General features: G+C 45.5%; 37 protein-coding genes. 25 read left to right on the forward strand and 12 right to left on the reverse strand.

The window, feature by feature from the left end:
• Window positions 1–101: 101 nt before the first annotated feature.
• From uhpA to manA, 4 genes are all read left to right on the forward strand, one after another.
• On the forward strand, window positions 102–710 hold the full coding sequence (gene uhpA, locus AB6E78_RS14090) for a transcriptional regulator UhpA (RefSeq protein ID WP_372133827.1): 609 nt from the start codon (window positions 102–104) through the stop codon (window positions 708–710).
• Window positions 710–2,206 (forward strand): signal transduction histidine-protein kinase/phosphatase UhpB, encoded by a 1,497-nt coding sequence (gene uhpB, locus AB6E78_RS14095; RefSeq protein WP_372133828.1) that lies wholly within the window; start codon window positions 710–712, stop codon window positions 2,204–2,206. Before uhpA ends, uhpB begins: the two co-directional genes overlap by 1 nt.
• Window positions 2,207–2,214: 8 nt before the next feature.
• Window positions 2,215–3,555: an MFS transporter gene (locus AB6E78_RS14100; protein WP_372133829.1), complete on the forward strand. Its 1,341-nt coding sequence runs from the start codon at window positions 2,215–2,217 to the stop codon at window positions 3,553–3,555.
• Window positions 3,556–3,846: 291 nt separating this feature from the next.
• The gene (manA, locus tag AB6E78_RS14105) at window positions 3,847–5,052 is read left to right on the forward strand and encodes a mannose-6-phosphate isomerase, class I (RefSeq protein ID WP_102428140.1); all 1,206 of its coding nucleotides are present in this window, start codon (window positions 3,847–3,849) and stop codon (window positions 5,050–5,052) included.
• Here the strand turns inward: manA and AB6E78_RS14110 are convergent.
• The 4 genes from AB6E78_RS14110 to AB6E78_RS14125 form a co-directional block, all read right to left on the reverse strand.
• Window positions 5,049–5,573: an N-acetyltransferase gene (locus tag AB6E78_RS14110; protein WP_065583568.1), complete on the reverse strand. Its 525-nt coding sequence runs from the start codon at window positions 5,571–5,573 to the stop codon at window positions 5,049–5,051. The two genes, manA and AB6E78_RS14110, sit on opposite strands and share 4 nt — an antisense overlap.
• A 98-nt stretch (window positions 5,574–5,671) precedes the next feature.
• Entirely contained in the window at window positions 5,672–5,929 is a 258-nt protein-coding gene (locus AB6E78_RS14115) for a YdcH family protein (protein ID WP_010432560.1), read from the reverse strand.
• Between the two features lie 201 nt (window positions 5,930–6,130).
• Complete coding sequence (locus AB6E78_RS14120) at window positions 6,131–7,120, reverse strand: rhodanese-related sulfurtransferase (RefSeq protein ID WP_372106731.1); 990 nt, start codon at window positions 7,118–7,120, stop codon at window positions 6,131–6,133.
• Window positions 7,121–7,434: 314 nt separating this feature from the next.
• Window positions 7,435–8,583 carry a PLP-dependent aminotransferase family protein gene (locus AB6E78_RS14125; RefSeq protein ID WP_136977841.1) on the reverse strand — a complete coding sequence of 383 codons (1,149 nt, stop codon included), beginning with the start codon at window positions 8,581–8,583 and terminating at the stop codon, window positions 7,435–7,437.
• A gap of 115 nt (window positions 8,584–8,698) precedes the next feature.
• Between AB6E78_RS14125 and AB6E78_RS14130 the strand changes: the two genes are divergently transcribed.
• From AB6E78_RS14130 to AB6E78_RS14160, 7 genes are all read left to right on the forward strand, one after another.
• Complete coding sequence (locus AB6E78_RS14130; RefSeq protein WP_102393067.1) at window positions 8,699–9,568, forward strand: GyrI-like domain-containing protein; 870 nt, start codon at window positions 8,699–8,701, stop codon at window positions 9,566–9,568.
• 209 nt (window positions 9,569–9,777) lie between these two features.
• Window positions 9,778–11,115 (forward strand): MATE family efflux transporter, encoded by a 1,338-nt coding sequence (locus AB6E78_RS14135; RefSeq protein WP_372133830.1) that lies wholly within the window; start codon window positions 9,778–9,780, stop codon window positions 11,113–11,115.
• A gap of 230 nt (window positions 11,116–11,345) precedes the next feature.
• Complete coding sequence (locus AB6E78_RS14140) at window positions 11,346–12,104, forward strand: ATP-binding cassette domain-containing protein (RefSeq protein WP_017061554.1); 759 nt, start codon at window positions 11,346–11,348, stop codon at window positions 12,102–12,104.
• A complete protein-coding gene (locus AB6E78_RS14145; RefSeq protein WP_372133831.1) occupies window positions 12,101–12,952 on the forward strand; it encodes an ABC transporter ATP-binding protein in 852 nt (283 codons plus the stop codon). Before AB6E78_RS14140 ends, AB6E78_RS14145 begins: the two co-directional genes overlap by 4 nt.
• 48 nt (window positions 12,953–13,000) lie before the next feature.
• On the forward strand, window positions 13,001–14,512 hold the full coding sequence (locus tag AB6E78_RS14150; protein WP_372133832.1) for an ABC transporter substrate-binding protein: 1,512 nt from the start codon (window positions 13,001–13,003) through the stop codon (window positions 14,510–14,512).
• Between the two features lie 4 nt (window positions 14,513–14,516).
• Window positions 14,517–16,253, forward strand: a complete 1,737-nt coding sequence (locus AB6E78_RS14155; RefSeq protein WP_372133833.1) for an ABC transporter permease subunit — start codon at window positions 14,517–14,519, stop codon at window positions 16,251–16,253.
• Between the two features lie 152 nt (window positions 16,254–16,405).
• Window positions 16,406–16,648 carry a hypothetical protein gene (locus tag AB6E78_RS14160; RefSeq protein ID WP_017061558.1) on the forward strand — a complete coding sequence of 81 codons (243 nt, stop codon included), beginning with the start codon at window positions 16,406–16,408 and terminating at the stop codon, window positions 16,646–16,648.
• 121 nt (window positions 16,649–16,769) lie between these two features.
• Here AB6E78_RS14160 and AB6E78_RS14165 read toward each other — a convergent pair whose 3' ends face one another.
• The 3 genes from AB6E78_RS14165 to AB6E78_RS14175 form a co-directional block, all read right to left on the reverse strand.
• Window positions 16,770–19,625, reverse strand: a complete 2,856-nt coding sequence (locus AB6E78_RS14165; protein ID WP_372133834.1) for an FAD-binding and (Fe-S)-binding domain-containing protein — start codon at window positions 19,623–19,625, stop codon at window positions 16,770–16,772.
• Between the two features lie 159 nt (window positions 19,626–19,784).
• Complete coding sequence (gene lldD / locus AB6E78_RS14170; RefSeq protein ID WP_372133835.1) at window positions 19,785–20,924, reverse strand: FMN-dependent L-lactate dehydrogenase LldD; 1,140 nt, start codon at window positions 20,922–20,924, stop codon at window positions 19,785–19,787.
• Window positions 20,925–21,125: 201 nt separating this feature from the next.
• The gene (locus AB6E78_RS14175; protein ID WP_017061561.1) at window positions 21,126–22,820 is read right to left on the reverse strand and encodes an L-lactate permease; all 1,695 of its coding nucleotides are present in this window, start codon (window positions 22,818–22,820) and stop codon (window positions 21,126–21,128) included.
• Between the two features lie 234 nt (window positions 22,821–23,054).
• Between AB6E78_RS14175 and AB6E78_RS14180 the strand changes: the two genes are divergently transcribed.
• The 11 genes from AB6E78_RS14180 to AB6E78_RS14230 all read left to right on the forward strand — a co-directional run bounded on the left by AB6E78_RS14180 (window position 23,055) and on the right by AB6E78_RS14230 (window position 39,615).
• Window positions 23,055–23,972 carry a LysR family transcriptional regulator gene (locus AB6E78_RS14180; protein ID WP_372133836.1) on the forward strand — a complete coding sequence of 306 codons (918 nt, stop codon included), beginning with the start codon at window positions 23,055–23,057 and terminating at the stop codon, window positions 23,970–23,972.
• 11 nt (window positions 23,973–23,983) lie between these two features.
• Window positions 23,984–26,044: a prolyl oligopeptidase family protein gene (locus AB6E78_RS14185; protein WP_372133837.1), complete on the forward strand. Its 2,061-nt coding sequence runs from the start codon at window positions 23,984–23,986 to the stop codon at window positions 26,042–26,044.
• 373 nt (window positions 26,045–26,417) lie between these two features.
• Entirely contained in the window at window positions 26,418–27,758 is a 1,341-nt protein-coding gene (locus AB6E78_RS14190) for a carbohydrate porin (RefSeq protein ID WP_372133838.1), read from the forward strand.
• Between the two features lie 199 nt (window positions 27,759–27,957).
• On the forward strand, window positions 27,958–29,976 hold the full coding sequence (locus AB6E78_RS14195) for a methyl-accepting chemotaxis protein (protein WP_372133839.1): 2,019 nt from the start codon (window positions 27,958–27,960) through the stop codon (window positions 29,974–29,976).
• Window positions 29,977–30,411: 435 nt separating this feature from the next.
• Entirely contained in the window at window positions 30,412–31,419 is a 1,008-nt protein-coding gene (locus tag AB6E78_RS14200) for a LacI family DNA-binding transcriptional regulator (RefSeq protein WP_009846150.1), read from the forward strand.
• 18 nt (window positions 31,420–31,437) lie between these two features.
• A complete protein-coding gene (locus AB6E78_RS14205; RefSeq protein WP_372133840.1) occupies window positions 31,438–32,685 on the forward strand; it encodes an ABC transporter substrate-binding protein in 1,248 nt (415 codons plus the stop codon).
• Window positions 32,686–32,752: 67 nt separating this feature from the next.
• Window positions 32,753–33,739 (forward strand): carbohydrate ABC transporter permease, encoded by a 987-nt coding sequence (locus AB6E78_RS14210; RefSeq protein WP_017070431.1) that lies wholly within the window; start codon window positions 32,753–32,755, stop codon window positions 33,737–33,739.
• Window positions 33,740–33,785: 46 nt separating this feature from the next.
• The gene (locus AB6E78_RS14215; RefSeq protein WP_017061568.1) at window positions 33,786–34,634 is read left to right on the forward strand and encodes a carbohydrate ABC transporter permease; all 849 of its coding nucleotides are present in this window, start codon (window positions 33,786–33,788) and stop codon (window positions 34,632–34,634) included.
• Window positions 34,635–34,651: 17 nt separating this feature from the next.
• Window positions 34,652–36,001: a GH1 family beta-glucosidase gene (locus tag AB6E78_RS14220; protein WP_372133841.1), complete on the forward strand. Its 1,350-nt coding sequence runs from the start codon at window positions 34,652–34,654 to the stop codon at window positions 35,999–36,001.
• Window positions 36,001–37,092 (forward strand): ABC transporter ATP-binding protein, encoded by a 1,092-nt coding sequence (locus AB6E78_RS14225; RefSeq protein WP_372133842.1) that lies wholly within the window; start codon window positions 36,001–36,003, stop codon window positions 37,090–37,092. The genes AB6E78_RS14220 and AB6E78_RS14225 overlap by 1 nt, the downstream gene beginning before the upstream one ends.
• Before the next feature lie 108 nt (window positions 37,093–37,200).
• Window positions 37,201–39,615 carry a GH36-type glycosyl hydrolase domain-containing protein gene (locus AB6E78_RS14230; RefSeq protein ID WP_372133843.1) on the forward strand — a complete coding sequence of 805 codons (2,415 nt, stop codon included), beginning with the start codon at window positions 37,201–37,203 and terminating at the stop codon, window positions 39,613–39,615.
• Window positions 39,616–39,661: 46 nt separating this feature from the next.
• Here AB6E78_RS14230 and AB6E78_RS14235 read toward each other — a convergent pair whose 3' ends face one another.
• Window positions 39,662–40,609 carry an aldose 1-epimerase gene (locus AB6E78_RS14235; RefSeq protein ID WP_372133844.1) on the reverse strand — a complete coding sequence of 316 codons (948 nt, stop codon included), beginning with the start codon at window positions 40,607–40,609 and terminating at the stop codon, window positions 39,662–39,664.
• Between the two features lie 64 nt (window positions 40,610–40,673).
• Between AB6E78_RS14235 and AB6E78_RS14240 the strand changes: the two genes are divergently transcribed.
• Window positions 40,674–43,772: a GH116 family glycosyl hydrolase gene (locus tag AB6E78_RS14240; protein ID WP_372133845.1), complete on the forward strand. Its 3,099-nt coding sequence runs from the start codon at window positions 40,674–40,676 to the stop codon at window positions 43,770–43,772.
• Window positions 43,773–43,868: 96 nt separating this feature from the next.
• On the forward strand, window positions 43,869–44,882 hold the full coding sequence (locus AB6E78_RS14245) for a LacI family DNA-binding transcriptional regulator (RefSeq protein ID WP_004732795.1): 1,014 nt from the start codon (window positions 43,869–43,871) through the stop codon (window positions 44,880–44,882).
• Window positions 44,883–45,019: 137 nt separating this feature from the next.
• Here the strand turns inward: AB6E78_RS14245 and AB6E78_RS14250 are convergent, their stop codons facing one another.
• The 4 genes from AB6E78_RS14250 to AB6E78_RS14265 all read right to left on the reverse strand — a co-directional run bounded on the left by AB6E78_RS14250 (window position 45,020) and on the right by AB6E78_RS14265 (window position 48,309).
• Window positions 45,020–45,376 carry a hypothetical protein gene (locus AB6E78_RS14250; protein ID WP_372112105.1) on the reverse strand — a complete coding sequence of 119 codons (357 nt, stop codon included), beginning with the start codon at window positions 45,374–45,376 and terminating at the stop codon, window positions 45,020–45,022.
• Between the two features lie 237 nt (window positions 45,377–45,613).
• On the reverse strand, window positions 45,614–46,000 hold the full coding sequence (locus AB6E78_RS14255) for a hypothetical protein (protein ID WP_102257652.1): 387 nt from the start codon (window positions 45,998–46,000) through the stop codon (window positions 45,614–45,616).
• A gap of 547 nt (window positions 46,001–46,547) precedes the next feature.
• On the reverse strand, window positions 46,548–46,727 hold the full coding sequence (locus tag AB6E78_RS14260) for a hypothetical protein (protein ID WP_102257651.1): 180 nt from the start codon (window positions 46,725–46,727) through the stop codon (window positions 46,548–46,550).
• Between the two features lie 694 nt (window positions 46,728–47,421).
• Window positions 47,422–48,309, reverse strand: a complete 888-nt coding sequence (locus AB6E78_RS14265; RefSeq protein WP_372074983.1) for a LysR family transcriptional regulator — start codon at window positions 48,307–48,309, stop codon at window positions 47,422–47,424.
• Window positions 48,310–48,432: 123 nt separating this feature from the next.
• Between AB6E78_RS14265 and AB6E78_RS14270 the strand changes: the two genes are divergently transcribed.
• On the forward strand, window positions 48,433–49,422 hold the full coding sequence (locus tag AB6E78_RS14270) for an alpha/beta hydrolase (RefSeq protein ID WP_371713928.1): 990 nt from the start codon (window positions 48,433–48,435) through the stop codon (window positions 49,420–49,422).
• Window positions 49,423–49,473 lie beyond the last annotated feature (51 nt).

Consider the following 49,473-nt stretch of genomic DNA (forward strand, 5'->3'; position numbering starts at 1 on the left):
ACAGCTCTGAAGGATCCTTCAACCGATCGCTTTGGCTTTAACTGATCGGCATTACCTATTGGGGCTATTTTTCTTTCTTACTCTTAATTTTGGTTGATATCATGATTAATGTTGCGCTTGTTGATGACCACGTCATTGTTCGATCTGGTTTTGCTCAATTACTCAGTCTTGAAACTGATATTACGGTCGTGGGTGAATTCAGTTCTGCGGCAGAAGCGCGACTCGGACTACCAAGTTGTCACCCTGATGTCGTTATCTTGGATATTTCAATGCAAGATGAAAGTGGCCTGAGTTTGTTGGAAGAAATTCCATCAGGCATTGCCAGCATCATGTTGAGCGTACATGACTCTCCGGCGATGGTTGAAAAGTCGTTAGAGTTAGGAGCTAAAGGTTATCTGAGCAAGCGCTGCAGTCCTGATGAGTTAATTCAAGCCGTACACACGAGCGCAAATGGTGGCTGTTATCTCACGCCTGATATCGCCATAAAGCTTGCGACACCCATGAAGAATAAAGCCTCTTTAAATCAGCTCACCCGCAGAGAAAGCGAAGTGTGCCAGTTATTGGCAACAGGGCTCGATGTAAAATCTATCGCCGTAGAGCTAGGGGTTAGCCATAAAACGGTGCATGTACACCGTGCCAATGCGATGGACAAACTCAATGTTAAGAATAACGTCGAGTTAGCGAAACTGTTTACACAAGACCAGTACTAATGCGTTCTTACCTAGCCACCTCCCTGTGTGGGTTTTTTATGGCTGGTTGTGCATGGTTCTGTTTATGGGTTATTGCCTTCTATTTCATTAATGACCCTGAGTTAGCGATTCTGCTTTTCCCGTTTTCACTTCGACTGGGAATGACGCTGCACACTCGCACCCACTATTGGCCTGCCATCTATATTGCAGAGTGGGGGCTCGCGATTGCTTTAGCTCTACTGCTTGATGAACCTCAATGGCTGACGATACTCATCGCCAGTGGATTGAGTATTCCTGCTACGCTAATTGCCAAGCGTTATTATTCTGGTGACCAGAATCGTCACTTGTTAGTGATGGCGAGCTTAATCATGGTCACCGCATTAATTAACGTTGCCGTGGTCGGTTCTCATGTTCCAGCTGTTTACATGGTGTGGTTAGCGAGTATCACGGGTGGATTGATGCTGGTGCCGATGTGTTATCTGGTCTGGAACTATCTATTCCAAAATAAGTGGGCGCCACTGAGCTCTTACTTAATCCATAATGTTGTAGAGTTCAAAATTCGTCACATCGCTTTATATAGCGTCTTGTTGGTCGCCAGTATTTTGATACAAACCAGTTTGCCTGATGAGCTAAGGCGCTTTGCCCCATTCTGTATGGCGATCCCTATTATCTTGCTGGCCGTTCGTTACGGATGGCAAGGCGCTCTGCTTGCAACAATGCTAAATAGTGTCGCGCTGATTGCTGCTCATAGTGGAACGTCCAAACTCGAAATTACCGATTTGCTCTTGTCTCTGTCTGCTCAAACCATCACTGGTATATTGCTTGGTTTAGCGGTTCAAAAGCAGAAAGATCTCAACTCGAAATTACGCAGTGAGCTTTCCAGAAATCAAAACCTTTCACGTCAGTTAGTTACCGCTGAAGAGTCGGTTCGTCGTGATATTGCGCGTGAACTGCATGATGAAATCGGCCAAAACATCACGGCAATTCGTACTCAGGCAAGCATTATTAAACGTGTCGACGCGGCTGAGATGAGCGTTCGCTGTGCGGGTACCATTGAATCATTATCTTTGAATGTTTATGACACCACCAAACGTCTACTTACAAAATTAAGACCTAAGATGCTGGACGATCTGGACTTAAAAGATTCCGTGGAACAGCTTATTCGAGAGATGGAGTTCTCGGATCACGGCGTTGATATCCAGTTAAATTGGCAAGGAGATTACTCGTGTTTGAGTGACACGCTTAAGGTCACTATCTTCAGGCTGTGCCAAGAGTCTCTAAATAATGCCTCTAAATACGCCAACGCGAGCGAGATCAGAATTGAACTGATTTTAGGTGACCAGGCTTACCTTCAGATATCAGATAATGGCGTTGGTTTTACAGCGCAAGATCTTCTCAAAGGAATGGGGGTTCGCGGTATGCAAGAGCGTGTTCAGGCGCTCGGCGGCAAGATGACCATTAACGCTAATGGCTCATCTTCGGGTACCAATATCAGCGTTACATTACCTAAAGTGTGAGAACGAATATGTTTGGATTTCTGCGCTCAGCTACGTCAAATACTCATGCTCTAACAGATGATGAAGTCAACCAGAGTTATCGCTACTGGCGTCTCCACATCATGATAGGAATGTATGTCGGCTATGCGGGTTTTTACTTCACTCGTAAAACCTTTAATTACGCCGCGCCCGCAATGATCACCGATCTTGGTTTGGACAAAGGAGATATTGGCTTAATTGGCACGCTCTTTTATCTTTCTTATGGTTTATCGAAATTTATTTCAGGCACGATATCGGATCGCTCAAACCCGCGCTACTTCATGGGGCTTGGCTTAATCGCGACAGGCTTGATCAATATAGCGTTTGGCTTTTCTAGTTCTTTGGCGGCTTTTATCTTGCTTTGGGTGCTCAATGCATGGTTCCAAGGTTGGGGCTGGCCATCGTGTTCTAAGTTATTGACGACTTGGTATTCTCGCTCCGAAAGAGGCTTTCGCTGGGCAATCTGGAATACAGCACACAACGTGGGTGGGGCGCTAATTCCTATTCTTGTGGGTTATCTGACGCTGCAATTCAGTTGGCGAGCGGGGTTTATTTGGCCGGGTGTGATTGGCGTTTTTATTGGTCTGATTGTTTGTTGGCGTTTGCGTGATAAGCCCACCACCATGGGACTTCCGACGGTAGGAAAGTGGCGCAATGACCATCTAGAGTTGGCACAAGAGAGCCACGGGCAAGGGTTAAGCTATCGAGAAATCCTGAAAACCTACGTGTTCAGCAACAAGTATATTTGGTTGCTCGCCTTTAGTTATGTGTTGGTTTACATCGTAAGAACGGCAGTTAACGACTGGGGCAATTTATACCTCACCGAAGAACACGATTACAGTTTGATCAACGCCAACGCTGCCTTGTCTCTGTTCGAGATAGGAGGTTTTGTTGGTTCACTTGTTGCTGGGTGGGGATCGGATAGGTTGTTTGGTGGCAACCGCGGTCCAATGAACATCTTGTTTGCGATTGGCATCTTCCTTTCGGTTTCGGCTTTATGGCTTATGCCTTTAACCAACTTTGTGTTTCAAGCGGCTGGGCTATTCTGCGTTGGCTTTTTTGTTTTTGGCCCTCAAATGCTTATTGGCATGGCGGCGGCGGAATGTTCACATAAAGACTCTGCTGGGGCGGCGACAGGTTTTGTTGGCTTGTTTGCTTATATGGGAGCAGCACTTTCTGGTTACCCATTAGCGCTCGTTCTAGAAGCTTACGGCTGGAGTGGGTTCTTCATTACCATCTCTACTTGTGCGGCCGTTATTGGCTTGCTGTTACTGCCTTTCCTACAAGCTCAATCACCTCAGAAAAGTGCAGAAGCTCGCTCTGGTTTTTAAGGAACGATAACAAGATAGTCACTAGTGTTTGTATTCAGATGCTTGTATCGCTGCTGTAATCAGTGCGATACAAGCCGCTATCTTATTCTCAGCGCTTTCTACACGTAATATTCAAATGTGACTCTTTTCACGCTTTTCATCGATCTCACCTGTTTCTAAGAATTTTTCCTATTGCGTCTAAGACCTCATCTCATGTGGGTTCTAGCTGCTCTCTGTAGTCTTTCTAATTATTTACGTTATTAGAAATCAGCTCTCTGAATTGTGTTCAAAGGGCTCACTACGGAAAACGCCATGTCACTCAGCCACTTCTCAGAACACTCATTTTTCCCAATGGAAAACACCATCCAAAATTATGCATGGGGGAGCATTTCTTCGATACGTGAACTGTTTGGCTTTCAGAATGAGTCACAAGAGCCGCAAGCGGAAGTTTGGATGGGAGCGCATCCAAAAGGTTGCTCAATGGTTAAGCTTGACCAGCACTTGGTGCCTCTCTCTGAGCTGATTAACAAGAATAAACCGGCCTATCTATCAAGCGATATTGCGCAGGAGTTCGGTGAATTGCCGTTCTTGTTTAAGATCTTGGCAGCAGAAAAGGCACTATCGGTTCAGGTTCATCCAAACAAGCGTCAAGCCGAAATTGGCTTTGCGAGAGAAGAGCAAGCAAGCATTCCTCTGACCGCAGGACATCGTAATTACAAAGACTCTAACCACAAACCTGAATTGGTTTACGCGATCACTGAATATCAAGCAATGAATGGCTTTCGAGAATTCGATGAAATATTAGGGTTGTTCAGAAAGTTGAATTCGAGCGAGCTGGCTGGTTTAGTTGAAGAGTTTGGCAACCACCTTGATTCTCTAGGTTTAGAGGCGTTTTTCCGTGATTTATTAACGTTGAATGAACAACGTAAACATCAAGCATTAGAGCAACTTCTGACTTACGCGGCTGCTCATCAAGACCAAGCGGAGTTTGCTTTGGTTATTGAGCTTAGTCATCAGTATCCAAACGATATTGGTCTATTTTGTGTTCTGCTTCTTAACTTGATCACATTGAACCCGGGTGAAGCGATGTATTTGAATGCGAATACTCCGCATGCTTACATTAAGGGAACTGGGCTCGAGATCATGGCAAATTCAGACAACGTTTTGCGAGCAGGTTTAACGCCAAAGCACATTGATGTCGCCGAGTTGGTTGCCTGTACAGAGTTCAAACCGATCCCGTTTGAACGCTTGTTGTTAGCGCCCTCAAAACTGGGTCAATGTGATAGTTATGATATTCCTGTCAGTGATTTTGATTTCAATATCTTTCATCGCCCTCAGCAAGAAGAAGTGATCACAAGCGGTGCTGAAATTTTAATGGCGATAGATGATGATTTAACGTTAATGAGTCAGAAAGGTGAACACCTAACACTCACCAAAGGGCAATCGGTATTTATCCCAGCTTATATTGGTCATTATGTACTGAGCAGTAATGGGCGAGTGGCTAGGGCGTTTAATTAGAGATGGTGTTTGTGGTATAGATTGAGCTCCATCCCCACAAAATCATCATCTCCTTCATCAACAACGTGATAGCCAAGCGATTGATAAAAGTTAATAGCACGAGCATTACTTTTAAAACTCGATAGAGTGACTTGACTAAGTTGCTCTGCCATAGCTTTTTTATGTATGAGAGTCATGACTTGCTTGCCAAGCGAACGACCTTGGTACTGGGGGAAAATGATCAGCAAATGAATATGGTATGCGTTGTCATAAGGTTTAAAGCAGGCGAGCCCCACTCTTTTATTTTCGCGATATACCCAATGAAACCAAGATGGATGGTATTCGTTTAAAAGTCGTTGACGTTGAAAGTCGTCATCCCAGCCGAAAACGCTATCTACGTGTATGAAGATACCTTGTTTAACACACGCAAACAGTTCATCGAATTCAGAATTTGAAGCGAGTTGGAGTTGTATGTTCTCTTCTTTCATTGCCACTTTTACCGCTTCCTTATCAAACGCCTTTGAATAAGCAAACAGTAACATAATTGAAGAAGCCGAATTAGCTTAGATTTGCGAAGTGATGAAACCAAAAAGCCATGCGTAATGCATGGCTTAAAATCTGGCAGTAAGAACGTTGTGATTTAAACGATCTTAAGCGCGTGATGTCGAGTAAGTTGCTTATGTAGCGAGTCTTTTAATGCCATGCGTTCTACTTTGAGGTTGTGCATGCTGTCGTCATCGATTGGGCTGCCAGAGATTTCTAGTTGGCGGATGTCGTAGTCGAGTTGGTGGTATTTCTGCATGTCTGCTTTGAATTTTTCGTCGTCGTGGTTGAGCTGAACAATGTCTAATTTAAGATCTGGGAAATCTAAGATAAAGGCATGGTTTTCATTGAGCATTGGCACTTCCTCTCTAGTCGAATTATTAACAGTATAGAAGTAATTTTTCGAAAGAAATGTGGTTCAAAACACAAAGCCGTAAAGCGATCAAAAAAGGGCGTAAACTCGTAGAATTATCCTCGAAATTGCGCCCTTTTGTATGTATATAGCTAACTATTTATAGTTATATGTTTAGAACTATAAGAGTTTAAAGCAGAAAGTTTACTTTGCTTTCTTACCAGAGCGTTGCTGCTCTTTGTGTGCAAGCTTCTCTTTTTTGCGTTGCTCGATAAGGTGAGCAGCTTCGCCGCCTACGTGGGTTTCGCCACGAGCATTCGACAGTTGAACTTGCTTTTCACGTTCACGGAAACGGGCTTTCTGCTCGTCGCTGTGCTTATCAATACACTTAGGGCAGCTTACGCCTTTCTCGAAGTGTTTAGAGGCTTTGTCTTCGTCAGTGATTGGCAGGCGACACGCGTTACACACATCGTAACCGCTCTTTTCTAGCTGGTGGTTTACTGCAACTCGACCATCAAATACGTAGCAGTCGCCTTCCCACATACTCTCTTCTTCAGGTACCTCTTCTAGGTACTTAAGAATGCCGCCTTCAAGGTGATAAACCTCATCAAAGCCTTGCTCTTTCATGTAGGCTGTTGATTTTTCGCAACGAATACCGCCAGTACAGAACATCGCAACTTTCTTGTGCTTCTTAGGATCAAGGTTGTCTTCAACGTATTGAGGGAATTCACGGAAGGTTTCTGTGTTTGGGTTTACAGCATTTTTGAAGGTGCCGATGTCCACTTCGTAGTCGTTACGAGTATCAACCAGAATCACATCAGGATCAGAGATCAATGCGTTCCATTCGTTTGGTTTCACGTAAGTGCCGACAACGTGGCGTGGGTCGATGCCCTCAACGCCCATGGTTACGATCTCTTTCTTAAGCTTAACCTTGGTGCGGTTGAATGGTTGTTCTTCGTTGAACGACTCTTTGTAAACAACATCAGCCAAGCGAGTGTCTTGCTTGAACCATTGAAGAAGTGCATCGATAGATTCGCGTTTACCTGCAACAGTACCGTTGATGCCTTCACTCGCAAGTAGCAAAGTACCGCGAATTTTGTTGGCTTCTAGCACTTCAGTTAGTGGCTGGCGAATTTCTTGGTAATCATCAAGTGCAACGAATTTATACAGAGCACATACAACATATTGAGACATGGTTTTTCCTTTCTGCGAGCTGGAACGTAAATCCAGAGCGGTTGCCTTTTATGATACATACTGAGTTTGATTTACTCAGGTTTGCCCATATTGGCTTATTAAAATCCGCCGCAGTATAACCAAGCCAAGGAAGGACAAAAACCAACCAAAAGTAGGGCTATTTAGCATTGTTATTAGTGTGGCTTTTGGACTAAGAAATGCAATGAAACCGTTTTATCTGGTTCGAATTACAACACGTATTCCCAAACCAAAAAGGCCCTGCTGTAAAAATACATCAGGGCCTTGGTATTGAATCTGTCTGACTTAATCAGCGATTACGCTTGGTTAAGTACTTCCGCTAAGCGTTTCACCGCTTCTGTTAATTCTTCTGGGTTGGCGTTAGTGAAGTTTAAGCGCAGTGCGGCTTTTGCTTCATCGGCCTTTGGATAAAATACTGGGCTTGGTACTACCGCGACGCCATTCGATAGCAAAGTCTTAGCTAATTCGAAGGTATCGCACTCTGGGATCTCAACCCAAATGAACATCCCGCCATCTACGGCTTTTAACACACAATCTGCAGGCAGTTGTTTTTCTAGTTCTGAGAACAGCACTTCATAACGAGACTTGTACAGTGTGCGAATGTTTTCCATGTGTACGTTGAAGTCTTCATGTTTTAGAAGACCAACAAGCAGTGCTTGCATAGGTACACTTGAGTGTAAATCCGCGCCTTGCTTCACTTTGATCAGTGGCTCAAGGTAGCTGCGTTTGCCTGTTACCGCGCCAATACGTAGACCTGGCGATGCAATCTTAGAGAATGAACGAAGAACGATAGAGTTATCAGGGCAGAACGAAGAAACCAACGGCAGCTCTGTGCCTGTGAAACGTAGCTCACGGTATGGCGCATCTTCAATGAATGCCACGTTGTATTTGATACACAGCTCAGCCACTTTTTGACGAGTTTCTGTTGCCCAGCACACACCGGTTGGGTTGTGAAAATCAGGCACCGCGTAGAACATTTTTGGCGCTTGCTGTGCAAAGCATGTTTCCAATTCATCTAGATTCGGCCCAAATTCGGTTTGAGACACGGTCGCAATGTTTGCTTGAACTAGGCCAAACACCTGCATCGCACCTAAGTAGCTTGGCGCTTCCATCACAACCACATCACCTGGATCGACATACGCACGCGCAATCAAATCCAAACCTTGCTGAGAGCCAGTACAAATCATTACCGTGTGTGACTCTGGCAATTGGTAGCTTTGTGTTAGGTGGTCAAGCAACGGGCCGTAACCGGCAGTAGAGCCGTATTGGAAAACTTCAGGCATGTTCGCTAGGTTTTCTAGCGTTGGCTTCATTAAATCGATTGGGAATGTTTTCTCGTCCGGTAAACCGCCGGCCAATGAGATGACATTTGGATCACTTGCGGCTGCGAGGATCTCTCGAATGTATGAAGATTGAATCTGTTGTAATGACTGTGCGATTTCCATGTGTTGTGTCTCGTCGTTTATCGTTTTTATTCTATCGCTTGATATTACACGGCAATTGTAAAAACTAGCGTGTCCGTTTATGCTCTTAAACATGTCCATTTATGCTATTTAAACGATGTCACGTCAACACATATCGCGAATCAATGATGTCCTGTTCCATATTCACCAAGACATCAGTCAGCCTTTGTCTGCCAAAGAGTTATCTGAGATAGCGGCCTATTCAGAACAGCACTTTCATCGCACCTTTAAAAGCGTGGTCGGGGAGTCGTTGCATCAATATATCCGACGCACTCGAATGGAGTATGCAGCCAACCAATTGATGTTTGATATCAGCTCGTCAGTGGTCGAGATCGCCCATAAATGTGGCTTTAGCTCGGTGTCTTCGTTTAGTCGAGCATTTAAAGCGACCTTTAATATGTCTCCGGGCGAGTGGCGTAAACACGATTTACAAGTAGCAGAAAAACCCTATTTGAAAGATCCCGAAGTGGCGGCGGGCTATTTGAATGTGGCGCAGCGAGTATTGCCCGAACCCAAGATCGTTGAAGTGCCTGAACGCATGGCGGCCTATGTTCGACATACGGGTTATAACCGCTCTATTCGCAATGCGTGGTTGATATTGAAAGCGTGGGCGAATTCCGAACAGCGTGATTTTTCGAGCCAATTTGGTTTGCATCACTCAAACCCTGCTTGGGTTGAAATGGATCAGTGTCGTTATGTCGCGTGTATCGCGATTGATGAGCCGATTAAGTATCGTAGCGTAGTTAATCAGATGGTGATTCCGGGCGGCTTACACGCTGTGTTTCGACTAAATGGCCGCTATGGAGAACTGCTACCACAGATCAGTATGGTGTTAGAAAAGTGGCTACCCACATCTGGTTTCAAACAGCGCTCGACTCCCGCGTATGTGCATTATCATCAGAATCATTTTCTCAACACCGATGAAGTGTTCGAACTCGATTTCTACCTTCCCGTGAGCTTTTACTAATCGATGGTTGTGCTGTTTTGTTGAACCAGACTTTGATCTTTTGTTGAGACAAATTAGCACAACCAATAGCAGCTAACGATTTTATGCAGTTGGCCTAAGATAAAGATGCTTTGTTGATAATCTACTCTAAGTAAATGATGACAACGTACGGATTAAACGATAGCATTTCGTTCTAATTGCAAATAGTTCTTAATATCACTCGATAGAATATGACCATTACCCACAAAGATTATCTGAAAATCGCTTTCCCTTTCATCATCTCAACGGTGACACAACCTCTGTTAGGTGCTGTGGATACCGCTGTTATTGGCCAACTTGGTATTGCTGAATTGATTGGTGGCGTAGCGATCGGCACCATCATTATGAACACCATGTATTGGTTGTTTGGTTTTTTCCGTGTCAGTACCACGGGCCAAAGTGCGATGGCACTGGGTAAGGGAAACCGCACTGATTTGGCGGGTAGCTTGATGCGTCCGTTTGTGCTGTCTGGTTTAGTGGGTTTGATCTTTATCTTGATACAACCACTCATCTGGCAAGGCGCAATGTGGGTGATAGAGCCTGAAGCCAATGTAGCCGAGCACGCGCATATCTACTTCAGTATTTTGATTTATGGCGCGCCTTTCGTGTTGCTTAACTACACCATTATTGGTTGGTTAATGGGACAGGCGAAAGCCAAAGACGTTCTTTATACACAAGTGTTTGGTAATGTGTTGAACATTGTCTTGGATGCGGTGTTTGTACTTTATTTCGATTTGGGTGTCGCAGGTGTGGCTTACGCAAGTTTGATTGCACAAGTTACCACCTTTGCGATTGGTGTGACCTTGGTGATGAAGACCAGCAATATCTCGATCTCTGAGTTCTTGCAAGGCTCGAAGATGACCAAGAAAGACCTATCGACAATCATCTCTTCGAATACTGATCTATTGCTTCGCACCATTTGTATCTTGGTGTTCTTCAACATGATGGCGCGTACTGGCTCTAAACTGGGTACCGATGTTCTAGCGGCTAACGCGATCTTGATGCAGGTGACCTTCATTGTCAGCTATATGTTTGATGGTATTGCCAACGCATCGAGTGTGTTTGCAGGTAAGGCGGTAGGACAGAAGAACCCTTCAATGTTGGATCGAGTATTAAGGCTTAACTTCCAATGGACGGCAGGTTTCATTGCTGCGCTGACGCTTTTAACCCTGATATTCAAAGACATGATTGTTTTCTTGTTTACCGATATTCCAGCGCTGGTCACGCTGTACCAAGAGATGGCTCCGTGGTTAATTGTGTTCCCGCTAGTGGCTGGCTTTGGCTTAACGGTTTATGGCATTTTTACCGGAACGGGAACCACACGTCCGGTTAGAGACTCAAGCATCGCGACTTTGTTGGTATTTTTAGCGGTACAGGCATTCACCGTCGATATTTGGGGTAATCATGGTTTGTGGTTGGCGTTTACTCTGTTCTATCTTGGGCGTATTGCGTTCCTGTATCCGTTCATCGCACAAGTTAAGCAGAAGTGTTACCCAGTCAAAGATGCAGTACAGGGTGCCATTAACTAAGCTGTCTAATTGCCATCTTTAATACATTATTAGTATTTTATGAAAGCGCTTTACTATTTTTATACGATAAATTTGGTGAGCGCTTTTTTGTATGTAATGACTCACTATAAATGGTCAATAAAATTGTAAGTAAAACGCGATACAGTTCAATGTCCGCTTTTCATCGCCTCAGCTAAATGATAATGTTGTTATGTTATAACATCTATCTGTGAGTATCTGTGAGTATCTGCGTGAACGCCCCACTTTTGTCTGTTGACCACCTAACGATCAAAACCTCTTCGAGAACCCTTTTCCAAGATATCCACTTCGATGTTTATCGCGGTGAGCTGTTGGCGATCATGGGACCGTCAGGCATTGGTAAGTCGATGCTTTCTCGCGCTATTGCCGGGTTTCTGCCAGAGACGATTGAAGTTGAAGGTCATATTTCTCTATCTGGTGAAGCTGTGTGTGGTTTGCCTATGTTGCAAAGAACTGCCACACAGCGCCCCGCAGTTATCTTCCAAGATGCGCTTCAAGCTTTGAACCCTCTGGTTTCAATAGAAGGTCAACTCTGCCTTGCCTTGACGGGAACTCGCACTAAGCTTAAATCAAAAGAAAAAATTCAAATTACCGAGTTGCTGAATCAACTTGGTTTTCCTAATCCAGAAACCATCTTGCCGTTGTACCCGAGCCAAATTTCGGGTGGGCAACGCCAACGTGTGTGTATTGCGATTGGCTTGCTGAGTAACGCCGATATTATCATCGCCGATGAACCAACCAGTGCGTTAGATCCCGTGACAGAGCAAGAGATACTTAAGCTGATTCGACACAATGTTAAACAGCGTCAAATTGGTGGTTTACTCATCACCCATGACCTGCATAGCGCGTTGGCGTGTGACAAGCTGTTAGTCATCGATGATGGTGGTGTGGTGGCTTACGGTGCACCGAAACATGCACTTGAGTCGAGCTCTCACGCTTTCTGCTGTTCATTGAGAGACTTAATCGAATGAGCTCGACCTTATCACTAAACTCAGAAGCCTCGCCATTAATGCCAGTGACTGATTCAGAAACACAAACACCGATCGAGATTAAGTTCGACAATGTCGGAGTTCATTATTACTCAGTGCCAAGTTGGCTGGGTGGTAAGGCGTTCAAAGCGCTACAGAACATCGACCTCAATGTTGAAGACAAAAGCTTAGCCATTGTTGGCCGTTCTGGTGCCGGAAAATCGACACTGATTGAGCTGTTATTTGGCCTAAAATCACCGACTGTTGGCCGAATCAGCCTATTTGGCCATTCGCTGCCGATTCGCAATAGCAAAACGCAAGCAAGGGTGTGTCGCTTGATCCAGTTGGTACCACAAGAGCCCCACACTAGCCTCAACCCTTACTATACCGTTCGACAGATCTTAGCCGAACCTCTAAGTAACTTAGATGTTTCGGGTAATCATGAAGCCATCATTGAAGAGGCGCTTTCAGACGTTGGATTGCCTGCCAGTTTGCTCTTACTGAAACCTAATCAGCTTTCTACAGGTCAAGCTCAACGTGTGGCTATTGCTCGGGCTCTTGTCGTTAGACCCGCAGTGCTGGTGGCCGATGAACCTACTGCCAGCCTTGACCCAGTGAATCGCCAAAGGTTGTTGGACTTGGTTAATTCATTAAAAAAGAAGCGCGATATGCGCCTTATTTTGGTTACTCACGATTTAGGTGCCGCAAAAGCCCTTTGTGAAGAAATACTGGTACTCGACCATGGTGAAATGGTGGAGCACGGACCGACCGATCAAGTGATGAGTAAACCTGCTCATCCTGCGACTCAGATGCTGATCGAGTCTCAGCCTCTTTCGAAATCTACTTGTTAAACACAACCTTATTTATAAAAAAAATACAGCTACAGAGAAAAAATAATTATGCGTTTTAATTCAATCAAACTGGCTTGCACGCTTGCGTTGGCTCTGCCTTTGACGGGCTGTTTTGACTCTCAACCAGGGTCTAGCGATGCCGCAGTAAAATCTGAAATTCGAGTTGCGATGATGCAGCCACCAAGAACGGGCCTATCGCCACTTTCTGATGACGCGTTCAAACTATCACGTTGGAGCACGGCTGAAACGTTAGTCAACTTGAGCCCAACCTCAGAAGCAGAACCAATGCTAGCGACTGATTGGAAACATCTTGATCCACTGACTTGGCAGTTCACGATTCGCCAAGGCGTTAAATTCCACGATGGCTCTACATTAACAGCAGAATCCGTAGTGAACTCTTTGCAGAAAGCGCTTGAGGCTGCACCTAAGCCACGCATTCTAGATGGTGTCGATCTCGAAGTGAAAGCGATGGACAACTACCGCGTAGAGATCAAGACCAGCTTTGATGACCCTCTTCTACCAAGCCGTTTATCAAGCCCTCAATTAGCGATCCTAGCAGCAAGTGCTTATCAAGAAGATGGTCGTGTTAGCCCAATGGGTGCTGGTACGGGCCCGTTTGAGTTGACTGAAATTAACGGTACAACCAGCGCGAAGCTAAAACGTTTCGATGGCTACTGGGGTGAAAAAGCGCAAGTTGAATCTGTGATTGCAGAATACGTTCCTAATGGTTTTGCTCGTGCTGCAGCACTGAGAACCGGCACGGCTGACGTCGTTGAAGCGGTACCCGTTTCACAAATCGCGACCATTGATCCGAACCTACTTTATGAAGTGGCGATGCCTCGTACCAATACGCTTTACTTAAATAACAAGTCAGGCGTATTCAGCGATATTAACTTGCGTAAGGTAGCGGCGGCTGCGGTAGACCGTGAGCAAATCGTGAATACTGTTTATGAAAACCACGCGGACATCGCACAAGGCCTATTAGGTCCTGCACTTGCTTGGGCTGAGCCGATCCGACCTGAAGGTCAAGCAATCGACAAAACGCTAAAAGCAAACGGTGAAAGTATTGTTATCGGTACCTTTACCGACCGTGCAGAGCTTCCAGAAGTGGCAGCGCTACTGAAGCAACAACTTGAAGCGGCTGGTTTCAAGGTTGAGCTGGATATTCGTGAATACGCTCAGATCGAGAACGATGCGCTATCTGGTAAGTTCGACGCGTTTATCCTTTCTCGTGCAACGGTTCTAGATTCGGGTGACCCAGTGGCTTACATGATGAGCGACTTTGGTTGTAAGGGTTCATTCAACCTTGGCCAGTTCTGTTCTCAAGAGGTAGATAAAGCACTGAATCACGCTGACCTACAACCGCTAGGTGCGCTGCGTCAGCAAGCGATCATCGAAGCTGAACAAAAAATCCTTAACGATTTCGCGGCTATCCCGCTGCTTCACGAACGTGTGATTCAAGGTGAAAGTGAGCGTGTAAGCAATGTCGTTCGTGACCCAAGTGAACGTCGCTTGGTTGATCAAACGACACAAGTTAACCCGGCAACACAGGCTAACTAAATAAATGTTATCTGCTGAGACTCTGCGTCGAACTCTATTTATCTTGACGCCTTGGCTATCAAGAATCGCCTCACTGATTGTGGTGGTGATTCTTGTTGGTTTGATGCCTGACATTGCAGGCATCGATCCAAGCCAATCTATTCTGCGGGCTAGGGCGGGGCAACAACACCTGCTTACGCCTGAAGCTTTAGCGGCGGTACGCGCTGATCTTCAGCTTGACCGTTCAGCCATTGAGCGCCTGCTCGACTGGGTAGGAAGTGCTTTTTCAGGTGATCTAGGTGAATCATGGATTGATGGTTCTTCGGTTGCACTAGGTATTCAAAAAACAGCGTCTACATCTCTGTTTTTGATGTCTAGCGCACTTGTGATGACTTTCGCACTGTGCGGTGCAGGCTTACTTGCCACCTTGCGCAGTTGGAAGAAGGGCAAGCTGGGGCAGAGTTACAGCAGTTTAAGTACGGTATTAATATCCTTGCCAGAGTACGTGGTGGCCTCGGTATTAATACTGGTGTTCTCTATCTGGTTAGGTTGGCTGCCGCCGTATGGTTGGCAAAGTTGGCAAGACATATGGCTACCGAGTTTAGCGCTCGCATTGCCCGCCAGTGGCCTATTTAGTCGCCTACTTAGAGACAGTTTACAACGCGTTTTAAATGAACCTTGGGTGATCACTTGGCTCAGTGCCAACGTTCATTCCAATCAAATTATTCGCTTTGCGCTGAAAAGAGCGCTGAGCAGTCTGATCCCGCAAATCGCGATGATCGTGATTGGCTTAACTGGTGGCGCAGTCGCGGTTGAGCTTATCTTTTCGATTCCGGGTATCGGGCGCATGATTCTTGGTGCAGCCAAGGCGCAAGACTTACCAACGCTGCAAGGCGGCTTATTGGTGTTGCTGCTATTTTCAATTGCCGTGAGCAGCATGAGTTTGTTTGTTCAGCAATTGATTCTTGGCCATAGCCTGAAAAGCGGTAAGCTGATTAGTAGCCACTCTTCGTTTCGTTTTACACAAAGCCGCACCAAGCGTGCTGTTGCTTTTTCAATACTCTCATTCCTGATTTCAATCGTGGTTTGGGCTGCATTCCGAGACCCATACACTAGCCAATTCGCACGCTTGGCATCACCGAGTTGGCAAGCACCTTTGGGAGCCGATGGCATTGGGCGAGACCTGTTAGCGAGAATCGGTTCTGGTATGGTCGCGACCTTCCAAGCGGGTATCTTGGCAACCTTCTTGAGCTTGGTGACGGGCATCATCATGGGTTTCAACACCCGCTTTAGCCAAGGCCTTATCGAGATCACTAAGGGTATCCCATACATCATTGCAGGCTTGCTTGTTGCAGGCTTAACGGGGATGAATCCGAACAGCGCATTAATCGCGATTGTATTGGTGTCGTGGGCGCCGCTAGCTGCACACTGCTCAAGCTTGATCGTAGAAGCCAAGGCTCAACCTTATACACACCTCGCGCCACTATGGGGCACCAGTAAGCTTAGAATCTTCCGTTTCTACTTGCTTCCGTATGTGTTGCCACCGTTGTTAAGACACGCGATGTTGAGGCTACCGGTTATCACTCTAAGTCTGACCTCGCTGAGCTTCATCGGATTAGGGGCAAAGCCACCAACACCTGAATGGGGTTTGATGATCGCAGAGAACCTTCCATACATTGAGCGCGCGCCATTAGCAGTCATGGGGCCAATTGTTGGGCTGATCTTGTTGGGTGCAGCCATTAACTTGATGTTTGATGACTAACGTAAAGATCCGGTCGCTGAGGTTTCTAAATTGACGATCCGATTGGGTATTCGATTTAGCATTTATGTTGTAACCTTAGCCCTGCTTTTTAGAGACGCTTTTTGATCGGCTCGAAAGTTAAACAGGCCCTAGTTAAGTGTAAAGGATTCAACATGTATCTCGTTTTGTATTGCCACAATATTGGTATGACCGACTTTTCTTTCTTTGAGACGGAAGATTTCGATAAGGAAGATGGCTATATCGTGCGAGGCAAATGGCCGAACGAGAAAGCGTTCCGTGATTACTTAACCAAAGAGTTTGGTGACATGAACGAGTTCCAAGTGATCGACTTAATCGCCAAAGGCGCAGAAGCAGAACACTACTCGCCAGAAGAGTTGGTGCGCTTAGCTCAGTAGCCGCTAGCTCAGCAATATCTAGCTCGGTAATACGTTTTAAATCGAATAAACAAATGGCAGCCTGATTGGGCTGCCATTTTTCGTTTTAAGCTAGAGCACGTTGCTCGCAGTATGAGTGGATCTACTGCGCCACTTCGTCCACCAAGTACAAGATTGATTGATACGGAATGCCACTGTGGTGTGATAAACCGATCTCACAGGTTCGGCTGTTACTAAAGCCACGAGTGCAGTTGCTCGGCACTTGTTCCTTGAGTGGGTGTACCGCCGCCTCATTCAGCTCTGGTGTAGTGAAGCCTTTGTCACCTGCCCAACCACAACATTGAATATGCTCTGGAACAATCACCTCTTCGGTACACGCTTTAGCAAGGTTTAACATCGCGCCTTCTAAGCCCATTCGACGAGAGCTACACGTGACATGCAGCATCACGGTTTCTTGTAGCGGCTCAAGCGTCAGATGTTCAAGCAAATATTGATTCACAAACCCTGTTGGCTCTAACACCTCTAATGGCTTGGTGAACTGTTCAATACTGCGTTTAGCACATGGGCTGGTATCCATCAATATTGGGTATTCACCCTGACGACTGGCTTGCCATAGCACTTCTTCCAACTGCTGAGCCTTCGACTGTGCTAAGTCGGTCATTCCTTTGCTGTCGTAAGGCATACCACAGCATTGGTCATCTAGCTTCTTCGGTAGAATTACCTCGAATCCTGCCTTGTTGAGCAAAGACATGGTCACTTCAGTAAGAGGACGTTGGTCGCCCGCATCGCTTTGTTGCCCCATGGTTCGACTTGCACAGGAAGGGAGGTAAACCACCTTCTTATGATTGCTTGAAGATTCTGCCGTCACGGGTGATGAGACTAGCGTGTGACTATTGGATTGCGGCATCTCAGGCATCCAAACCGGCGTCGCGCCTTTGGTGATAGAGCGCAAGCCGTTAGTTAGCTTGCCGACAGTATTTGCGCCTAATACTTTGCTCGCTACTTGGTTGGTTTTGAGGCCAGCCTTGGTGAGTTTTGTAGTGGTCGAGAAATGATCCGCTGTCCACTTAGCGATTGGCGTAAATTTCTCGTACTTGGCAATACGAAGCTTTTTAATCAAATCACCGGTGTTGATTCCCACTGGACAACGTTCGGCACACAGGCCGGTTGCGGCGCAGGTATCAATGCCTTGGTATTCGAAGGTTTTCTCTAGTTCACTGGCTTCTATCTCTTCACCTGCTTCTCGGCGGCGTTGCAGTTCTCGGTACAACACAATACGTTGGCGAGGTGACAAGGTCAGTGTGCGAGACGGGCAAACAGGCTCACAGAATCCACACTCAATACAGCGGTCGACTAGATCATCGGCAGCAGGCATCGGCTTCAGGTCTGTGATGTGGGAGTTTGGATTGTCGTTGATGATAACGCCGGGGTTAAGCAGCCTTTCTGGGTCAAACAGCGCTTTGATCTGTTGCATCAAGGCATAGCCATCTTTGCCCCATTCCAATTCCACATAAGGTGCCATGTTTCGGCCCGTGCCGTGTTCCGCTTTCAGTGAACCTTGATACTTCACTGCAACTAGCTCGGCAACGTTATCCATGAAACCGCCGTAACGGTCGATCTCTTCTTGGCTGTCGAAGCCTTGGGTAAACACAAAATGAAGGTTGCCTTCGAGTGCATGGCCGAAAATGATCGCTTCGCTGTAGTCGTATTTATCGAACAACTCTTGCAGCTCTCGAATACCGTTAGCCAGGTTTTCAACAGGGAAAGCCACGTCTTCGATGATAACGGTTGTGCCAACTTCACGAACGGCCCCAACCGCAGGGAACATGCCTTTTCGAATGCCCCACAGGGTTGCAACAGTCTTTGGATCGGACGTAAAAGGGACCGATTCAACAATCGTGTAATCAGCCAATGCATCCAAAATTGATTTACATTGTAAATCTAAGTCCTGCTGGGAGCTGGCGTGTGATTCCACCAAAATAGCCGCCGCTTCTAAATCTAGGTTTGGCATAAACGCAGGCATACCCGGTTTATCCGCGACAGAACGTAGCGCCCTGCCATCCATTAACTCAACAGCAGCAACCGGAGTTTTAGATAGCGTAGTCACAGCTTTACTGGCTTGTTCTATGTCAGCAAACACCAACAGAGTCGAGGCTTTGTTTGGATGTTCGATAACCGTGTTATAGGTAATCTCAGCAATGAAACCTAGTGTGCCTTCTGAGCCAATCATCAGGTGTTTTATGATCTCAATTGGGTCGTGGTAATCGACCAATGCATTGAGCGCGTAGCCGGTGGTGTTTTTAAGACGGTACTTGTGGCGGATTCTGTCTGCCAGTTCTTGATTTGAGCTAGTCTGTCTGTGTAAATCAATAATGCCTTCAAACAACGTTTTGTGTGATTGCTTGAAAGCTTCAACGCTGGCGTTATCTGCCGTATCAAGCAGGGAACCATCACTCAATACGATTTTCATGCTCTCGACGGTGCGATAGGAGTTTTGCGCAGTACCACAACACATACCGCTGGCGTTGTTCGCGGCAATACCGCCAATTTTACAGGTGTTGATAGAGGCTGGGTCTGGGCCGATTTTACGTTGGAAAGGGGCGAGGTATTTGTTGGCATCAGCACCAATCACACCGGGCTGAAGAATGATTTGATTGCCGTTGTCGACAATTTCATGGCCACGCCAGTCGTCGGTCAGTGTGATGAGTACCGAGTCTGAAACCGCTTGCCCTGACAGGCTGGTGCCCGCGGCGCGAAAGGTAAAATGAATCCCCAGTTCGCGACAGCTTTGAATGGTAAATATGACTTCGTCTAAGTTTTTTAGCCTTAGAACCATTTTCGGTACCAAGCGATAGAAACTCGCATCGGTGCCGTAAGCCAAGCGCTTTGCCTCTTGCGTGACAATGCGTTCTGTTTCTATTCTTTGAGCCAGTATCGATTCAAGCTGCTGATAAGCTTTGGCGTCGATTACTCGCTCATGGGATGTGTTTGTCTCCATCTTTGCTTCCTTGTGCTTCTTATTTGGCACTGATTTGCTTTTTTGTTTTTTTATTTTATTTTCCAGTGCTTAAACGGTGTCACAACGGCAGTGGAATTGCTGTGACACCGATTGAACTTCGGTCTAAGTAGACCAAAGCATTACAGTGAATCAACGGACTTAATCTAGCCCCACCAAAGATTCACGGGTTAAGTCTTTGATTGTCTTGGCGCCAGTTAGAGTCATCGCAACGCGCATCTCTTTGTCGTACAGGTCGAGTAGGTTCTCAACGCCTGCTTGTCCTTGAGCCGCTAACGCGTAGACGAATGAGCGGCCAAGTAAGGTGCAATCTGCGCCCATCGCCATCATGCGCACTACATCTAAGCCAGTACGAATACCAGAGTCGACCAGAATCTTGGTGTCGCCTTTAACTGCATCAGCAATCGAAGGCAGCGCTTTGGCACTTGATAGAACGCCGTCAAGCTGACGACCGCCGTGGTTTGAAACTACGATACCGTCTGCGCCAAATCTCACGGCGTCTTTTGCATCTTCTTCATCAAGAATGCCTTTGATAACCATTGGGCCATCCCAGAAGTCACGGATCCACTCTAGGTCTTTCCATGAAATAGACGGGTCGAAGTTATCACCTAACCAACCGATGTAGTCTTCCAGTTTGGTTGGAGAACCTCGGTAAGTAGATATATTGCCAAGGTCGTGCGGTTTACCAAGTAGGCCAACATCAACTGCCCAGCTAGGATGACGCATAGATTGGAATACACGACGTATTGCTGCATTTGGGCCACTCATTCCTGAGTGCATGTCACGGTAGCGAGCGCCAGGTACCGGCATGTCTACAGTAAATACCAGAGTAGTTACGCCAGCCGCTTTTGCACGCTCCAGTACGTTCTTCATGAAGCCACGGTCTTTTAACACGTAAAGTTGGAACCACATTGGGCGTTCAATCTTAGGTGCAACTTCTTCAATCGGACATACCGACACGGTCGACATGGTAAAAGGGATGCCTTTGTTGTCGGCGGCTTTTGCTGCTTGTACTTCACCGCGTCTTGCGTACATACCCGTTAAACCAACAGGCGCCAGTGCGATTGGCATCGCTAGCTTCTCGCCAAATAGTTCGGTTTCCAAATTTAGGTCCGACATGTCGTTGAGTACGCGTTGTTTTAGCGCAATCTCAGCTAGGTCAGCCGTGTTGCGACGTAGGGTATGTTCTCCGTAAGAGCCACCATCAATGTAGTGGAAAAGAAACGGTGGTAATTTCGCTTTTGCTGCGGCGCGGTAATCAGTCGATGCGGATATGATCATAATTTCAGTCCTAAATTCTTGGGATGTTGCTCTTCTTTGAGAGCTTGGTTTGGGCTGCTTTAATTCGGGAAAATGGCGTTAATACCCATGGGTGTTGATGTGCTCTAGTATCCATCCCGGAACTCATCAACTGTCTTATTAGACGGTGTCGCTGTCGGGGAATTGAGTATTAACGCCAAGTGCTTTTGAACGACTTATGGTTTACATAAGTGCGTCGGTCATTTTGAATCCGTAGATAACCACTAGGCCGATGATGCCTGTCATCACCAAGTAGTAGAACGTTGGAATGATTGTCTTACGTAGTGTTGCGCCTTCACGTCCTAGTAAACCTACGGTCGCAGATGCCGCTACCACGTTGTGAATCGCAATCATGTTACCTGCTGCTGCACCAACGGCTTGTAGAGCAACAACCACCGCACTAGAGATAGTCAGAGTCTGCGCTACTTCGAATTGGAACTGGCTGAACATCATGTTTGAAACTGTGTTCGAACCTGCAATGAAGGCACCTAACGCACCAACCGTTGCACTCAATGCTGGGAATGCGCTACCAACGAGGTCAGCTGCGAAGTTTGCCGTGGTTACGGGCATACTTGCTAAATCTGCGCCGTTCACACCAGAGTTAATGAAGATACGAACCATTGGGATGGTGAACACCAACACAAAGCCTGCGCCAATCAGAGTCTTGCTCGATTCACCGAAGGCTTTAGCCAGTGGCGTTGCGCTGCGAGATTGCATGAGAACAGCAACCAGCGCGACGAAGACCAAGATACCGCCCGGTAGATACAGAGGCTGAATCGCAGTGCTCACACCGGTTTCACCAAGGATGTTGCTGAACGATAGGCTAACGCTCTTCAGTAGGCCTTTGAATTCAGGGCTCACGCGGCTCGCAACCAAGGTCACCGCTAGCAGCACGTATGGTGCCCATGCCATCGCCATGCTCATCTTCTTATGGCCTTGATTGTTGTCGTCAAGGTCGATTTTCAGAGAACCTAGCCATTCTGCAGGCCACTTGTCTTCGCTCTCAAAATCCCATTTTGATTTTGGTACGAGGAAGCCACGTTTTGCTGCAGTAACCACAATCGCAAGGCCAACCAAACCACCAATCAGTGATGGGAATTCAGCGCCTAGGAAAACACCTGTTAGTGCGTAAGGAATAGTGAAAGCAGCACCTGCGAACAGTGCGAACGGCAGGATATCTAAACCTTCAGTCCAGCTTTTGTTCTTACCGAAGAAGCGAGTCAGCATCATTGCCATCAATACAGGCATCATCACACCAACAGAAGCATGAATTAGCGCAACGCTTGACGTGATTTGTTGTAGATAAGCATCCCATGTTGAGCCATGAGCAATCAGGCTTTCACCGATGTTGTGCGTGTCCAATCCTTTGTTCACACCAACGATGATAGGTGTACCAACCGCGCCGAATGATACTGGCGTAGATTGGATCATCATGCCCATCAGTACCGCGGCCAGCGCAGGGAAGCCGATAGCAACCAGCAGTGGTGCAGCGATGGCAGCTGGTGTGCCGAAGCCAGATGCGCCCTCAATGAATGAACCAAAACACCAAGCAATGATGATTGCTTGAACACGACGGTCAGCGGATATATCAGTGAATCCGTTGCGGATGGTGGTGATAGCTCCGGTGTGTTTCAAAGTGTTTAATAAGAAGATGGCGCCGAACACAATCCAGAGAACCGACACTGTAATGCCGAAGCCTTGGAATACAGAAGCCAGCACGCGAGTGCCAGACATGTCCCAAGCAAGTAGGGCGATAGCAACGGTTAAGGCAAATGCCACAGGCATCGCTTTTTTTGCAGGCCAGTTAAGGCCAACCAGCAGAATCGCTGCAACAACTATTGGTGAAAATGCCAATAGGGCTAGTAGAGTTTCACTCATGGGTACTTCCTCGTACTGTTTTCAAACGTTCATGTTTGAAGTAAAGATCACGTTATGGTTTGTCATTATTTGAATCGCTTTGGCCTCTAAACGGGAACCTTCTTTAGGCGAATCTTGTAATTGGAATGACTGTTTTTGTAATTGTTTTGTTAATTTGGCGTGAATTTACCCCTTTATTTTTTATTGATATAGGGAAATAATGAAAATAATTAATTCCAAAATTGGCATAATCAGATGCGAGCAGACGATTTGATCCTGTTTTCACAGGTGGTAGAACTAGGCAGCTTCAGTAAGGTGGCAGAGCAAAATAACCTTACAAATTCGGTAGTTAGTAAAAGAATTGCGCGTTTAGAGGAAGAGATTGGCGTGCAATTATTATATCGAACCACGCGTAAATTGACCTTGACTGAGGCGGGCAAGGCAATGTTACACGGGGCCAAAAATGTGAAGCAGGCAGCTCAAGAGGCTATGGACGCAGTTTCAGGCTTTGGTGAAAATGTCAGTGGTCATATCAAAATGTCAGTGCCTACTATCTCCGGAGATTTGATTCTCGCAGACGCTGTGGCCGAGTTTTGTAATATGCACCCAGGTTTAACGGTCGATATGTCTCTTAACAATCGATTTGTTGATTTGGTTGAAGATGGTCTCGACTTGGTCATTCGAACCGGTTACTTGGAAGACTCCAGCCTTATTGCCCGTCATATATTGGATTCACAATGGGTGGTGTGTGCCTCGCCATCTTATATCGCTAAGAACGGTAAGCCGATGCAGCCCAAGGATTTGGTTGAGCACAATTGCTTGCAATACGCCTATCAAACAACGGGTGCTAGCGAATGGCAGTTTCTGCATAGTAAAGATGGCTGTACCGACAATGACAAATATATCGTGCGTGTTGCGGGCTCTTTTTCGACTGACAATGCGACCGCGTTAAGAAAAGCGGCGCTGGGTGGGCATGGTGTGGCGTACGTACCACGTTGTCTGGTTTATCACGACATTCGCAATGGTCAGCTGGTGGATATCTTCCCTGATTTGGTAGGCAAAAAGTTGGGAATTTATGCGGTGTACCCTTTTACTCGCCAGCCACCAAACAAGATTAAGTTATTGATTGAACATATCAGAACGCGCTACTTGACGATTTCTCACTATTTTTAATAAGGATCACGATGAGCTATTTAAAAGAGTATCCATATCCAATCACCAATAAACAGATCGTCAGCGATGACTACTTTGGTCAGATAATCGAAGACCCATATCGTTGGCTAGAAGACGACAGAAGTGACGAGACCGCGAAGTGGGTGGCGAGTCAAAACGCAATCACGTTTGATTACCTCGCTCAAATCCCGTATCGCGCGGAACTGAGAGAGCGACTGGCAAAAGCACAAGACTACAAAAAGAGCTCGCAGCCGTTTGTGCGAGGTGATTATACCTATTTCTATAAGAATGATGGTCTGCAGAACCACAGTATTCTCTATCGTCAGAAAGAGGGGCAACAGGTTGAAGTCTTCCTAGATCCGAATACCTTCTCGGAAGACGGCACCACATCATTGGGCTCAGTTTCGTTCTCGAAAGATTACAGCTTAGTGGCATACAGCATCTCTGAAGGTGGTAGCGACTGGCGTAAGATCTTCGTGATTGATACCGAGACTAAACAGCAGCTTGAAGCCGAAATCACTGACGCCAAATTTACTGGTATTTCTTGGTTGGGTAATCGCGGCTTTTATTACTCTAGTTACGACAAGCCAGACGGCAGTGAACTCTCTGCTCGTACTGAGCAACACAAGCTGTACTTCCATGAGTTGGGTACAGAGCAAGCTAGCGACAAAGTTATCTTTGGTGAGAACAACGCTGAGCAGCACCGCTATGTATCAGGCTATACCACCGAAGACGACTGTTACTTGATCATTCTAGGGCGAGAGTCGACATCGGGTAATAGACTGTTCTATATCGATTTAAACTCACCAGAACAACAGCTGAACACGCTGATTGATCATGTGGATAGCGACATTTATCTCATCGATAACCAAGATGAGACCTTCATTCTATATACGAATCTTGATGCGCCTAATGGCAAGGTGGTGAGCTTTGGTACTCGCGATGGGAAATGGCTCGAAATCATCCCTGAAAAGCCACAGCCATTGGATATCAGCACGGGTGGTGGCCACTTGTTTGCTCACTACATGGTGGATGTGGTGTCTAAGATTGAGCAGTTGGATTACCAAGGTAACCTAGTTCGTGAAATTCATTTGCCTGGGCTGGGAACGGCCAGTGGCTTAGGTGGAAAAAACGAGCAAACTCAGCTTTATTACACCTTTACCAACTATGTAACGCCGCCAACGATTTTCTCTTTTGATATTGAGTCGGGCAGTTCAGAAGTTTATCAGCGCTCTGAGTCACCGTTTGAATCGGATAAGTTTGAGTCTAAACAGGTCTTTTATACCTCAAAAGATGGCACTCAGGTTCCGATGCTTATCTCTTATAAGAAGGGACTAAAACTGGACGGTAATAACCCAACCATGTTGTACGCCTATGGCGGCTTTAATGTCAGCCTAACGCCTTCTTTCTCGGGGACGGTGGGCAGTTGGTTGGAATTAGGTGGCGTGTACGCAGTTCCTAACCTGAGAGGCGGCGGTGAGTACGGTAAGGCGTGGCATAAAGCGGGTACTCAGCAGCAAAAGCAGAATGTCTTTGACGACTTCATTGCTGCTGCCGAGTTCTTAATTGAAGAAAACTACACCAGTAGCGATAAGTTGGCGATTCGCGGCGGTTCTAACGGAGGCTTGCTGGTAGGAGCTTGTATGACACAAAAGCCTGAGCTGTTCCAAGTGGCTCTGCCTGCTGTTGGGGTGTTGGACATGTTGCGTTACCACACATTCACGTCTGGCGAAGGGTGGGCGTACGACTATGGCACATCCGCGCAGAACAGAGAGATGTTCGAATATCTGCTTGGCTATTCTCCGGTTCATAATGTGGTGCGTGGCACGGATTATCCAGCAACATTGGTGACGACCGCTGATCACGATGACCGCGTAGTACCGGCTCACTCTTATAAGTTCATCTCAGAGCTGCAAGATAAGCATGAAGGTAGTGCGCCCGTGATGATTCGTATTGATGTTAATGCGGGCCATGGCGCCGGAATGCCGCTCAGCAAAGCGATCGATCTCACCGCCGATATCTACGCATTTACTCTGTTCAATATGGGGGTTGCGTCTCTAGATTCACTTTAACGAATGCTTGATTCTAGATAACTGGGTATTTTACTCAGACCAAGAAGCCTCAAAATCTACCTTAGATTTTGAGGCTTTTCATATATATGAAAACCAATCAAAACTGCGTCATATTTCCTTCACTTTCACACACTGTTTTCCGTGATAGCCGCCACCAATACTGATGAAATGAAAGCGATTTCAAGCTGATATCTCACGCAATATCAACCGTAACCTGTTGATCTTAAATCAGTAGTTTTCGTCATGGATATTCTAAAAGTTTCATGGCATTTAGGCTGATTTATCAGTGTGAACAGCAACCAACTTTTCAACGCTTTCATTGCTTAATATTTCCCTGTTCGATGAAAACTCAAAAAAATAATAGGGAATTACAATGCAAAAATTTAAGCTTTTGCCAATAACAGTCGCAGTGGCGGCCTCGCTTGCTTCACTCTCTTCTTTTGCTGCAGAAACGGATCTTGCTGCTCTCGAGCAACGAATCCAAGAGTTGGAATCTCAAGTTGGGGACATCAAGTATGTTGATGATCAGCAACAAGCGGTTCTAACTTCAGAAACAACTGTGCCAGACGGTATCGTCTTCTCTGGTTACGCTCGTTACGGCGCTCACTACAAAAGTGGTGATGAGCGCTACGTAGACATCGGTACAACAGGTCGCTCAGTTGGTCGTTTAGGTAACGAAGCCAATGGTGGTGAAGTTCAGTTAGCTAAGCTTTTCCAAGCTGACAACGGTGCTATCTGGGACATCGTATTCATGGCTGATCACTGGGAAGCAGACGCATGGGCTGATGACGGTGGCCTGAGCATGAAAAAAATGTACGCTGGTGTAACCAATGTATTTGAAAGCCAGCCTGAGCTTTACATGTGGGCTGGTCGTGACTTCCATCAACGTCCGCAACAAGGTTTGAACGATTACTTCTGGATGACACACGATGGTCAAGGCGCTGGCTTTAACAACCTAGATTTTGGTGGTGCCAAGCTAGACATGGGCTTTGTTGGCCAAGTGAAAGGCGGCCTAGTGAACGACAATGGTCGATACGCTGTAACCGCGAAACTACACAGCATTGATGCAGGTATTGGTAACCTAGATTTCTACGCGAACTACGGTTTTGCATCTAGCGAAGCGGATACGTCTACGACGACTGAGTACGTATACGATCCAGTGACAGATTCAATGCAGCCTGTCGTGACTCAAGGACAAAAAGTCAGTGATGAAACGGCATACCTAGTAGGTGCAACATTAGGCTTGGGTGAGTCTAACAAGTTAGTTGTTAAGTACGGTGACGGTGCAGATTCATCGGTATATGACCTTAAAGGTGATTACCAGACTTTGTATGCAAGTGTTGAGGGTAGCTACGCGGCATCTGAACAGTTCATCATTGATTACTTAGTGTCTTACAAAGACAATTCTGGCTCAGACTTAGATCGTGAGAATACTGAATACGCGGGTATCGTTCGTCCACAGTACCAATGGGATGATGTTCACTCCACATGGTTAGAAGCTGGCTACGGCATGGTTGATTACGATGACGACGGTGAAGAGAACGCGTGGAAAGTAACGCTGTCTCAAAACGTTTCTCTAGGTGGCTTACCTTGGAGTCGTCCAATGCTTCGCTTCTATACAACCGTGGGTGATGTAGAAACGAAAGGCAACACAGTGAAGACAACCAATGTTGATACATTGTCGTTCGGCGCAATGTTTGAAGCTTGGTGGTAATCACAGGTATAGAAAGCACTGCTCTTTGAATTTGGCATATTTTCAAGGAGCCATGCTTTCAAATATCTATGCTTTTTAAGAGCACGTAATACTGTCCATTTTAGCCCTAAAGGCAGATTGATTAGGGCACGTTTCAATTAACTCCATTCTTGGGCACATTTTTGTGCCCTTTTTTTCGCCACTAGATCAAGGAATAACGATGAGACTTTCTTCCATTGTGTCTCGAGTTTATTTAGGTTTCTTCACGCTGATAGTAATCATGCTGGGTAGCGCATGGTTGAGTATTAGCAGTAACAAGAACATAACCACACACATCGAAACCATAACTCAACAAGCCACCCCTTTAATGCTCCAATCCTCCACGCTCACTATTCGTTTTTTGGACATTAATCGCAGCACTACTCCCTATTTATCCGCCAATTACATTGATGAACTCGAACCACTAAAACAAACCGTCGTGAGTAACATCGAGCATTATCAGCAGCAGTTAAATTGGTTTGATGGGAAAGCTGAATCGGGCTCACCACTTGAACCCATACTCCAAAATATTGAAGAGACGGGCGTTGCCACCATCAATAAGGTAGAGCAGTCCTTGAACTTATACGTCTCTTATTTGGATAGTAAAGATCTCGGTTCGATGGAGCAGGAACAATTTCAATCTGTGGTAAGACAACTCAATAACACCTTGGTTAATCAATTGGCGAGTACGAGCTCGGGTAACACGCAAAAAGCGGTAGAAGCCTTGTTGGTTCAATTGAGCTTGATTGCGGCAGAAGCGAATGAAGCTTTCTCTCTGCAAACGTCATCGGAAGTTCGTGGTGTTGAGCGTCGTCTACAAAGTCGTAAAGAGCGATTCGAACAAGCTATATCAGACTTGGATAATCTGGACTCGTCTTTGCTACGCCGCAGTAAACAGTCTTTATCACTGCTCGCTTCACATGTATTTTCAGCGCAAGGATCTGTGTCAACTCATATGGAAACCGTAAAGTTAAATGAGGCTATCGCACAGCAGAGAGTGGAGGTCGAACAACTCATAGATGTGCAATTAATTCATTTCGATGAGCTTTCCATGTACGCGGAAGATACGGCTAAACGTTTATATCACGAGTCGATGGACTTCTCTCACCAAGCACTCTTGATGCAGGCCATCATTGCTATTGGGTCGGTTTTTATTGCGCTGCTAATCGGGCTGAACATCGCTAAAGGGATTCGTAAGCCAAGTAAATTACTGCAAAGTGCACTAGACCAAGTCGCCAAAAAAGACTTGAGCGTGATGGTTCAGTATAAAGCCAATAATGAATTTGGTTTGGTGAGCGATAAAGTCAATTTGGTGATCAGTCACCTAACCCAAATGATTGACAACATGCGCCACTCCTCAACACGTTTGAAGGAAGCTTCCCTTGAGAACCAAAGCACCAGTCGTTCTTTGAGTGAGGCGATGCAAGAACAAACCAATCAAACGGTGATGGTAGCGACAGCGATGGAGCAAATTGAGTGCTCAGTGACGGAAATTACTCAGGCGGCCAACCAAACTCTAACGCTAGTGACCGACGCGGTATCCAGTTCCAGTGATGGGCAAAAGACCATGGATAAAAGCGTCGAATTGATGGGCAGCTTAGAAAATAAGCTGGCGGAATCAACGGCGACCATTGGTCAGCTTGAAAGTGAAAGCGCCAGTATTGGGTCCATTCTGGATGTGATATCTGGGATCTCTGAGCAAACCAATTTACTGGCGTTGAATGCGGCAATAGAAGCCGCGCGAGCTGGAGAGCAAGGGCGTGGTTTCTCTGTGGTTGCGGATGAGGTTCGCGTGTTAGCGGCCAAAACTAATGCTTCTACGCAAGAGATACACAACAAGATCGAGCAGTTGCAAACTAGCTCTAAACTGGCGGTTGAACAGATCAATCAGTGCGTGGTGGGTATGGTTAAATGCGTAGAACAAACCGGCGAAGTTAATCACTCGATATCGACGGTGTCTGATCTTCTGAACGAAGTAGAGCAACGAAGTCATCAAATTGCGACCGTGACGACAGAGCATCAAGTCGTTGCCTCTCAAGTCACTCAAAATATCAGCCAGATACACACCTTGGCTGAAGATAACTCGCAACGTTCCCAAGTGCTTTTTTCCCACGGTCAACAGCTTGAAACCATGTCGCAACAGCAATTCTCACTAACTCAAGAGTTTAAGCTCGCCGATCAATCAGAAAATACGGTTTAGAGGAGACTCTACGCTCTTCCATGCCCAGTTTTTGCTGGGCATTTTTGTGTCGGGTTAACGGAGCACTAATGTGAGTGTTCATGAGATGAAATGTTCTCATACAATTTAGAAAGGCCATTGAAATAACAAGGTCACTTTCCCCGTGTATATTGCCGTCAGCTGCGGATTCATCATCAAATGACGTTTTCAAAAAATGGATTTAGGCGGACTTGTTTGATCTGACGAACAAGTAACCGAGCGCCATCTTGATAATATGAACAATAATCCCATGAAACAGTTTCATGGTGTGAAGGTAATCTGTAAGCGCTTTCATGATTTCCACAACTGGCCTTTTTACCTCCAACTTTAGTGTGATGACACTCACTTCAACCAAGACGCCTTTCTTTAATAATCGTTTTGTAAGCGGTTACAAGCTAATGAAGTATCGAGGTTCGAGTGGCAACAATTAAACACGTATCAGAACATGCAGGTGTGTCTCAGGCGACAGTGTCTAGAGTGATCAACGGCACTAGTAGAGTGAGTCATGACAAGAAATTAAAGGTTGAAAAAGCGATCAAAGAATTGGGTTATCGCCCGAACTCTATCGCTCAAGCCTTGGCTTCAAGTCGTACCGGAAGTGTGGGTGTTGTTGTTCCAGAACTTGGCGGCTCTTTCTATTCAGGCATTTTGCATTGCATAGAAGAAAACCTACGCCGCTTTGGTTACCACGCTGTGGTTACAGCGGGTTCGAACACCGAGCAAGGGCAGCGAGAGTCGGTGGAGTTTCTGTTGGGGCGTCGTGTTGATGCTTTGATTCTTCATACTCAACTGCTCAGTGATGATTATTTAATTGAATTGGAAGAACAGGGGACCCCTGTGGTTTTAATTAACCGCTTCATCCCAGAAATGGCGATGAGTTGCATTGATATTGATAACGAAGTCGGGGGGCTACTCGCTACTCAATATCTTTTGCAAAAGGGACATACAGATATCGCGTGTATTACCGGGCCTTTAGATAAAGCAGATGCTAGGGGGCGTTTGCAGGGGTATCGAAAGGCCTTGGAAGAAGCGGGTGTGCCATACGATGAAGCATTAGTCTCGGAAGCGGGCTTTACTGAAGAGACGGGCATCAGTGCTATGAAGAAGCTGATTAATCGTAAGTGTCATTTCACAGCAGTATTTGCTTCGAATGACCACATGGCATTTGGCGCCTTCGAGGTGTTGCATCAAGAGGGGCTGTCTGTTCCTAAAGATGTATCACTGGTGGGCTTCGATAACACCATCTTCGCGCGCTATCTGACCCCTAGTTTGACCACCATTAATTTCCCTATTGAAGAGATGAGCGTTGAAGCAGTACAGCTCACTCTACAGAAGCTAAAAAAAATAAAACATGACGTGAACTTTAAATTGCTGCCGACGTTGGTCACTAGAAACTCGGTATCGGATTTACCAGTTACCCTATAAAAATATTAAGGATAGAACATGAAATTTAAGACCTTAGCGCTTTCATGCGCGGTTGCTTTAGGATTAGGTACAACAGCTGCAAATGCAGCAGACAAAGAAATTCGTTTCGACGGTTTCCCTGATTTCGATAGCAGCCTGAAGGTATTACTGCCTGATTTCGAAAAGGAAACAGGGATTAAAGTTGATTACCTTATGAATAACCACGGTGACCACCACACGAAACTAACCACTAACCTAGCAACGGGCTCAGGTGCGGGTGACGTGATTGTTGTGGACGTTGAGAAAATCGGTCCATTCGTTGGTTCTGGCGGCCTAGTTAACCTGTCTGAAAACTACGGTGCAGATAAATACGAAGAACGATTCGCACCTTACGCTTGGGCACAAGGAAAAGGCGCTGACGGCGACATGTACGGGATTCCTGTCGACCTGGGCCCAGGTGTTATGTACTACCGCACCGATGTGTTTGAAAAAGCGGGCATCAATGTAGAAGACGCAATCAAAGATTGGGATTCATACATCGCTGCGGGTGAAAAACTGAAAGAGCAAAACGTACAACTTATCGCTTCAGCAGCCGACGTGGCACAAGCAATCATCTTCACAACGGTTCCTGAAGGCGAAGGTCTTTACTTCGATAAAGATGGCAACCCAGTTGTGACATCTGAGCGTTTTGTTCACGCTTTTGAAGTAGCAAAAGAGATTCGCGACAAAGGCTTAGACGGCCGCATTTTGGCTTGGTCTAACGAATGGTACGAGGGCTTCCGCAACGGCACATTTGCAACTCAACTTTCTGGCGCTTGGCTACTTGGTCACCTAAACAACTGGATCGCTCCTGAAACCAAAGGTAAGTGGGCAGTAGAAAACCTACCTGATGGCATTTACGGCAGCTGGGGTGGTTCGTTCCTATCGATTCCAACTCAATCTGACAACCCAGATGAAGCATGGGCACTTATTGAATACATGACGACGGATCGTGATGTTCAACTTAAGCACTTCGAAACGATTGCGGCTTTCCCAGCGAACGTAACGACATATGACGATGAGCTTTTTCAAGAAGAGATGGAATTCCTAGGTGGACAGAAAGCACGTCTACTATTTGCTGAAGTGGCACAGAACATCAAGCCAGTATCTCCAGCTCAAGGCGACCACGTAGCACGCTCTATAATTTTAGAGAACGCATTGATGGAAGTGCTTGATGAAGGTAAGGACATCGAGACTGCATTGAAAGAGGCAGAGCGTCTAATCAAGCGTCGTACGCGTAATCTTTAATTTGTTATTACTTTGAGTAAGTGAGGAAGCGTGGATAACGCGCTTCCTTTTTTAAGAGGTCGTTACTATGAATCATACAGCGAGCACAACGATAGAACCTGCGGACAAAAGCCTTTTTTCTCGTCTAAATCTGAAAGCGCTTACACCGTATGGATTCCTTCTGCCGTTTCTGATCATTTTTTCTGTATTTGGGATCTTCCCGCTGTTGTTCTCTGTTTATCTGTCGTTCCACGAATGGAATCCAGTACAGGGCATGGATGCAATGGAGTTCGTTGGTTTTGAGAACTATCACATTGCCTTGACTGACCCATGGCTATGGCGTTCATTAAAGAACACATTGTGGCTAGCAATTACATCGGGTGTTGCTCAGCACTTAGTCGCTATTCCAGTGGCTTACATGTTGGTTTCAATGGGTGACCGTATGCGTCACTGGCTAACATCGGCGTACTTCCTACCGTTCATCACATCAACGGTCGCAGCATCACTGATTTTCTTCAACATGTACTCTCCTAACTCAGGAATTATCAACCAAACGTTAATGGCATTGGCCGATAGCACGCTGTTTGGTTGGGCATTTGCTTGGGTTAACGATTTTCAACCAATCCGCTGGTTAGACGATGCCACTATGGTGAAGCCGTCTATTGCGATCATGGTTTTCTGGAAATACACCGGTTTTAATATCGTCCTTTACACCACTGGTTTAATGACGATTCCTAAAGACATTTTAGAAGCTGCACGTATGGATGGTGCGAATGCCTTCCGCCGCTTCTGGAACATCTCACTACCAATGATTCGTCCATTCATCTTCTTTGCAATCACCATGACCATCATCGGTAACCTGCAAATGTTTGAAGAACCGTTCGTTCTAACGCGTGGTACAGGTGGTACGGGTCAATCTGGTTTAACTATCTCTATGTACCTCTACAAAGTGGGTTGGGAATGGTTAGAAATGGGCACAGCGTCAGCAATTTCATGGCTTCTGTTTGCACTGATCGCGTCTTGTACTTTGGTTCAATTTTTATTCTTCGGTAAGAAAGGCTTAGGGGAACATTAAGATGTCGACATCAATTAAGACAAATACCTCACCATTAAGTGGCCTAATGCCAAGCGAACGCACCATGTACATCATGACTAAGATCTTGATGGTCATGCTCGGCATATTACTGATTGTTTCCGCAATCATTACGGTGTTCCCGTTTGTGTGGTCAGCACTGCTTTCAACACGTGACCGCTCGGAGATCTTCGGCTCGGGCATCAGCTTTGCGATTGGCGACAGCCTAATGGTGAACTACGCAAAACTGCTAGAAATCATGCCGTTTTGGAAAGCGATGTTTAACTCGATTTACGTGGCTTTCTTGGGCACAACCATCTCGCTGCTGTTTTGTAGCATGGGTGGTTACGCGTTTGCTGTGTTTAAGTTTCGCGGTAAGAACGTGTTGTTTGGCATGTTGGTTGGCTCAATGGCGATTCCGCCAGTGCTTAGCCTGATCCCTTACTTCATGATCGTGAAATTCTTAGGCTTGTTGGATAACCACATGGCGGTATGGCTACCGTTCACAACCACGCCGTTTGGTATCTTCTTGATGCGTCAGCACGTGATTGCATCGATTCCTAAAGAGCTGTTAGAAGCAGCGAAGTTGGATGGTGCAGGTGAGTTCAGAACGTACTGGAGTGTGGTACTGCCACTGATGAAGCCAGCATTAGCAACACTTGCTATCGTGCAGTTCGTCTTCTTCTGGAATATGTTTATGCAGCCTCTTGTGGTGCTAAACAACCCAGATAACTATGTTATTACGCAAGCACTTCGAAGTGTTCAAGGTATTCCGAATACGCCATGGGGCGCGGTAATGCTAGGTACCACAATTTCTATTTTACCGCTCGTGATTACTTACTTGTTCGCATCGAAACAGATGATCAGTGGTTTAACGTCCGGCGCAGTCAAAGGTTAGGTTTAAGGGTTATAACAATGAATAAATATCAACTTCCAAGTGATTCAAAGTTACGCAGTAAGGAATTTGTATTCGGTGTCGCGACATCTTCATACCAAATTGAAGGCGGCGTTGAAGAGGGCGGTCGTACACCGTCTATCTGGGACACTTTCTGTAAGACGCCGGGCAAGGTCGATAACGGCGACAGTGGTGATGTGGCGTGTGACCACTACCACTTATGGCAACAAGATATCGAGATGATTCAAGGCTTAGGCGTTGATGCTTACCGTCTCTCTATTGCATGGCCGCGCATCCTGCCACAAGACGGTGTCGTGAATCAGCAAGGCCTAGAGTTTTACGAGCAGATCATCGATGAATGTCATGCTCGTGGCATGAAAGTGTATGTGACTTTGTACCACTGGGATCTTCCGCAATACCTTGAAGACAAGGGCGGCTGGTTAAACCGAGAAACGTCTTACAAATTCGCAGAATACGCAGAAGTGGTGAGTAAATACTTTGGTGACAATATCGATGTGTACACCACGCTGAATGAACCGTTTGTGTCTGCATTCCTAGGCTACCGCTGGGGCGAGCATGCGCCAGGCATCAAGGGTGAGAAAGAGGGCTACCTAGCGTCTCACCACTTAATGCTGGCACACGGTTTGGCAATGCCGATTCTTCGTAAGAACGCGCCTCATGCTAAGCATGGTGTGGTATTTAACGCGACTCCGGCTTACCCACTGACACCGCAAGATCAAGGCGCTGCAGACTACTGTGAAGCAGAGAACTACCACTGGTTCATCGACCCTGTACTGAAAGGTGAATACCCACAGCTAGTTGTCGAGCGCCAAGCGATGAACATGCCGATGATTCTAGAAGGCGATCTAGACATCATCAGTGCACCAGTTGATTACATCGGTATCAATTACTACACACGCAATGTCGCTCGCTTCAACGAGAACGGCGACATTGAATCAGTAAAACAGACTGACGCTGAACACACTTACATCGGCTGGGAGATCAACCCACAAGGTTTAACCGACTTATTGGTAAGACTGGATGCTCGTTACGAAAATATGCCGCCTATCTACATTACAGAGAATGGTGCAGCAGGTAACGACGAGCGTGTTAACGGACAAGTGATGGATGACCAACGTGTTCGTTACTTCCAAGGCCACATCGAAGCGGTGCACAACGCAGTTGAAGCGGGTGTGAAAGTCGATGGCTACTTTGCGTGGAGTCTGATGGATAACTTTGAGTGGGCATTCGGCTACTGCCAACGCTTTGGCATCGTCCATGTTGATTACACCACCCAAGAAAGAACACTGAAACAGAGCGCGATTGCGTACCGAAACATGCTTCTAGAGCGCGCTGAGGAGAACAGATAATGGCTAAAGTAGAATTTAAGAACATCAAAAAATCATTCGGTGATGTTGAAGTCGTCAAAGAGTTTGATTTTACGGTTGAAGACGGTGAGTTCGTGGTTTTCCTTGGCCCATCTGGCTGTGGTAAATCGACAACGCTACGCATGCTAGCTGGCCTTGAAAGCATCAGTTCTGGTGACATTGTAGTTGGCGGCAAGCTGATGAATAAAGTCGACGCGAAAGACCGTGATTTAGCGATGGTATTCCAAAGCTACGCACTGTATCCGCACATGACGGTATACGAGAACATCGCATTTGCTCTTAAACTGAAGGGCATGCCAAAAGCAGAAATCGACGTAGAAGTGCTAAAAGCGGCGAAAATGCTAGAGCTTGATCCGCTACTGAACCGTAAGCCAAAAGAGCTTTCTGGTGGTCAGCGTCAGCGTGTAGCAATGGGCCGCGCAATGGTTCGTACGCCGAAGGTTTTCTTGTTTGATGAGCCGCTATCTAACCTCGATGCCAAACTGCGTGGCGTGATGCGTGAAGAGATCAAATACTTACACCGCGAGCTTAAAACCACCACGATCTACGTGACCCACGATCAAATCGAAGCGATGACATTGGCGGATCGCATCGTGATCTTGAAAGATGGTTATGTTGCTCAAGTTGGTACGCCAACGGAAGTGTTCCAACGCCCGGCTAACAAGTTTGTCGCGCAATTCATTGGTAACCCATCAATGAACATGTTGGAAGCCAAACTGATTGAAAAAGAAGGCGAATACTTTGTTGAACTTGGCGATGTTCATATCCCACTGCCAGATCGCTTTAAGTCTCTGGCCTCTAAAAACTTAGCGCTTCACTTTGGTGTTCGTCCAACAGATATCCACCTTCGTGCTGAGCAAGTCGACCACGATCGCGTACTGCCATTCCCTGTGAAAATTAAAGACAAGGAACTACTTGGCGCGAGCATTCTTCTGAAAACAGAAATTGGTGGTCAACCGCTGATGGTTGAAACCCAAGCCGCTGAAGTGGATGTGAAAGAGTTGACACTTTACTTGGACTTGGATGCTTTCCACCTGTTTGACGCACTGAGTGAGAACTCGCTAGCGAGCTAGTCAATTACAAGCTAGCCAGTCAATTTAATTCAGCCATTGAGCTGACACCAACTAACTTACGACAAATTGTTTTGGCTCCTCCTGATTTGGGAGGGGCTAGGGATAGTGATGATGAAATTCGGATATTTTGACGATAAAAACAAAGAATACGTAGCAACCACACCGTGCACACCGATCAAATGGTGTAACTATGTCGGCACATTAGATTTCGGTGGCATTGTTGATAGCAACGGCGGTGTGCTGTTGTGTAAGGGCGATCCGGCACTCAACCGTATCACTAAGTACATTGCACAACTGCCAAACTCTGATTTTAAAGGCTCGACCCTTTACCTAAAAGTGCGTGATGAAGCGGGCAACGTAGAGGTGTTCTCACCTTTTTACACGCCGACTCTGAAGCCGCTTGATCAGTTTGAAAACCACACCGGTTTGTCTTACACCACTATCATTACAGAAGCCTTTGGTGTGCGTTGTGAAGCGACCTTCTTTGTACCAAAAGCTGACCAAGTGCTGCTACAAGACATCAAGGTCACCAACATTTCAGACAAAGCGCTGCATGTTGATGTGGTGCCTGTGTATGAATTCACGCACTTCGATGCACTTAAGCAGCTATTGAATGCGGATTGGGTTCCACAGACCATGACGCTTAAAGCGCACCAACAAGAATCGGGCCATACCGTGCTTGAGCAGTATGCTTTCATGAAGCGTGACTATGCAGTAAACCTGATGACAGCGGATCGCCCTGCGACGTCGTTTGATGGTGATCGCCAATCGTTCTTAGGCAATTTGGGTTACGGTACATGGGCAGCGCCAGAAGCACTAAACAATGATGAATTAGGCAACACCGAGTGTTTGCGTGGCGACAACATTGGTGCACTTAACCTTCGCCTTGGTTGGTTATCTCCGGAGCAGACAGAACGCACTGTTGTACAAATCGCACAAGAACAGAGTCTAGAAGTAGCATTGCCTCTATTAGCTAAATATCGCGACCACCAAGTGGTTGACTCGGCTTTCGCTGAACTGGCTGAACACTGGGATGGCTACCTACAAGCGGTTCAGGTTGAAACGCCAGATCCGGCAATGAACTCGATGCTTAACGTACATAACCCACGTCAATGCCACACAACCAAAAACTGGTCTCGTTACCTGTCTCTGTACCAGCTTGGCTATGGTGCTCGAGGTATCGGTTTCCGTGATTCTTCGCAAGATACTTTAGGCGTAATTACTCACATGCCGGAAGAGGCGCGTGAGTTTATCGAGCGTCTGTTGTCTGTGCAAAACACCAACGGTTCTGCGATGCACCAGTTCTTCCCATCAACCATGGAAGCGAACGCGGGTGACTCTCGTGAAGAAGAAGATCGCCCTGATTACTACGGTGATGATCACCTGTGGATCATCTACGCGGTGACTCAATATGTGAAAGAAACGGGCAATGCAGACTTCTTGAATAAAGAGATCCCGTTCTATCAAAAAGACAAAGCGGGTAACCCAGTTGAAACGGGAACGGTTTGGGATCACCTATGCCGCGCGATTGAATTTACGTACACCAACACCGGTGAGCATGGCCTACCGTTGCTAGGTTTTGCTGACTGGAACGACACGGTGAACCTACCAACGGGTGCTGAGTCGATGATGGTGGCGAACATGTACGGCAAAGCATTGCTCGACATGTTGGACTTGTGTGATCTGCGTGGCGAAGCGCAACTGACAGCTAAGTTTAAAGATCAGTATCAACAGATGCAGAGCACAGTCAATGAATGTGGCTGGGATGGCGAATGGTTTGTGCGTTACTTTGATGAGCAAGGCCTGCCAATTGGTTCTCACAAGAACGAGCAAGGTCAGATCTACACCAACGGTCAAAGCTGGCCTGTGATTTCTGGTTTCGCAACACAAGAGCGTGCAACGCAAGCGCTAGATTCGGTTTACAACAAGCTGAACACGACCAATGGTATCAAGCTTTCAACTCCAGGCTACAACGGCTTTGATCCACAACTTGGTGGCGTTTCGACATATCCACCGGGTGCGAAAGAGAACGGCGGTATCTTCCTGCATTCAAACCCATGGGTGATGATCGCGGAAGCGAAAATGGGCAACGGCGAGCGTGCTTATGAGTACTACCGTCAAATTAATCCGGCTTCTAAGAACGACGATATTGATACCTTTGAATCGGAGCCATACTGCTACCCGCAAAACATCTTGGGCGACGAACATAAACAGTTCGGCCTAGGTCGTAATGCATGGCTGTCGGGTACTTCATCTTGGACATACGTGGCAGGTACGCAGTGGATTCTAGGTGTTCGACCTGAAATTGATGGCTTGCTGGTGGACCCTTGTATTCCGGCAGAGTGGCCAGAGTTCAAAGTTCGTCGTCAGTTCCGTGGTGCGACTTATTATATTCATGTCACGAACCCGAATAACGTATGTAAGGGCGTGGTTGAGATGAAGGTCAATGGTGACCTGATTTCAGGCAACAAAGCACCGGTATTTACATCGGGTGAGCACACGGTAGAAGTGGTTTTAGGTTAACAAAGAGAAGGGCGCTTTATGCGCCCTTTATTGCTCTTTCGTTTGGTTATTTTGGTTGATAGGTGGCTTGGCATTGCCAAGTGAAGGTTTGAGACTGGTTCGGGCTAAGCGTTAATAAGCCAATCTGGTTATTGAATGCGTCGGCTGGGCAAGTCATTGGTTCTATTGCAATACTTTGCTCGCTCGTTGGCGTGTAAAGCTGAACGAATGGGTAGCTTTCATCTTGTTGGTAGCGAATTGCGGCAGACGAATCTGAGCGCGTAAACGCAAGTTGATTGGTTGTCTTGCAATCAAATTCAAAGCAATGATTTAAGCTTTGATTGGTGAGTGAATCGTCCAAAGACAAACGGTCAAAAGCGTGCTTTTCACCATTGGGTAGGTCGGTCTCATGTACGACCTCAGTGCAAGGCGACATAGTCAATTCACACTGTTCTAGGTCATTGCCGAGCGAGAAATAAGGGTGCCAAGCATCACCGAATGGGAAGGCGAAATCACCCAGATTAGAGACGGTCGTTGAGGAAGAGAGTCTACCCGTGATGTCGATAGTTAAGGTGACTTCAAGGTTGAACGCAAACGGGAAAGCAGGATGCAAAGACGACGTTTGATACTGCAACGTCACACTGGCAGATTTTTCAGTGGCTACGCTGTTTGTGATTGAAAAAGGTTGGTTGTAGAGCAGGCCATGTACGGCGTGATCAGACCAAGGGAAGTTAGCTGGGAGTTGATGGTTTTGGTTGTCGAAACTGTAGCGACCTAAGTTTAAACGATTTGGAAAAGGGAATAATTTAGCACTGCGGGAAAAGAACGGATGTTGGTTGATCAGTTCATCATAATTCTGATAGCCACAAATAAAAGAGAATGGATTGTTATTTACAATGTATTTATTTATAACAGCACCAAACCCATTGATTATTTGAAGTTCTATACCATGCTGCTGATTTATTAATGTGACAGAGTCAATTTTTCCAAATTTTTCATTTATAATTTTAAACATGTTGATGTCTCCATTTTTGAAAGATATTAACAAGAAGAAAAAAATATTCAATGGCGGTTTTAACATGAATAATAAAATTCCATATACGAGCTACTCAGGAAATTCAGAACACTTGTGTAAAAAAGGTGATGCAGTTGAATTTATTCAACCTTGGTACACGCCAATTTCGACCACGCCAGAAAATACCGGTATGGCAGTCGGCGGAATTGGTAACACATTTACACTCACACCAAACGGCAACACGCCTAACTTCAGCTTTATTCCGGGAATCTTTGTCGATTGTTCAGAGCAAGTTATTAATTTTAATGATTTTTATGCGTCAGTGATGAATGTGCCAACCATCGACACGCTGCAAGTTCTTAATGAACAAGAGCTAAGCTTTCACCTGAACTTCTATCCTGCTTTGTTTGATGGCAAAAAGATTGAAAGTAGAGAAATGTCGAATGCGATTAGTCTCATTCAAACAGCATTAAAAAATGGTCGCTTCTACCAAGAAAATAAAGCTAACTTTACAAAATGGAACGTTGAATTTTCAAATAAGACTCAATTGTTGATTGAAGAAGATTCAGGTTCAACTATTTGTCAATTATATGTAGCCTTAGATTTCTTTAATGGTTTATTAATAAATGATACAACGAGATTATTATCACTTACTGCGGGTGATAATAATGATATGGATAATATCAATGGCCGTGATATAGATAGTGTTAATGGCAAGGATATAGAATATCAAGCTTTGTATCCATTAGCTGAATATAAATACAGTAGCTTCGAAGATATTAATATAAAGCGTAAGGTCGTCTCTCCGATCGTTAAAGAGAACAAACGCCTTTGCTCTTTACCGATGCACTGGAATCACTTCGAATTAACCAATAACTCATCGCAACCACGCGTGATTACGCTTGCTCAGCCGCTTCAAAACTTGATTGGCTCAACCTACCAGAAAGGCCGTGATGGTATTCAGGATTCGGCATGTACCTTGTCTCAAAATCCGATTGCTCAGCAGCATGAAGTGGTTAACTTAAAGGGTGAAAGCGGCAGCTTTACGGGTGTTCAATTGTCTAGCCAATCGCCTTATCAAAGCGATATTGAAGGCGAAGTGGTGTTTGGTGTTCAAGCAGATAACCATTTGACTGAATCTGGTAAGGTTGCGATTTCTGTCAAACCAACGCTTTATACCTCTAAGACTGCTCAGCAAACAGAGTTCGCACTGAAAACAGGCCGTACCAACGCGGAATTCCAAACCGGCATTTACACAGGACGTGAAGCGTTGAGCGCATTGGTGGTGGTTCAGGTTGAATTGGAACCTGGCGAGTCTGTTGACCTGCGTTTTGCACAGGTGATGGCACACAGCAAAGTCATGCTTAATGGTTGGCACTCAGATAAGGCTTACACGCAATTCTACCCGCAAGTAAAGCCTGCATTACCTATGTTAGAAGACATGTTGCCTAAGCTCGAAGCGATTGAGCAGCAGATCGTCGCACAACAAACCGCTTTCCTAGAGCAAGCTCAAAGCAAGATCTCGCAGCCTGAATCGGCACTTCGCTATGCAACGATGGCGATGAACTCATTGTCGTTCTTGGCGGAATCAACGGTATGGGACAAAGAAGATAAGTTCTTGGTAAAAGAGTGTGTCGACTACCCATTCTTTAACTCTCTGGATGTGTACTTCTACGGATCTTTCTCTCTGCTTTATTTATTGCCTGAGCTTGATGGCTGTGTGATGAAAGAGTTTTCTAAGGCCATTTTGGCGGAAGACTTCACTCAGCGCCGCTACTGGGAATACGAAGCGACGCCTAATGCCGAATTGATTGATGAAAAGTATCAAGGTGTACGTGCTATTCGAGGTGCGGTAATCCACGACTTAGGCAGCCCATTCGACATTCAGCCCGATGCTTACAGTTGGCACAACGTGAAAGAGTGGAAGGACTTAGCGCCGAAATACATTCTGATGGTGTACCGCCATTATCAAAACACCCAGGATCTCTCTGTGGTTAATGAGTGCTGGCAAGCGGTAACTGAAAGCATCGATTTTTTATCGAATTTGATTGCTGAGGGTGACGATTTACCATTAACCCGAGGCACAGACGATACCTTTGATAACCTAGCTTCTCACGGCATCTCTATTTATTGTGCGAGCCTGTGGGTTGCTGGCCTGCAAGCCGCGAGCGAACTTGCACAATTGATGGGTGAAAGCGAGCTAGCTAGCGGTTACTTAACGCGTTCTAAAAAGGCGTTGGCAACCGTTGAGCAAAGCTTGTGGGATGACAAAGAGGGTTACTACCACTTCTTCGTGACGCCAGTTCAAGCCAAGCATTTAACAGGTGAAGGCTATCAAGCTCTGGAAACCTTAGGGCTTTCATTGACTGGCGATGCGATTGCTGACAAGAACACGCTCAATACCTATCTCAATGAAAGGGATACTTCCATTAGCATCAGTAAAGTATCTCAAAGAGTCTCTAAGAAACGCTTGCTGAGTGAGACGGCGCCACAAGCCTTTACTCAAGAATACTTAGATTTAGTGCCAGATTCTGACAACAGTTTTGGTGATGCCTTGTTGGCCGACAGCTACCTAAAGCTCATCGGCTTAGACGGTATTTTCCCGCAAGAGAACATCCAACGCGCACTAGACTATGTTTATAAGCACAACTTTGAGATTAACAGCCCTAAGCTTGGGGTTGCGAATATGACGTTGGCCGATGGTTCGCCGCATGAAGCGTTCCAAGCACAAGACGTATGGATTGGTGTGCAGTTTAGTGTCGCAACGGCGTTGAGTCTGGCGGGTAAATCTCAGCAAGCAGAAACATTGATGGATACCGTGTATACCGCGCTGTATGACTATTCAAAAATTCCATTTGCAGCGCCAGAAGGGTTCAACTGCTCTGTGTCTGTCAATGAGAAAGATCTTATGGAAGTCTTTAAGTTGACACAAAATGATGCGAAAAACTGGCTAAGTGTACTTAAATGTCAAAACTGTGTGCTGTCTGACGGTCGGATTAATCCAACCTTGACGAAAGATACTGATAATTTTGTTAAAATGGTGAGCGGTGAAATCCCGCTAGAAAAGCTGGCTGGCTTGCACAAATGGCTACTGAGCACTGGCTTGAAATATACGGCTGGTCGCTACTTTAGACCGGGGATGATCTTCGCCTACTTGTATTAACTTAATGACACGATTTTCAGCTAAAGCAGTGGTATGCAGGTTGAAACTGATGGGGAGCTTAAAGCTCCCCGAATGTCACTTGATTAGGGATTCGAGATGCGCACTAAAACAAAAAAAACAACAGTATACGATGTAGCAAGACTGGCTGGCGTTTCTCCCAGCACCGTGTCTCGCTTCCTTAATCGAACCACTTATGTGTCTGATGATAAAAGCCAAAACATTGAGCAAGCCATTAAAGACACGGGCTACAAACCTAACTTCCAAATGCAAGAAAACACCAACCGACGCTCGCTCACTATTGGTGTCTTGGTGCAACACCCTGATAGCCCCTACACCAGTCGTATCCTCAACGACATGGAAAAAACGCTGATCGCTCAAGGCTATTCGTTAGTGATCGCGACAGGGCATTGGCAGAAAAAGTTAGAAATGCACGCGTTGGAGTATCTCGCAAAAAGCAACGTGGATGGCATGATCATCGTGACAGGAAGCATTACTCAGGAAGAAATTGCCAAGTATGCACAAGACATTCCTATCGTGATGGTTGGCTACGATTTTGTTGAGAATAACGTCCGCTCCATCAACATTGATAACGTGTTGGGCGGCTACATGGCAACCTTACATTTACTGCAACAAGGGCATGTGAATATTGCTCATATTAAGGGGCTTTCAAGTCAACCTGATTCGGGAAATCGCTTTGAAGGCTATAAGAAAGCACTTCAAGAGGCGGGCATTAAAGTGATGCCAAAACTCGTTAAACAAGGTGATTTCAGTAGTGAATCTGGTTATGAGAAAACCGTTGAATTGATAGAGTCGAAGGTTCACTTCTCCGCCTTGTTTGCTGCAAATGACCAAACGGCTTACGGTGCGATTAAGGCGCTGTCTGACCACGGTTATAAAGTGCCAGAAGATGTGTCTGTGATTGGCTTTGATGACTTGCCGACGTCTAAGTATTTCACGCCAGCCCTGACGACGCTGAGACAGCCGATTGAAGAGATTGGTGAAGTGTGTGCTCAGTCGATCTTGAACTTGTTATCTGGCGAACGGCATGAAGCTCGACTGCCACCCATTGATCTAATCGTCAGAGAGTCGACCAAGTCTCTGTATCGTTAATTTCAAGACAAGCATCAAGGTGTGCGCCCGTGATGATTCGCTTCGGGACAAAAGCAAGTTTGAGAACAGCAGAGTGAAGGCTTTCCAAGCATACGATTCAAGCCGGATAGAAGTAGTCAGGATAGTTTTGAAGTAACCTACAGGTCCTCACCGGAGTAGCAATATCGCCCAGCATCTTCATCACTCATCCAGTAATTATCAATATAGATCCTTGCGCTTGAAGGAGACGAGTCATGTTCATTTTTAAACACTAAAACGTCTTGAAATCCATATTGACGCAGATTGCCTTTGATGTAAGAGCCTGAATTCAAGCCAGAGTATGGAGGGTAGGCCTCAGCTAATAACCAACCCTTTGATGTATTAATCGCCATGTGATCATTTTCACATTCATAATGGTCATTTGCTATATATCCCCATTCTTCACTAGCATAGATCTTTGTGGCACCAACGCAGAACAAAAGAGCAATAATAGCTTTGATTGTAGAGTTTTTCATAATAATCTCATATGTAGAATTGAATGGATTGGCACGCGCTAACCATTCTATCTCACTTTCCGCAGACTTAAATTATCACTATCTTCTGGTGCATCGCTCATTCAAATATCTCCATCTTTCTCGCAATCATTTGCAAGAGGACATTTGAAAAAAGCTAGTAACTTCTACGGGGCAATAGTGATCATTTTTGTAATTATTTTCATCTGGTTACACGAATCGATCTGGGACAAAAGCGTCTTAGTTTAAAAGAAACTTAGGTGGTTCAATTAAGAGAGGTTCTAAAACGTTATAGGCTCTCTCTTTGGCTTTTTGGGTCGCGTTTTCAGCTGTTGCCGCTAGGATGATATCTCGTTCTTCTGCTGTAACGATAACAGTGAAAAAAATCGCTTCGAGGACTCTATATGGATATTGATTGGGATTGCCTTTAACAACCGAAAACGGGAACATTTTCGTTAAAGACATCAATTCTTGTGAGGCTCGAGTAGCGCGGGTGCCTAGTATAAAACCTATCGTTTGTGCGTAATCTTTGATCGTTGTGAAAGCAGTGTCATTGGCACTTTCTTCGACAATCACACCAAAATCTTTCCAGTTAACAAACGTCAGATCTTCAATTCTCTCAAACATTTATTAGTTTCCTCTATAGACCGTCATTTATAATCACATAAGCTATTAGGCTAAATGTCTCCATATGGATACACTGTCCCATGAGTTTTTAACCGAATCAATAATCATGAATTCTTTATCTTTAACAAAATTACAGGCAGATTTGCTAGCAAGTAGATTAGAAAAATCCGGGTACACTTCATCGGAAAGGAAAATGTACGTCCGTTATTCTACATCCATTCGAGGAGACTCGGTATTCATACATCACAGTCTAGATGTCATTCGTTGCCGAGTTAACACTGCTGCGAGTGGAGTGCTAGAGTCAATGTTTGGAAAACCCAATGGTAAAACCCCAGAGAGTCAGGATGACGGTAGGATGTTGAGCTGGTTTTTTAATGGGTATACGGGAAAGTCGACGACAACTCTTTAGTACTTATAGGGTGAGGTTATTTGTATCGCCCCACAGTCTAGACTGATGCCACTGTTTGGGATAGAAGCGAGATGTCCATAGCTAACAGCTTTCCTGCTTCAAATGTGGAAGGTCACTTACAAAACGTGGGGCACAGATTTAGAACTTCACTTTTACTGTTTCACATCTGCCTTCAGTATTTACACCACCCTTATCGTCAAAAATTACAATATTACCGCTCGTACGTTCGATCACCATTTGTCTGATAGCTTTAGTAAAGTAGTTTCCCGTGTACTCGTAACCGTATTCACTATACAGGACAATACGGTCTGGCTTCATTTCGTACCTCCATGGAAGAGTAACCGTCGACGTCAATCCCATGTGCTCATTTTCTAGCCTTTTACCATCTATGGCTACAGTATGAACCCATGCATGCTGGAGTTTAGCTAACCACTAAGTTTGCAGCATAACGGTTGGTTCATCATTACCGTGCTTAACTCTGAATACTAATGGCGGGACTTCAATAACTTTATCATCATGCGTCATGTAAGTTGACTTTTCTATTTCGCACTCTAGGTAAGGGGTTTTCTCTGCTTGAGCTGAGGCTGAGAATAAGGTTAATACACTGATTAAAAAGAGTTTTTTTACAATAATGTACTTCTGGCAATGATTCTTCTAAGAGGCTTAGTTGAAAGCCTAACATAATAAGATTTGTTTGAGTTAAGCCTGAAATATCTTGTAGTAATTTGTTATTGCAATACTACTGACCTGTTGGGAAATAAGAGCATAAGCAAATCTAAATGGAACAAGAGCGCCTTAGTGCGACTACTCTAAAACGCTTCTGCCCCGAAACGTGTTTAGGTACCAGTAACATTCATGAGAATAATTTGGGAAACAAGCTGTTGTCCAAATGTGAGCTACTACTTTTTGCCACTCAATTCTCGGGTGCACAATTCGACTAAAATTCAGCAGTTATAAATGGCGGGGTGATTGTAGAACCTGCAAATTATTGGGGTGAATGCATTTTACCTTGCTAATTGTATTCTTTTTCAGCGTAGTTTCTAATTTTTGTCATAATATTAGAAATAACATCATGCTGCTCTAGTGAGGGTGAGAAGAATATACCAATGTGGTAATCAAGGCTATTCACTAATTCGAATACATCTAACTCCACGATTGAATCTTTCGAATAGTGTTTTTCTACATGTTCAGTTGGTAAAACAGCCCACCCATCCTTCTCTAGTAACTCAATTAAAACGTCCTTAGTACTGACTAACTGATATTGAGGAGAGATATTTGACCCTTGAATCGAGGCATTGAAGTAGTGCTCGTAGATAAATTGTTTCTCCAGTTTCAAATCAGAAATTTTTACCATCCTATTTGCAAGGTGACTTTTTGCTCCGGCATAGACTTTGTGTTGTATTCGGCCAAGATTTATATAATTAACTTCATTTTCTGGTTGAACTAACATCTTGATTGTCATTAATGCTAGATGAGCTTGACCACTAATCAGCTCGTCAATGGTTTCTTTTCGGCCTCGATGCAACCAGTTTAATTGGATGTTTGGGAAGTCTTTGCTTATGGCTGAGTTGATATGATGAATCAATGATATAGGAATGGTGGTGTCATGGTTAATATTGATGATGAGTAAGTCATTGTTAAAGGAGTTAAGGGCTGTAAGTTCAAACTCTTCTATTTGCCTTACAATTATTTTTGCCCTTGGGTATAGTTTTTTTGCGGCTAAAGTCGGTAGAGTTGAGCGGCCTTTCATTTCAAATAAAGGCAACCTCATGTTGTCTTCCATAACTGAAATATGTTCACGGACAGTTGTTCTGTCTCGATTTAAAAATCTAGCCCCTGCACTAAACGAGCCTTTATCGAAAACTGCACAAAAACTAACTATTTGATCTTTCGTGAACATATGTAGTCCCATTTAAATAATCTATACACAGGGGGGGATTCCCCCTCAAGTGCGTCTTTTTACTATAGCACTCTCGTAATAAGCTTTATATCGAAAATCATAAACTTTTATGCGAGGTCAACTATGTCAAAATTTAAAGCAGGACTACCGATTGCTATCCTAAGTAGTGCGGTAATTGTATTCTCTTCCCAAGCTAGTTCCGACTTGGGTTTCAAAATGACGCCTAAGGTAACGTATGGGTTTGGTAATGTCACAACCGATGAGATAGTTCATTCAAGAGAGTTGTGGATGAACGTATTTGAGCCTACAGACAAGAGTCATATTAAAGAGACAGCTATTGTGATGACATTTGGCGGTGCGTTTCATCAAGGTTCGCCCGATTTAAGCTTCAATGTTGGCGGTGCGCAAGATACTTCTATGAATGACTATTGCCAAAGGTTTGCAAAACAAGGGTATGTTTGTTTTGCAATAGATTATCGATTAGCTCCCGAAAATCCATTACCGACAGGCATTGGTTACACGGCTGAAGATTTGGACCTTGAAAGTATTAGTTCAATGTCTCAGCAAATTAACCTAGTTAGACACCAATTAGGATATGACCAGCTAGACTTCAATAACCCTTCTGAGAAATCGATCATTGATAAAGCGATTTTATCTGCTGCTGAAGACTTACGTAATGCGGTTGGTTATATCAAAGAAAACTCGAATGAATATGGATTCAATTCATCAAAGGTAGTATTGGGAGGATTCTCTGCTGGCGCTGTAACTAGCTTGAATGTTGCTCATGGAATGAAGTTACCTGTTGCTGGTACGTTCATGCTTTCTGGTGGTCCTGCTGGCTTTGACATCATAAAGAACACTACCAATTTTGAAGCATCTAGCCCTGTATTACTCTTTCAAGGGCAGAATGATTTGCATGCTGCATTCTCGATCAATCCACCTCTGCTTGAACACTATAAACAAGAACAAATTGAAAACACGTTTGCTTGGGTACCAGGGTTTGGACATTTCTATCCTGCGGAGGCTGTTAGCTTATCTGGTGACGGAATGAGAATGTCAGTAGAGCAACGCATTATGAACTTCGTAAGTAACATTGACCAAAGAAGTAACTAGGGCGTGTTGATCTTTGCTGTACATTTCGCGTTCAACAATACATCGGTAGCC

This window comes from Vibrio sp. 10N.247.310.98 (assembly GCF_041467395.1).
Lineage (GTDB): Bacteria > Pseudomonadota > Gammaproteobacteria > Enterobacterales > Vibrionaceae > Vibrio > Vibrio crassostreae_C.

Coding starts and splice junctions, on each gene's coding strand:
- uhpA (WP_372133827.1), top strand. CDS start 102: ATGATTAATGTTGCGCTTGTTGATGACCACGTCATTGTTCGATCTGGT.
- uhpB (WP_372133828.1), top strand. CDS start 710: ATGCGTTCTTACCTAGCCACCTCCCTGTGTGGGTTTTTTATGGCTGGT.
- AB6E78_RS14100 (WP_372133829.1), top strand. CDS start 2,215: ATGTTTGGATTTCTGCGCTCAGCTACGTCAAATACTCATGCTCTAACA.
- manA (WP_102428140.1), top strand. CDS start 3,847: ATGTCACTCAGCCACTTCTCAGAACACTCATTTTTCCCAATGGAAAAC.
- AB6E78_RS14110 (WP_065583568.1), bottom strand. CDS start 5,573: ATGTTACTGTTTGCTTATTCAAAGGCGTTTGATAAGGAAGCGGTAAAA.
- AB6E78_RS14115 (WP_010432560.1), bottom strand. CDS start 5,929: ATGCTCAATGAAAACCATGCCTTTATCTTAGATTTCCCAGATCTTAAA.
- AB6E78_RS14120 (WP_372106731.1), bottom strand. CDS start 7,120: ATGTCTCAATATGTTGTATGTGCTCTGTATAAATTCGTTGCACTTGAT.
- AB6E78_RS14125 (WP_136977841.1), bottom strand. CDS start 8,583: ATGGAAATCGCACAGTCATTACAACAGATTCAATCTTCATACATTCGA.
- AB6E78_RS14130 (WP_102393067.1), top strand. CDS start 8,699: ATGTCACGTCAACACATATCGCGAATCAATGATGTCCTGTTCCATATT.
- AB6E78_RS14135 (WP_372133830.1), top strand. CDS start 9,778: ATGACCATTACCCACAAAGATTATCTGAAAATCGCTTTCCCTTTCATC.
- AB6E78_RS14145 (WP_372133831.1), top strand. CDS start 12,101: ATGAGCTCGACCTTATCACTAAACTCAGAAGCCTCGCCATTAATGCCA.
- AB6E78_RS14150 (WP_372133832.1), top strand. CDS start 13,001: ATGCGTTTTAATTCAATCAAACTGGCTTGCACGCTTGCGTTGGCTCTG.
- AB6E78_RS14155 (WP_372133833.1), top strand. CDS start 14,517: ATGTTATCTGCTGAGACTCTGCGTCGAACTCTATTTATCTTGACGCCT.
- AB6E78_RS14160 (WP_017061558.1), top strand. CDS start 16,406: ATGTATCTCGTTTTGTATTGCCACAATATTGGTATGACCGACTTTTCT.
- AB6E78_RS14165 (WP_372133834.1), bottom strand. CDS start 19,625: ATGGAGACAAACACATCCCATGAGCGAGTAATCGACGCCAAAGCTTAT.
- lldD (WP_372133835.1), bottom strand. CDS start 20,924: ATGATCATATCCGCATCGACTGATTACCGCGCCGCAGCAAAAGCGAAA.
- AB6E78_RS14175 (WP_017061561.1), bottom strand. CDS start 22,820: ATGAGTGAAACTCTACTAGCCCTATTGGCATTTTCACCAATAGTTGTT.
- AB6E78_RS14180 (WP_372133836.1), top strand. CDS start 23,055: ATGCGAGCAGACGATTTGATCCTGTTTTCACAGGTGGTAGAACTAGGC.
- AB6E78_RS14185 (WP_372133837.1), top strand. CDS start 23,984: ATGAGCTATTTAAAAGAGTATCCATATCCAATCACCAATAAACAGATC.
- AB6E78_RS14190 (WP_372133838.1), top strand. CDS start 26,418: ATGCAAAAATTTAAGCTTTTGCCAATAACAGTCGCAGTGGCGGCCTCG.
- AB6E78_RS14195 (WP_372133839.1), top strand. CDS start 27,958: ATGAGACTTTCTTCCATTGTGTCTCGAGTTTATTTAGGTTTCTTCACG.
- AB6E78_RS14205 (WP_372133840.1), top strand. CDS start 31,438: ATGAAATTTAAGACCTTAGCGCTTTCATGCGCGGTTGCTTTAGGATTA.
- AB6E78_RS14210 (WP_017070431.1), top strand. CDS start 32,753: ATGAATCATACAGCGAGCACAACGATAGAACCTGCGGACAAAAGCCTT.
- AB6E78_RS14215 (WP_017061568.1), top strand. CDS start 33,786: ATGCCAAGCGAACGCACCATGTACATCATGACTAAGATCTTGATGGTC.
- AB6E78_RS14220 (WP_372133841.1), top strand. CDS start 34,652: ATGAATAAATATCAACTTCCAAGTGATTCAAAGTTACGCAGTAAGGAA.
- AB6E78_RS14225 (WP_372133842.1), top strand. CDS start 36,001: ATGGCTAAAGTAGAATTTAAGAACATCAAAAAATCATTCGGTGATGTT.
- AB6E78_RS14230 (WP_372133843.1), top strand. CDS start 37,201: ATGATGAAATTCGGATATTTTGACGATAAAAACAAAGAATACGTAGCA.
- AB6E78_RS14235 (WP_372133844.1), bottom strand. CDS start 40,609: ATGTTTAAAATTATAAATGAAAAATTTGGAAAAATTGACTCTGTCACA.
- AB6E78_RS14240 (WP_372133845.1), top strand. CDS start 40,674: ATGAATAATAAAATTCCATATACGAGCTACTCAGGAAATTCAGAACAC.
- AB6E78_RS14245 (WP_004732795.1), top strand. CDS start 43,869: ATGCGCACTAAAACAAAAAAAACAACAGTATACGATGTAGCAAGACTG.
- AB6E78_RS14250 (WP_372112105.1), bottom strand. CDS start 45,376: ATGAAAAACTCTACAATCAAAGCTATTATTGCTCTTTTGTTCTGCGTT.
- AB6E78_RS14255 (WP_102257652.1), bottom strand. CDS start 46,000: ATGTTTGAGAGAATTGAAGATCTGACGTTTGTTAACTGGAAAGATTTT.
- AB6E78_RS14260 (WP_102257651.1), bottom strand. CDS start 46,727: ATGAAGCCAGACCGTATTGTCCTGTATAGTGAATACGGTTACGAGTAC.
- AB6E78_RS14265 (WP_372074983.1), bottom strand. CDS start 48,309: ATGTTCACGAAAGATCAAATAGTTAGTTTTTGTGCAGTTTTCGATAAA.
- AB6E78_RS14270 (WP_371713928.1), top strand. CDS start 48,433: ATGTCAAAATTTAAAGCAGGACTACCGATTGCTATCCTAAGTAGTGCG.